The 55,737-nt window shown below is 60.4% G+C and carries 56 protein-coding genes and 1 tRNA gene (2 of these 57 only partly in view); 33 read left to right on the forward strand and 24 right to left on the reverse strand.

The annotated features are described in order from the left end of the window. Positions 1–855 carry the final stretch of a xanthine dehydrogenase family protein molybdopterin-binding subunit gene (locus BG455_RS04840; protein ID WP_071468848.1) on the forward strand. Its footprint begins 1,374 nt before the window's first position, so 855 of the gene's 2,229 nt are visible here — the last part of the coding sequence; its start codon lies off the left edge, out of view; the stop codon is at positions 853–855. A gap of 13 nt (positions 856–868) precedes the next feature. Here the strand turns inward: BG455_RS04840 and BG455_RS04845 are convergent, their stop codons facing one another. Then, positions 869–2,080 (reverse strand): cytochrome P450, encoded by a 1,212-nt coding sequence (locus BG455_RS04845; protein ID WP_071468849.1) that lies wholly within the window; start codon positions 2,078–2,080, stop codon positions 869–871. A 140-nt stretch (positions 2,081–2,220) separates the two neighbouring features. Between BG455_RS04845 and lptF the strand changes: the two genes are divergently transcribed. The 4 genes from lptF to BG455_RS04865 all read left to right on the forward strand — a co-directional run bounded on the left by lptF (position 2,221) and on the right by BG455_RS04865 (position 8,031). Beyond that, entirely contained in the window at positions 2,221–3,336 is a 1,116-nt protein-coding gene (gene lptF / locus BG455_RS04850; protein ID WP_071468850.1) for an LPS export ABC transporter permease LptF, read from the forward strand. Then, positions 3,333–4,427, forward strand: coding sequence for an LPS export ABC transporter permease LptG (gene lptG / locus BG455_RS04855; RefSeq protein WP_071468851.1), 1,095 nt, complete (start codon positions 3,333–3,335; stop codon positions 4,425–4,427). Before lptF ends, lptG begins: the two co-directional genes overlap by 4 nt. A gap of 77 nt (positions 4,428–4,504) precedes the next feature. Then, positions 4,505–6,664, forward strand: coding sequence for an LPS-assembly protein LptD (locus BG455_RS04860; protein WP_071469122.1), 2,160 nt, complete (start codon positions 4,505–4,507; stop codon positions 6,662–6,664). Between the two features lie 125 nt (positions 6,665–6,789). Further along, positions 6,790–8,031, forward strand: coding sequence for a peptidylprolyl isomerase (locus tag BG455_RS04865; protein ID WP_071468852.1), 1,242 nt, complete (start codon positions 6,790–6,792; stop codon positions 8,029–8,031). Positions 8,032–8,082: 51 nt separating this feature from the next. Here BG455_RS04865 and BG455_RS04870 read toward each other — a convergent pair whose 3' ends face one another. Next, positions 8,083–9,072 carry a GlxA family transcriptional regulator gene (locus BG455_RS04870; RefSeq protein ID WP_071468853.1) on the reverse strand — a complete coding sequence of 330 codons (990 nt, stop codon included), beginning with the start codon at positions 9,070–9,072 and terminating at the stop codon, positions 8,083–8,085. 190 nt (positions 9,073–9,262) lie between these two features. Between BG455_RS04870 and BG455_RS04875 the strand changes: the two genes are divergently transcribed. The 4 genes from BG455_RS04875 (at position 9,263) to BG455_RS04890 (ending at position 12,403) form a co-directional block, all read left to right on the forward strand. Beyond that, complete coding sequence (locus BG455_RS04875; protein ID WP_071468854.1) at positions 9,263–10,630, forward strand: class II 3-deoxy-7-phosphoheptulonate synthase; 1,368 nt, start codon at positions 9,263–9,265, stop codon at positions 10,628–10,630. Positions 10,631–10,722: 92 nt separating this feature from the next. Next, positions 10,723–11,229, forward strand: coding sequence for a GNAT family N-acetyltransferase (locus BG455_RS04880; RefSeq protein WP_071469123.1), 507 nt, complete (start codon positions 10,723–10,725; stop codon positions 11,227–11,229). Positions 11,230–11,274: 45 nt separating this feature from the next. After that, entirely contained in the window at positions 11,275–11,958 is a 684-nt protein-coding gene (locus BG455_RS04885) for a molecular chaperone DjiA (RefSeq protein WP_071468855.1), read from the forward strand. A 64-nt stretch (positions 11,959–12,022) separates the two neighbouring features. Beyond that, the gene (locus BG455_RS04890; protein WP_143079878.1) at positions 12,023–12,403 is read left to right on the forward strand and encodes a hypothetical protein; all 381 of its coding nucleotides are present in this window, start codon (positions 12,023–12,025) and stop codon (positions 12,401–12,403) included. On the opposite strand, the gene BG455_RS04895 is transcribed toward BG455_RS04890, so the two are convergent. After that, entirely contained in the window at positions 12,352–13,965 is a 1,614-nt protein-coding gene (locus BG455_RS04895; RefSeq protein WP_084386137.1) for a Ppx/GppA family phosphatase, read from the reverse strand. The genes BG455_RS04890 and BG455_RS04895 overlap by 52 nt on opposite strands. A 196-nt stretch (positions 13,966–14,161) precedes the next feature. Here BG455_RS04895 and serS point away from each other — a divergent pair, with 196 nt between their 5' ends. The 4 genes from serS to BG455_RS04910 all read left to right on the forward strand — a co-directional run bounded on the left by serS (position 14,162) and on the right by BG455_RS04910 (position 16,673). Next, positions 14,162–15,454 carry a serine--tRNA ligase gene (gene serS / locus BG455_RS04900; RefSeq protein WP_071468857.1) on the forward strand — a complete coding sequence of 431 codons (1,293 nt, stop codon included), beginning with the start codon at positions 14,162–14,164 and terminating at the stop codon, positions 15,452–15,454. A 90-nt stretch (positions 15,455–15,544) separates the two neighbouring features. Beyond that, the gene (locus BG455_RS17635) at positions 15,545–15,679 is read left to right on the forward strand and encodes a hypothetical protein (RefSeq protein ID WP_281243898.1); all 135 of its coding nucleotides are present in this window, start codon (positions 15,545–15,547) and stop codon (positions 15,677–15,679) included. 142 nt (positions 15,680–15,821) lie between these two features. Further along, the gene (locus tag BG455_RS04905) at positions 15,822–16,160 is read left to right on the forward strand and encodes a TfoX/Sxy family protein (RefSeq protein ID WP_071469125.1); all 339 of its coding nucleotides are present in this window, start codon (positions 15,822–15,824) and stop codon (positions 16,158–16,160) included. Between the two features lie 21 nt (positions 16,161–16,181). Continuing rightward, entirely contained in the window at positions 16,182–16,673 is a 492-nt protein-coding gene (locus BG455_RS04910) for a transglycosylase SLT domain-containing protein (RefSeq protein WP_245735475.1), read from the forward strand. Between the two features lie 46 nt (positions 16,674–16,719). Here the strand turns inward: BG455_RS04910 and BG455_RS04915 are convergent, their stop codons facing one another. Then, on the reverse strand, positions 16,720–17,163 hold the full coding sequence (locus tag BG455_RS04915) for a DsrE family protein (protein WP_084386159.1): 444 nt from the start codon (positions 17,161–17,163) through the stop codon (positions 16,720–16,722). A 150-nt stretch (positions 17,164–17,313) separates the two neighbouring features. On the opposite strand from BG455_RS04915, the gene BG455_RS04920 reads away from it, so the two are divergent. Beyond that, the gene (locus tag BG455_RS04920; protein ID WP_071468859.1) at positions 17,314–17,514 is read left to right on the forward strand and encodes a hypothetical protein; all 201 of its coding nucleotides are present in this window, start codon (positions 17,314–17,316) and stop codon (positions 17,512–17,514) included. A 100-nt stretch (positions 17,515–17,614) separates the two neighbouring features. Here the strand turns inward: BG455_RS04920 and BG455_RS04925 are convergent, their stop codons facing one another. Beyond that, a complete protein-coding gene (locus BG455_RS04925) occupies positions 17,615–19,432 on the reverse strand; it encodes an extracellular solute-binding protein (protein ID WP_071468860.1) in 1,818 nt (605 codons plus the stop codon). A 296-nt stretch (positions 19,433–19,728) separates the two neighbouring features. On the opposite strand from BG455_RS04925, the gene BG455_RS04930 reads away from it, so the two are divergent. Both BG455_RS04930 and BG455_RS04935 read left to right on the forward strand, forming a co-directional pair. Next, a complete protein-coding gene (locus tag BG455_RS04930) occupies positions 19,729–20,502 on the forward strand; it encodes a 3-hydroxybutyrate dehydrogenase (RefSeq protein WP_071468861.1) in 774 nt (257 codons plus the stop codon). A 119-nt stretch (positions 20,503–20,621) separates the two neighbouring features. Beyond that, complete coding sequence (locus tag BG455_RS04935) at positions 20,622–21,656, forward strand: patatin-like phospholipase family protein (protein WP_071468862.1); 1,035 nt, start codon at positions 20,622–20,624, stop codon at positions 21,654–21,656. Here the strand turns inward: BG455_RS04935 and BG455_RS04940 are convergent. The 3 genes from BG455_RS04940 to BG455_RS04950 all read right to left on the reverse strand — a co-directional run bounded on the left by BG455_RS04940 (position 21,631) and on the right by BG455_RS04950 (position 24,205). Continuing rightward, the gene (locus tag BG455_RS04940; RefSeq protein ID WP_071468863.1) at positions 21,631–22,332 is read right to left on the reverse strand and encodes a DUF502 domain-containing protein; all 702 of its coding nucleotides are present in this window, start codon (positions 22,330–22,332) and stop codon (positions 21,631–21,633) included. The two genes, BG455_RS04935 and BG455_RS04940, sit on opposite strands and share 26 nt — an antisense overlap. A 66-nt stretch (positions 22,333–22,398) precedes the next feature. Continuing rightward, on the reverse strand, positions 22,399–23,301 hold the full coding sequence (locus tag BG455_RS04945) for a pseudouridine-5'-phosphate glycosidase (RefSeq protein WP_071468864.1): 903 nt from the start codon (positions 23,299–23,301) through the stop codon (positions 22,399–22,401). Positions 23,302–23,311: 10 nt separating this feature from the next. After that, positions 23,312–24,205, reverse strand: a complete 894-nt coding sequence (locus tag BG455_RS04950; protein ID WP_071469127.1) for a PfkB family carbohydrate kinase — start codon at positions 24,203–24,205, stop codon at positions 23,312–23,314. 76 nt (positions 24,206–24,281) lie between these two features. On the opposite strand from BG455_RS04950, the gene BG455_RS04955 reads away from it, so the two are divergent. Further along, a complete protein-coding gene (locus BG455_RS04955) occupies positions 24,282–24,848 on the forward strand; it encodes an aldehyde dehydrogenase family protein (protein ID WP_143079879.1) in 567 nt (188 codons plus the stop codon). A gap of 7 nt (positions 24,849–24,855) precedes the next feature. On the opposite strand, the gene BG455_RS04960 is transcribed toward BG455_RS04955, so the two are convergent. Beyond that, complete coding sequence (locus BG455_RS04960) at positions 24,856–25,074, reverse strand: hypothetical protein (protein ID WP_071468866.1); 219 nt, start codon at positions 25,072–25,074, stop codon at positions 24,856–24,858. Between the two features lie 263 nt (positions 25,075–25,337). Here BG455_RS04960 and recA point away from each other — a divergent pair, with 263 nt between their 5' ends. The 3 genes from recA to BG455_RS04975 all read left to right on the forward strand — a co-directional run bounded on the left by recA (position 25,338) and on the right by BG455_RS04975 (position 29,651). Continuing rightward, entirely contained in the window at positions 25,338–26,405 is a 1,068-nt protein-coding gene (gene recA / locus BG455_RS04965) for a recombinase RecA (RefSeq protein WP_071468867.1), read from the forward strand. 301 nt (positions 26,406–26,706) lie between these two features. After that, positions 26,707–29,367 (forward strand): alanine--tRNA ligase, encoded by a 2,661-nt coding sequence (alaS, locus tag BG455_RS04970; RefSeq protein WP_071468868.1) that lies wholly within the window; start codon positions 26,707–26,709, stop codon positions 29,365–29,367. After that, positions 29,364–29,651 carry a DUF1330 domain-containing protein gene (locus tag BG455_RS04975; RefSeq protein ID WP_071468869.1) on the forward strand — a complete coding sequence of 96 codons (288 nt, stop codon included), beginning with the start codon at positions 29,364–29,366 and terminating at the stop codon, positions 29,649–29,651. Before alaS ends, BG455_RS04975 begins: the two co-directional genes overlap by 4 nt. A 48-nt stretch (positions 29,652–29,699) precedes the next feature. Here BG455_RS04975 and truA read toward each other — a convergent pair whose 3' ends face one another. Both truA and BG455_RS04985 read right to left on the reverse strand, forming a co-directional pair. Beyond that, positions 29,700–30,470 carry a tRNA pseudouridine(38-40) synthase TruA gene (gene truA / locus BG455_RS04980; protein ID WP_071468870.1) on the reverse strand — a complete coding sequence of 257 codons (771 nt, stop codon included), beginning with the start codon at positions 30,468–30,470 and terminating at the stop codon, positions 29,700–29,702. Between the two features lie 36 nt (positions 30,471–30,506). Next, positions 30,507–31,358 (reverse strand): SDR family oxidoreductase, encoded by an 852-nt coding sequence (locus tag BG455_RS04985; protein ID WP_071469128.1) that lies wholly within the window; start codon positions 31,356–31,358, stop codon positions 30,507–30,509. 120 nt (positions 31,359–31,478) lie between these two features. On the opposite strand from BG455_RS04985, the gene BG455_RS04990 reads away from it, so the two are divergent. Both BG455_RS04990 and ppk2 read left to right on the forward strand, forming a co-directional pair. Then, entirely contained in the window at positions 31,479–31,931 is a 453-nt protein-coding gene (locus tag BG455_RS04990; RefSeq protein ID WP_084386160.1) for a DMT family transporter, read from the forward strand. 55 nt (positions 31,932–31,986) lie between these two features. Continuing rightward, the gene (gene ppk2 / locus BG455_RS04995; protein WP_245735477.1) at positions 31,987–33,051 is read left to right on the forward strand and encodes a polyphosphate kinase 2; all 1,065 of its coding nucleotides are present in this window, start codon (positions 31,987–31,989) and stop codon (positions 33,049–33,051) included. Between the two features lie 190 nt (positions 33,052–33,241). Here ppk2 and BG455_RS05000 read toward each other — a convergent pair. Beyond that, positions 33,242–33,318: transfer RNA gene (locus BG455_RS05000), tRNA-Arg, on the reverse strand. Between the two features lie 133 nt (positions 33,319–33,451). Here BG455_RS05000 and BG455_RS05005 point away from each other — a divergent pair. Further along, complete coding sequence (locus tag BG455_RS05005) at positions 33,452–34,480, forward strand: LacI family DNA-binding transcriptional regulator (protein ID WP_245735478.1); 1,029 nt, start codon at positions 33,452–33,454, stop codon at positions 34,478–34,480. 124 nt (positions 34,481–34,604) lie between these two features. Then, entirely contained in the window at positions 34,605–37,547 is a 2,943-nt protein-coding gene (locus BG455_RS05010; protein ID WP_071469131.1) for a valine--tRNA ligase, read from the forward strand. A gap of 80 nt (positions 37,548–37,627) precedes the next feature. On the opposite strand, the gene BG455_RS05015 is transcribed toward BG455_RS05010, so the two are convergent. Beyond that, positions 37,628–38,320, reverse strand: a complete 693-nt coding sequence (locus BG455_RS05015; RefSeq protein WP_245735479.1) for a MarR family winged helix-turn-helix transcriptional regulator — start codon at positions 38,318–38,320, stop codon at positions 37,628–37,630. 12 nt (positions 38,321–38,332) lie between these two features. On the opposite strand from BG455_RS05015, the gene BG455_RS05020 reads away from it, so the two are divergent. After that, the gene (locus BG455_RS05020; protein ID WP_071468873.1) at positions 38,333–39,187 is read left to right on the forward strand and encodes an RNA polymerase factor sigma-32; all 855 of its coding nucleotides are present in this window, start codon (positions 38,333–38,335) and stop codon (positions 39,185–39,187) included. Positions 39,188–39,241: 54 nt separating this feature from the next. Further along, positions 39,242–39,643, forward strand: a complete 402-nt coding sequence (locus tag BG455_RS05025) for a VanZ family protein (protein ID WP_245735480.1) — start codon at positions 39,242–39,244, stop codon at positions 39,641–39,643. Here the strand turns inward: BG455_RS05025 and BG455_RS05030 are convergent. Continuing rightward, positions 39,593–40,543: a DUF2125 domain-containing protein gene (locus BG455_RS05030; RefSeq protein ID WP_071468874.1), complete on the reverse strand. Its 951-nt coding sequence runs from the start codon at positions 40,541–40,543 to the stop codon at positions 39,593–39,595. The two genes, BG455_RS05025 and BG455_RS05030, sit on opposite strands and share 51 nt — an antisense overlap. Positions 40,544–40,611: 68 nt before the next feature. On the opposite strand from BG455_RS05030, the gene BG455_RS05035 reads away from it, so the two are divergent. The 5 genes from BG455_RS05035 to cueR all read left to right on the forward strand — a co-directional run bounded on the left by BG455_RS05035 (position 40,612) and on the right by cueR (position 47,359). Further along, positions 40,612–41,166 (forward strand): gamma-glutamylcyclotransferase, encoded by a 555-nt coding sequence (locus BG455_RS05035; protein WP_071468875.1) that lies wholly within the window; start codon positions 40,612–40,614, stop codon positions 41,164–41,166. A gap of 442 nt (positions 41,167–41,608) precedes the next feature. Beyond that, positions 41,609–42,784 carry an acetyl-CoA C-acyltransferase family protein gene (locus BG455_RS05040; protein ID WP_071468876.1) on the forward strand — a complete coding sequence of 392 codons (1,176 nt, stop codon included), beginning with the start codon at positions 41,609–41,611 and terminating at the stop codon, positions 42,782–42,784. A 77-nt stretch (positions 42,785–42,861) separates the two neighbouring features. Continuing rightward, a complete protein-coding gene (locus BG455_RS05045) occupies positions 42,862–44,400 on the forward strand; it encodes an FAD-binding domain-containing protein (protein ID WP_071468877.1) in 1,539 nt (512 codons plus the stop codon). 98 nt (positions 44,401–44,498) lie between these two features. Then, entirely contained in the window at positions 44,499–46,979 is a 2,481-nt protein-coding gene (locus BG455_RS05050; protein WP_071468878.1) for a heavy metal translocating P-type ATPase, read from the forward strand. Next, positions 46,976–47,359, forward strand: coding sequence for a Cu(I)-responsive transcriptional regulator (cueR, locus tag BG455_RS05055; protein ID WP_071468879.1), 384 nt, complete (start codon positions 46,976–46,978; stop codon positions 47,357–47,359). The genes BG455_RS05050 and cueR overlap by 4 nt, the downstream gene beginning before the upstream one ends. Positions 47,360–47,485: 126 nt before the next feature. On the opposite strand, the gene BG455_RS05060 is transcribed toward cueR, so the two are convergent. From BG455_RS05060 to BG455_RS05075, 4 genes are all read right to left on the reverse strand, one after another. Beyond that, positions 47,486–47,728: a hypothetical protein gene (locus BG455_RS05060; RefSeq protein ID WP_071468880.1), complete on the reverse strand. Its 243-nt coding sequence runs from the start codon at positions 47,726–47,728 to the stop codon at positions 47,486–47,488. A 325-nt stretch (positions 47,729–48,053) separates the two neighbouring features. Beyond that, positions 48,054–48,350, reverse strand: a complete 297-nt coding sequence (locus tag BG455_RS05065) for an FtsB family cell division protein (protein ID WP_071468881.1) — start codon at positions 48,348–48,350, stop codon at positions 48,054–48,056. 101 nt (positions 48,351–48,451) lie between these two features. Then, a complete protein-coding gene (locus BG455_RS05070) occupies positions 48,452–48,667 on the reverse strand; it encodes a hypothetical protein (protein WP_071468882.1) in 216 nt (71 codons plus the stop codon). Between the two features lie 6 nt (positions 48,668–48,673). Further along, on the reverse strand, positions 48,674–49,867 hold the full coding sequence (locus tag BG455_RS05075) for a phosphoglycerate kinase (protein ID WP_071468883.1): 1,194 nt from the start codon (positions 49,865–49,867) through the stop codon (positions 48,674–48,676). 141 nt (positions 49,868–50,008) lie between these two features. On the opposite strand from BG455_RS05075, the gene BG455_RS05080 reads away from it, so the two are divergent. Together BG455_RS05080 and BG455_RS05085 are read left to right on the forward strand one after the other, a co-directional pair. After that, complete coding sequence (locus tag BG455_RS05080; protein WP_071468884.1) at positions 50,009–50,515, forward strand: peptidylprolyl isomerase; 507 nt, start codon at positions 50,009–50,011, stop codon at positions 50,513–50,515. Further along, positions 50,505–51,122, forward strand: coding sequence for a peptidylprolyl isomerase (locus BG455_RS05085; protein ID WP_170124693.1), 618 nt, complete (start codon positions 50,505–50,507; stop codon positions 51,120–51,122). Before BG455_RS05080 ends, BG455_RS05085 begins: the two co-directional genes overlap by 11 nt. 74 nt (positions 51,123–51,196) lie before the next feature. On the opposite strand, the gene BG455_RS05090 is transcribed toward BG455_RS05085, so the two are convergent. The 6 genes from BG455_RS05090 to BG455_RS05110 form a co-directional block, all read right to left on the reverse strand. After that, positions 51,197–51,595 carry a DUF4168 domain-containing protein gene (locus BG455_RS05090; protein ID WP_071468885.1) on the reverse strand — a complete coding sequence of 133 codons (399 nt, stop codon included), beginning with the start codon at positions 51,593–51,595 and terminating at the stop codon, positions 51,197–51,199. A 152-nt stretch (positions 51,596–51,747) separates the two neighbouring features. Beyond that, complete coding sequence (locus BG455_RS05095; RefSeq protein ID WP_071468886.1) at positions 51,748–52,932, reverse strand: vWA domain-containing protein; 1,185 nt, start codon at positions 52,930–52,932, stop codon at positions 51,748–51,750. A gap of 4 nt (positions 52,933–52,936) precedes the next feature. Next, positions 52,937–53,101 carry a hypothetical protein gene (locus BG455_RS17260; RefSeq protein WP_170124681.1) on the reverse strand — a complete coding sequence of 55 codons (165 nt, stop codon included), beginning with the start codon at positions 53,099–53,101 and terminating at the stop codon, positions 52,937–52,939. A gap of 16 nt (positions 53,102–53,117) precedes the next feature. Next, positions 53,118–54,467 carry a DUF2927 domain-containing protein gene (locus BG455_RS05100; protein WP_071468887.1) on the reverse strand — a complete coding sequence of 450 codons (1,350 nt, stop codon included), beginning with the start codon at positions 54,465–54,467 and terminating at the stop codon, positions 53,118–53,120. Continuing rightward, the gene (locus BG455_RS05105) at positions 54,464–54,910 is read right to left on the reverse strand and encodes a GNAT family N-acetyltransferase (protein WP_071468888.1); all 447 of its coding nucleotides are present in this window, start codon (positions 54,908–54,910) and stop codon (positions 54,464–54,466) included. Before BG455_RS05105 ends, BG455_RS05100 begins: the two co-directional genes overlap by 4 nt. 1 nt (position 54,911) lies before the next feature. After that, positions 54,912–55,737, reverse strand: partial view of an AAA family ATPase gene (locus BG455_RS05110; protein ID WP_071468889.1) — the 3' portion only. The gene runs 17 nt beyond the window's last position; only the last 826 of its 843 coding nucleotides appear in the window; its start codon lies off the right edge, out of view; it ends in the stop codon at positions 54,912–54,914.

Consider the following 55,737-nt stretch of genomic DNA (forward strand, 5'->3'; position numbering starts at 1 on the left):
GCCGCCATTGCGCGGATGCGTGGCGCTGTGTCCGACGGGCGCGCTGTTCTGTTTGACGCAAAGATAGCCGCCCCTTCGGTCACGCGTGCGGCCATCGGTCGGATGATCGGACGAGAGATGGGCGGGCCGGACAAGGGCCATGTCGAGGGCGCGTTCGACCAGCCCTATGCAATTCCGAATTACCGTGTGGCAGGGCATCTGGCCGATCTGGATGTGCCCATCGGGTTCTGGCGGGCCGTGGGCAATTCCTTCAACGGCTTTTTCCACGAGAGTTTCATTGACGAGCTGGCCCATGCGGCAGGGCGTGACCCGTTACAATTCCGGCTGGATCATGTCAGCGCGGAAAGCCCTGTGGCAGGTGGCGTGCTGGAGGCAGTGCGCGACCTGTCAGGCTGGGGGGCGCCTGTGCCCGAGGGTGTTGGGCGCGGGGTGGCGATGACATGGTCTTTCGGCACGCCGACCGCTGTTGTGATCGATCTGGAACGCGAGGGGGGCAAGATCCGCATCGCGCGCGCCTTTATCGCCTGTGATCCGGGACTGGTGCTGGACCCTGCAATCGTGCGCGCACAGATGGAATCGGGGCTGATCTATGGCCTGTCCGCGGCCCTGATGGGCGAGATTACCTTCACCGACGGGCGCGCGGATCAGGGCAATTTCCCCGAATATGACGCGCTGCGCATATTCAACACACCCCGCATCGAGGTGGCGATTGTACAGGACAACCCGCATATGGGCGGGGTGGGGGAACCGGGCACACCGCCCGCCATGCCCGCGCTGGCCAATGCGCTGTTTGCGCTGACAGGGCAGCGGGTGCGCGAACTGCCCTTGATCAAGCATGCAGATTTTCTGGTCTAGGTGACATTGCATGTCAAAGTTTGGCGGGCAGCGCGGCATAGCCGCGAAAGCGGATACGCCCGCCAGACACACGCCCGTCTTGGAAGCGGAAATTCGGAAAACGCGCCAGAAACCGTTCAACGGCGATACGCCCTTCCATCCGCGCAAGGGTTAGCCCCACGCAGATATGCGGCCCGCCCGCAAAGGCCAGATGGCGGTTGGGCTTGCGGGAAATATCGAAACGTTGCGGGTCGTCAAAAACCGCAGGGTCACGATTGGCGGCCCCGATGCACAGATGCAGATTGGTGCCGCGCGCGATCTGGTGGCCGCCGATGATGACATCCTCGGTGGTTTCACGGTTGCCGAACTGGTTGGGCGAGAGGTAGCGCAAGCTTTCCTCGATTGTGGAATTCAGCAAGGCAGGGTCCGCTTGCAGCCGCGCCAGTTGGTCGGGGTGGTCATGCAGCAGGGCCAGCGTGTTGCCAATCAGATTGGTGGTTGTCTCATGCCCTGCATTCAGAATGAAAATACAGTTTTGCAGCAATTCGCGCTCGGACAGTTGCGCGCCTTCAGAGGTGCCCATGATAAGGCGCGTCAGCACATCGGTTTCTGGGTCGCCGGGATATGCGCGCCGCCGTGCGACAAGATCCTTGAGATATGCCACAAACTCTTCAACCGCGCGGTTGCCGCGTGCCAGTTCGTCCTCACTCAACACAGGCTCCAGCGCGCCAAGTATCGCCAGCGACCAGTCGCGCAGCGGGCCGCGTTCGTCATGGGGGACATCCAGCAGATTGCCGATAATCTGGATCGGAATGGCCGAGGCGAAATCCTCGATCAGGTCAATCTGCGGGCGTGTCTGCATCCGGTCCAGCAGCGCATCTACCGCCGCAATCAAGCCCGGTTCCATCCGCGCAATCGCGCGCGGGGTCAGCGCCGAGGTCATGATCTTGCGCACGCGGGTGTGCAGGGGCGGGTCGTTGAAGACAAGCGACGTGGTGTGATGTTCATAGAGCGGCGCATCGCGGCCGAATTTCGGGGCGAATATTTCGGTTTTGTCCGAGGAATAGCGCGCTGTGTCGCGGTAGATCGCATCCAGATCGGCATGGCGTGTCAGCAGCACAGACCCATCGGGCTGGCGCAGCACAGGATGCGCGGCGAGAAGTGCGGCATATATGGCAAACGGATCATCACGAAACCCTGCGGGCGGGTTGGCAAGATCGAAATGGCCTGCGTCACTGGGTGTCATGGTTTTGCCCTCTCCTCGAACTCTTCCCTGCGCGCGCAGACTGCGCAAGGATCGGCGGCGGGGCAAGTGCGCGTGGCGCTTTTCTTCTGTGGCCTGTGCCGATACTCTGACACGGTAGTGTAACAAAGGGTGCCGCAGGGGTGAGTCGGATCGACAGATATCTGTTGGCGCAGTTATTGGCTGTATTTGCCTTTTTCTCGCTGGTGCTGGTCTCGGTCTATTGGGTCAACCGTGCCGCACGGCTGTTTGATGCGCTGATCGGCGACGGGCAGAGTTTCTGGGTGTTTCTGGAATTATCCGCCCTGACGCTTCCCAATGTGATTCGCGTGGTGCTGCCGCTTTCGGCCTTTGCGGCGGCAGTGTATGTGGCCATTCGCATGTCACGCGACAATGAAATGGTCGTGCTGCAAGGCAGCGGCATGTCCTATCTGCGCATGCTGCGCCCTGTGGCGCTGTTCGGGGTGATTGTCGCCCTGATGCTGGCGCTGCTGATGCATGTGCTGATGCCCCTGTCGCGCGCACAACTGACCGAACGTCAGGTCGAGATTGCCGAAAACATCACCACGCGGTTTTTGCGCGCGGGCGAGTTTCTGGAACCTGCGGATGGAATTGTCGTCTTCCTGCGCAACGTCACGCCAGAGGGGAAACTGGAAGATGTGTTCCTCTCCGATGCGCGCAGCCCGGGCACGCGGGTGGAATATAATGCCGCATCGGCGCTGCTGGTGCCGGGGCCGCAAGGGCCTGTGCTGGTCATGCTGGACGGGGTGGCGCTGATCTATTCCGAGGGGTCAGAGCGGCTGACCACGATTGCGTTTGATGATCTGAGTTATGACGTGGGCGCGCTGATCGGCCCTGCGGGGCGCGGCCCTGATGTGCGCGAATTGCCAACGCGGCTGCTGCGCGATGCCGACAGCGCCACGCTTGCACCAATGGGCCTGACACTGGCAGAGGTGCGGTTCGAATTGATGTCGCGCCACGCGCAACCGCTGCTGGCGGTTGTCACCTCGCTTATCGGGTTTGCGGCTGTGTTTCTGGGCCAGTTCAGCCGCCTTGGTGCATGGCGTCAGGTCTTGGCGGCGATTGTGGCGCTGGCGCTGATTCAGTTGGTGGGCAATGCCAGTTCCGGCCCGGCGCTGCGCGATGCAGCCCGCGCGGGGCTGGCCTTTGTGCCTGTGGGGCTGGGGCTGGTGGTGATGGGTGCAATGGTGCTGTGGGTGTCCTGGCCACGCCGCATGCGGCAGCGGGGGCGCATATGATCCTTGAACGGTACCTGATGCGGCGGGTGGCAGGCAGTTTCCTGATGGTCTCGGGCATTTTTCTAAGCATGCTTCTGCTTTTGGATATGGTCGAGCAGATGCGCAGGCTGGCAGGGCAATCTGTCAGTTTCGGGCAGGTCTTGCGCCTGTCCGCATTGAACCTGCCCGAAGGATTTTACGAGATTGCCCCATTGGTACTGATGTTGGCCGCAATGTGGGTGGGGCTGGGCTGGTCGCGCACGTCCGAGTTTGTTGTGATCCGCGCGACCGGCAAATCCGTGCCGCGTCTGGTTGTCGTGCCCGCTTTGGCGGTGCTGGTTGCAAGCATGGGCTTTGTGGCGGTGATGAACCCGCTTGTGGCGGGTGCATCGCGGGAATACAGCCGCGCGCTGGCCGTGATGCAAGACCAGCCCGGCACCGTGGCGACCATCAGCACACAAGGGCTATGGTTGCGTCAGGCCGATGCGCAGGGGCAGACTGTCATTCATGCCATGACCGCCGAAGCCACTGGCACGATTTTGCAAAACGCCACTTTCTTGGTGTTTCACGGCACAGACGGGGTTACCCGCCGCCTGCATGCAGAGCGCGCGGTCCTGCGCCCGGGCCTGTGGCAGCTTGACCGCGTCAAACTGTGGGATTTGTCGGCGCCCAACCCCGAACACGCCGCCGAATTCCGCGACAGGCTGGATGTGCCCACCGACCTGACGCCGGAACAGATCCGCGACAGCTTTGCACAGGTTCGCGCCATTCCACTGCAGCAATTGCCCGCGTTCATTGCGACGCTGGAACGCGCGGGTTTTTCGGCATTGGAACACCGGATGCGCCTGAATATGGAGCTGGCCTTGCCGGTTATGCTGACAGGGCTGATGCTGCTGGCGCTGGCACTCAGCATTCACCACATGCGCGCTGGCAGTGCCGGTGTGCGCGCGCTGATCACGATTCTGGCTGGATTTGCGCTGTTCTTTCTGCGTAACTTTGCGCAAGTCCTTGGGGAAAGCGGACAGATTCCGGTGAGTCTGGCAGCATGGGGGCTGCCGGTTGCCACGCTGCTGATGGCAATCGGGGTTATGCTGAATCTGGAGGAAGGGTGATGCCCGAAAGGCATCCAACACAAGCAGTGTGCAGGCGTTTTGCGCCACGCATTTTGCATGCGCTATGTGCGGGGGTCATGCTGGGGGCAGTGGGCCTTGGGCCTTGGGCGCAGCCTGTCTTGGCGCAGACCAATGCGCAAGAGGCGCGATTCGCAACATTGGTCGCGGATGAGTTGCGCATTGACGGCGCTGACAGGCTTGTTGCGCAAGGCAATGTCGAGGCGCTGTTTGGCACGACCCGCCTGCAAGCGCGGCGCGTGGTCTATAACCGGCGGGATGGCAGCTTGCAGATTGACGGGCCCTTGGTGCTGAATGACGGGCGCGAGGTGATCATTCTGGCCGATCAGGCCGAGATGTCGGATGCCCTGCGGCGCGGCTTGATCCGCTCGGCGCGTGTGGTGTTTGACGAGCAGTTGCAAATTGCGGCCCATTCGGTGGAACGGCTGGACGGGCGTTTTACCGAAATGAACAATGTCATCGCGTCCAGCTGCGAGATTTGCGCGCAGCGGCGCACCCCGCTTTGGGAAATTCGCGCCCGCCGCGTGGTGCATGACGAGATGGAACAACAGGTCTATTTTGAAAATGCGCAATTCCGCATGTTTGGCCTGCCTTTGGCCTATATTCCGCGCTTGCGCGTGCCTGACCCCAGATTGCAGCGCGCCAGCGGCTTTCTCAGCCCACGGTTTTCTATTGATACCGGGCATGGGGTCGGGCTGCGCACGCCGTATTTTCTTGTGTTGTCGCAAGACAGGGATCTGACCCTCACCCCCTTTCTGGGGTCCAAAGGGACGCAAGCGCTTGAGTTTCGCTACCGGCAGGCTTTCGCGTCAGGGCGGCTAGAGTTTGGTGGTCTTGTCGCGCGCGATTCGATCAGGCCCGGCACGACACGGGGTTTTGGCTATGCCGAAGGTGAATTCGCGCTTGGGCGCGGGTATACGTTTAGCTTCAACCTGATCCAGCCCACAGATAAACGTGTGTTGGACGATTACGATCGCGGCGCGGCGCGGCTGACAAGTGATATCACCTTGCAGCAGGTGCGCCGCGACGCGCGCATGCGTGTGCAACTGTTGCAGTTCCGGTCCATGCGGTTGAATGACGCGAATGCCACCCTGCCCAATCAGGTCGGGCAGGCCGTGCTGGAGCGGCGCATGGATGTGCCGGGCTTGGGCGGCGTGGCAGGCTTCCGGCTGGAAGCGCATGTGCACCAGCGCAGGCAGGCTTTGGGTGCGGCGGCACTGCCTGCCGCGACCCCGTCCATGACAACCGGCGCGCGCCCGCGCCGCATCGGCCGGCTTAGCCTTGATCTGGACTGGCGGCGCGACACAGTTCTGCCATGGGGGGTGCTGGGGGCCGTGGGGGGACAAGTCGGGCTGGACCAGTTCAGCCTGTCGGATACGGGCGGTGCATTTCCCAACTCTGCCACGCGGATCACGCCCAACCTGATGGCAGAGTTGCGCTGGCCGCTGGTGCGCAGCGGGGCAAATGCTGTCACACATGTGATCGAACCTGTCGCGCAGGTGATCTGGGGGCGCGACCGTCTGGACAGCCTGCCGCATGAGGGCAACCGCATGCCCGAACTGGATGAGGGCAATCTGTTCAGCTATGACCGTTTCGCCAGCCGTGACAGTCGGGAGGGCGGCTTGCGGGCCAATCTTGGAATCAGCTGGACGCGCCGCGACGCGGACGGATGGTCCAGTACATTGACGCTGGGGCGCATCTGGCGGCAGCGCGATCCGGGGCAATTCGCCTCTGCAACGCCGCTGTCAGGGGCGCAGTCCGACTGGTTTATTGCAGGCAGCATCGACACTCTGATCGGGCTGCAACTGAGCAACCGTTCGGTTTTCACCTCGGATTTCCGGCTGCAACGCACGGCATTGGAGCTGGATTGGACAAGTGAAAACTATACGATTTCAACAAGCTATATGCGGATCATCGATAACCCGTTTGAAGGGCGCTTGCGTTCAGCCTCTGAATGGAGCTTTGACGGCACCCGCGATATAGATGATTTCTGGACCGCGCGGGTGGGCTGGCGCTATGATATTGCCCGCAACCGCGCCGCGCGTGCAATGGTCGGTTTGGGGTATGAAAACGAGTGTCTGCGTATGGCGATCGGGATCGAGCGGCAATTCGCGTCTGCCACCTCTGTGGATGATCGGACAAGTCTGGGGTTGAGTGTGGATATTCTGGGGCTTGGCGGCAATCCGTCCCGGGCGCGCAGCAGGTGCAATGACATCTGACATGGGCTGCGCGCGTGCCGCGACGGGGCCTGTGCAAGATGCAAGTATGATGACAATGCCCGCAAAAGCGTGTAACCCGCACTAAGCAAGATTTAATTGGCTATGGCAAGAAACGGACGGATCTGATGCACTTTTCCAAGACTTCACTGCTGAAACATTTTGGTCTGGTGCTGTCGGCCTGTACTGTTGTGCTTTTTGCCCCCCCACTGCCAGCGCAGGCGCAAAACATGTTTGCCCCCGCGCGCACCGTCAATGACCGTGTCATCAGCAATTACGATGTCGAGCAGCGCATCAATTTCATGACAGTGCTGAATGCAGGCGCGGCAGATATGCGCCGCGATGCGCTGACACGATTGACCGAAGAAGCGGTGCAGCGCGATTATGCGCGGCGTCTGGGCATTCGGGTAAACCGCGATGAAATCCGCGAAGGGATGGCGGAATTCGCCGCGCGTGCCGAACTGCCAACGGAAGAGTTTGTCGCAGCCCTCGGGGAAAGCGGTGTCGATGCCGAAACATTCGAGGGGTTTGTCGAGGCAGGCTTGCTATGGCGCAAGGTCGTGGCACAGCGGTTTCCGGCATTGATCGACGTCTCGGGTGCCGATGTGCGCCGTTCGCGCGATGTGGCCGCGATCCTTGGGCGGGAACGCGTGCTGATTTCCGAGATTTTTCTGCCCACCGACCCCGAATTTGCAGAGGCCGTGTCCCAGATCATGGAGATGATCGAGGGCGCGCGCAGCGTCGAGGAATTCTCTAATCTTGCGCGCGAATTCTCTTTGGCCGGTTCGCGCGACCAAGGCGGGCGTTTGCCCGATTGGGTGCCTGTTGAAAACCTGCCGGGGCCGATATCGGGGCCAATTTTGCAGGCGCGGCCGGGGCAAATCGTTGGTCCGATCCCGCTTAGCGGGGCGATTGCCTATTTCCAGCTTCGCGCCCGCGAGAGCACGCGTGACATTCCCGCAGACAGGGTTGTTCTGAACTATGCCCGCTTGCTTTTGCCCGGCGGGCGCAGCGACGAAAACCTTGGCCGTGTCGCGCAGATGCGCCAGCAGGCCCGCAATTGCGCAGGGCTTGGCCCCTTTGCCCGCGATTTGCCGCAAGACGCCCTGAGCGAGCGCGAAGCGCTGATAAACGATATTCCCCGCTCTGACGCGGTAGAGTTGGCGCGTCTGGATCGCAACGAGATATCTGCCAACACGACAGAGGGTGGCAATCTGGTTGTCCTGATGCTGTGCAGCCGCGAATTGCAATTCGAGGACGCACCAAGCGATGCCCGTGTCCGAGATGTTATTTTTGACCGCCGCCTTGGCGAAATGGCCAATGTAAAGCTGCAAGAGCTTGTCGCAGATGCGGATATCCGCGACTTCTAGGCACCAGCGAAAGTGAACCAGCCAAAAGCCGCGCAGCAGGGGTTGCGCGGCTTAGCTTATGTCGTCCTCTTCCTCGCTGCCATGGGTGCCGCGTTCGCGGTAGGGCGTGGTGTCGTAATGCGCGCGGTAACATTTCGAGAAATGTGACGGAGAGGTGAAGCCTGTCGCCAGTGCCACGCTGATCACGCTCATATCCGTCTGCATCAGCAGGTTGCGCGCGCGTTCCAGCCGCAATTCCATGTAGTAGCGCTTCGGGCTGCGGTTCAGATAGCGCCGGAACAGCCGCTCCAACTGGCGGGTGGACATGTCCACTTCATTGGCAAGGTCTGAGGGGCTGATCGGGTCTTCAATATGGTTTTCCATAAATTCGATCACCCGCGCCAGTTTCGGATGGCGCACGCCGATGCGGGCGGGAATCGACAGGCGTTGCGTGTCGCGGTTGGTACGGATCGAGGAATAGATCATCTGGTCGGCGACAGCATGCGCCAGATCAGAGCCTTCTGCATTGGTGATCAATGTCAGCATCATATCCAAAGGGGCCGTACCGCCTGCCGATGTCAGGCGTTTGCCATGGATGACAAAGACCGATTTTGTCAGGTCGATCTCGGGGAAATCCTCGATCAGGGCATCGTGGTTTTCCCAATGGATCGTGGCGCGGTGCCCGTCCAGCAGCCCCGCTTTGGCCAAGGTCCATGCGCCGGTACAAATGCCGCCAATGGTGTTGCCATGGCGCGCGCGCTTGCGCAGCCATGACAATATGGCGGGTGTCGTCGTACGTTGCACATCCAGCCCGCCGCACACCACGATCATTGCATCATTGGGAATATCGTCCAGCCCCTCTGACACGGCAATCTGCGTTCCGTTGGAACAGGTTACCGCTGTGCCGCTTTCGCTGACCAGCTTCCAGCTGTATAGCGGCTTGCCAGCCACACGGTTGGCCAGGCGCAACGGTTCTACCGCTGCAGCATAGGCCATCAGTGTAAAGCGTTCCAGCAACAGAAAGACAACCTGATGGCGCGCGGCATCGCCAGAGCGGGACATATGACGTTGGAGAGTTGAAACCATGTGTTTACGCGCGTCTTCAGTTAAGGTGGCCGAGACACAAACAAGTTTCCTTTCCCCGCGCAAGAGCAATCGTATTTGCAAGCGGCAATGTGCTTTTGTATAGAAGGCCCGAGCAGCGCTGCGACCGCTAACGCTGCACCACAGAATTGACACCCGGAGGCACCTAATGACCCAAGGCTGGACGAAATCGACATGGCGCACGCGCCCGCGTATTCAGATGCCTGAATATCTGGATGCCGACAAGCTTGGCGCTGTAGAAGCGCAGTTGCGCCAATACCCGCCGCTTGTCTTTGCGGGCGAAGTCCGCGCGCTCAAGCGCAAGCTGGGTGCCGCCGCCAAGGGCGAAGCGTTTTTGCTACAGGGCGGGGATTGCGCCGAAAGCTTTTCCGAGTTCAGCGCAGACAGCATCCGCGACACGTTCAAGGTGCTGTTGCAGATGGCGATTGTGCTGACCTATGGGGCCAAAGTGCCTGTGGTGAAAGTCGGGCGCATGGCAGGGCAATTCGCCAAGCCACGTTCCGCCCCGACAGAGGTGATTGGCGGGCAGGAATTACCCAGCTATCGCGGCGATATCATCAACGGGTTCGACTTCACCCCCGAGGCGCGAATCCCAGACCCGAACCGCATGCTGCAAGCCTATACGCAGGCGGCGGCAGGGTTGAACCTGTTGCGCGCCTTTTCCAAGGGCGGCTATGCTGACATGCACCGCGTGCATTCCTGGACGCTTGGCTTTGCCGATGGCGAGAAGGCCGAGCGCTACCGCGAAATGACCGACCGCATTACCGACACGCTGGATTTCCTGACGGCTGCGGGTATCACGTCCGAGACAAGCAAAGAGCTTTCGTCGGTCGATTTCTACACCAGCCACGAAGCGCTGTTGCTGGAATATGAAGAAGCCTTGGCGCGGGTTGATTCTACCTCGGGCCTGCCGGTGGCAGGGTCTGGCCATTTCATCTGGATTGGCGACCGCACCCGCCAGCCTGATGGCGCGCATGTCGAATTCTGCCGTGGGGTGCAGAACCCTGTCGGGCTGAAATGCGGCCCTTCGATCAGCCCGGATGACCTCAAGCGCCTGATGGCCACGCTGAACCCCGAAAACGAAGCGGGCCGCCTGACACTGATTGCGCGCTTTGGGGCAGGGCAGGTGGGTGACCATCTGCCACGGCTGATTCGCGCGGTCGAGGACGAGGGCGCCAATGTGCTTTGGACCTGTGACCCGATGCATGGCAACACGATCAAATCCTCCTCGGGGTACAAAACGCGGCCCTTTGATTCGGTCTTGCGCGAGGTGCGCGAATTCTTTGCCATTCACAACGCTGAAGGCACCATTCCCGGTGGCGTTCATTTCGAGATGACAGGCAAGGATGTCACCGAATGCACAGGCGGCTTGCGCGCCGTGTCGGATGAAGACCTGTCGCAGCGCTATCACACTGCCTGCGATCCGCGCCTGAATGCCAGCCAGTCGCTGGAACTGGCGTTCCTTGTGTCGGAAGAACTGGTCGGCCGCCGCCAGAAACTTGCGGCTGCAATCTGACAGAGCCTGAAGGAAAAACCCCCTTAAGGGGCGACAGGGAGAGGGGCCAAAGCCCCTCTCTTTTGCCCTTGGCCCATGACCGGATTGCCCAGATGCCCCCAGTTTCCCTGCGCGATGCCACGCCTGATGATGCGGAAGCGATTGCCGCAATATGGAACCCGATTATCCGCGACACAGTTATTACGTTTAACCCTGTGCAGCGCAGTATTTCCGAGATTGAGGCGATGATCACGGCGCGGCAGGCGGATGGGCATGCTTTCCTGATCGCGCAGGACGCAGCGCAAGTGCTGGGTTTTGCCAGCTATGCGCAATTTCGGGGGGGCGCAGGCTATGCGCGATGCATGGAGCATACGATCAACCTTGCCCCCGCTGCGCGCGGCAAAGGGGCTGGGCGCGCGCTGCTGCTGGCGCTAGAGGGGCACGCGGCAGCGGCAGGCCATCATGTGATGGTCGCAGCAGTCACGGGCGCAAATGCGGCCAGTGTCGGTTTTCATGCGAAGATGGGCTATCTTACGGTTGGCACCATGCCGCAAGTTGGTTGGAAGTTTGGCCAGTTTCACGATCTGGTTTTGATGCAGAAATTCCTTGGAGTGCGGTAATTTGTACTGCTGCATTCCAGATTTGTCCCTGTTAGGGTTACGTTTATGTCGATCTGGACCCGTATTGCCGATGCCCTGACTGCCCTGCGCAAGGGAGAGCCGCTCAGCAGCGTGTTCGACCGTTTGCGCACGCCGCCGGAACGCACTGTCGCCTTTACCATTGCAGTCATTGCGCTGGGGGCGAAACTGGCCAAAGCGGATGGGCAGGTGACGCGCGGCGAAGTGGCCGCATTTCGGCGCATTTTCACCATCCCCCGAGAGGAAGAGGCCAACGCGGCGCGGGTGTTCAATCTGGCGCGGCAGGATGTGGCTGGGTTTGACCTTTATGCGCGCAAGATTGCCGCAATGTTTCCGCCCCGTGACCCTGTTCTGGTGGACCTGATGGAAGGGCTGTTCGAGGTGGCAATGGCCGATGACGGCTTTCACCCGCAAGAAGAGGCGTTCTTGCGCGAAGTCGCGGATATTTTTGGCCTGACAGAGCGCTGCTTTCGGTGTTTGCGGGCGCGCTTTGTGGGCGATGTGCCGCCAGACCCTTATGATGTGCTGGAAGTCAGTCAGGATGCCCCCATCGCCGTGATCCGGCGCGCCTACCGCGATGCCGTGCGCGAAACGCATCCTGACAGGCTGGCTGCGCGCGGTGTGCCACAAGAAGCGGTAAAGCTGGCAGAGCACCGCTTGCGCGACCTGAATCGCGCTTGGGAAGAAATCCAGCAAGGCCACGCAGCCTGACACGTTTCTGAGAGTGGCACTCGGCGCGCTGGTGGCAAACCCTTGGCGCAGCTATACTGCCAGCATGAAAGCCACTTTATGGACCTTTGCCCTTTGCGCCTTGATGGCTGTGCCTGTGCAGGCACAGGAAGAGGGTGCGCGGCCTGACGCACAGGACAGCACGCCGCAAATTTTCGACCTGTTCGAGCGGATGTTGCGCGGGTTTATGCGCGATGCGCAACCGCACCTGCGCGAACTTGAACGCGATTTCACCGCGCTAGAGCCGGAATTGCAGCGCTTGTTGCAGAATTTGCGCGATATGACGCAGTATCACCCGCCTGAAATTCTGCCCAATGGCGATATTCTGATCCGTCGGCGGCAGGGGGGCGACACGGCCCCCGAACCCGCCCCCGATCAAGACCGGGTATCGCCCGAGACAGAGTCGGACCTGCCATTCGAATTGTGAGTGCGCCGCACGCGGACTTTTGCCTCTGCCCCGATCTGGTTTGTCAGGGTTGCGAATCGTTGTTCCGCCACTTCGGTGAAAAGCGCTTGCATGTCGCGTTCCAACACCAGTTCCAGCACTTCCTTTTTCGGGTAAAAGCGCAACTCGCCCGCATTCTCTGGCCCATCCATCGAGAACATGGCCCCGAATCGCAGCGCGCGCCCCAGCATTTTTGCCTCTGCCAGATCCTTGTCAGGCAAAAGCCCTGCAATTTCCTTGATGCGCGGGCGCATGCCGCTGGTTTTGTAGCGATACATCAGCGCAATCCCCAGATACACGCGGCCCGGATGGTCCAGCCCGCCAAGATTGGCGCGGGTGGTGGTGTCGAAACAGGCATCCGCCCTGTAATCGGGATGGGCGCGCCAGTTCACATCATGCAGCAGGCAGGCCGCGCGAATCAGGCGCAGCCGCGCGGGCGGGCGGTTGCGATAAAGCGGCAACAGGAAATGGTACAGCTTGCGCCCAAACCCCGGAATCCGCGAACTGGAATATTCCATGAAATGGCACGCCTCGATCAGCGGGTCGCGGCGGCGCAGGTCTTCGGGCATCTGTTCATACAAGATCCCCTCTCTGATTCCATAGCTGGACACATAGACATGTTTGGGGCTGAACACATGCACCAGCTGGCGCAAGACCTGACAGGCCAGCGGCACAAGGCTCATGCGTTCGGCAGACACACCTGTCATCGCGCGCAGCTTTGCGGGGTCTTGATCCGTGATCCAGTCGATGGTTTTGCGGATCGCCTTGGGCGTCATCGCGTATTCATGCAGCACCTTTAACGGATAGCCACGGCGTTCCATATCCATGCGTGCAATCGCGCGCCATGATCCGCCCACCAGATACAGCGCGTCATGGTGTACGCCGACCTGATCGCGCAAATCTTTCAACACAAGGCCGATATGGTCGCGCAACCCTTTCTTGCCGCCGCCGATCTGTTGCAGGCGGAACGGGCCAAGCCCTGAGGAGACGTTGCAATGCACCTTGCCATCACCGATCACGGCCAGTTCCATACTGTTGCCGCCAATGTCGCAGACCAGCCCCTTGGCGTCTGGCCAGCCTGTCAGCACGCCCTGCGCGGACAGGCGCGCTTCTTCGGGGCCATCGACAATGCGCATGCGCAGGCCGGTTTCACATTCGATCTGGGCGCAGAATTCGGGCCCGTCCTCGGCCTCGCGCATGGCGGCGGTGGCAACCATGGTCAGATTGGACAGTGACATGCCCCGCGCCAGCAGCGCGAACCGCTTGAGCGTGGCAAGCGCGCGAACGCGCCCTTCGGGGTTCAGCTTGCCGGTTTCGGCCAGCCCGCGCCCAAGCCCGCATAGCACCTTTTCATTGAAGAAATAGGCAGGGCTGCGCGCCGCGCCATCAAACACCACCAACCGCACAGAGTTTGACCCGACATCGATCACGCCCACATGCTTCAGCGCGCGCGTCTGGGGGTCAGCGAAAACGGGTGTATCAAACAGGCCCGATGTATTCGGGGCGTCATAGCCCGCTGTGTCCGCGAGCGCGTTGCCATCCATTAGGGCAGCTCCTGTCTGACATCGACTAAGGGCATCTTAACCTTTCGGGCAGGACCGGGTCAATCTCTGCCGCCGCGTCCGTTTGCGCGGATGTGGTAGTTTGGTTTTGTGCCCTTCCGTGCGTGGATGCAATGCGGCATAAGGGCTGCGTCGAGTTTAGGGGCACCATGCCCGATTTTGCCTGATGAGAGGTTCCATGCACGATATCCGCGCGATACGCGAAAACCCCGCCGCTTTTGATGCAGCCCTTGCCCGTCGCGGGCTGGCCGCGCAATCGGGAGAGATTTTGGCATTGGATCAGGCGCGGCGCGCGGCGATTTCGCAGGCAGAGGCGGCAAAAGCCGCACAGAATGCCGCATCCAAACAGGTGGGCGCCGCCAAAGCGCGCGGCGATGATGCCGAATTCGCGCGCTTGCGCGCGCTTGTGGCCGAGAAAAAGGCCGAAATGGCCACGCTGGAAGATGACGCCCGCGCGGGTGACGCGAAACTGACAGCGATTCTGGAAAGCTTGCCAAATCTGCCCTTGGCCGAAGTGCCCGAAGGCGCGGATGAGGCCGGCAATGTCGAGATGCGCCGCTGGGGCACCCCGCGCGATTTCGACTTTCAGCCGGTCGAGCATTTCGAGATCAAGGGCATAGCCAAAGACATGGATTTTGGCACGGCGGCGAAACTGTCTGGCGCGCGCTTTGTTGTTCTGCGCGGCGCAGTGGCGCGTGTGCACCGCGCGCTGGCGCAATTCATGCTGGACCTGCATGTTGAAGAACACGCGCTGACCGAAGTCAACAGCCCCGTTCTGGTGCGCGATGAAGCCATGTATGGCACCGGCCAGTTGCCGAAATTTGCCGAAGACAGCTACCGCACCACCAATGGCTGGTGGCTGATCCCCACATCCGAAGTCACGCTGACCAATTTTGCCGCCGGTGACATTCTGGACGGGGCCAAGCTGCCCTTGCGGTTTTGCGCGCATACGCTTTGTTTCCGGTCCGAGGCAGGCAGTGCAGGCAAGGACACAACCGGCATGCTGCGTCAGCACCAGTTCGAGAAGGTCGAAATGGTGTCGATCACGCGCCCTGAAGAGGCGCTTGCCGAACATGAGCGCATGACACGCTGCGCCGAGACGGTGCTGGAGCGGTTGGGCTTGCCCTATCGCACGATAGTTTTGTGTACGGGCGATATGGGGTTTGGCGCGCAAAAGACCCATGATATCGAAGTCTGGGTGCCGGGCCAGGGCACGTATAGAGAGATTTCCAGCGTCTCGGTCTGCGGTGATTTTCAGGCGCGGCGCATGAATGCGCGGTTCCGCCCCGAGGATGGGGGCAAGCCGGAATTTGTGCATACGCTGAATGGCTCTGGCGTGGCTGTAGGGCGCTGTCTAATTGCTGTGCTGGAGAATGGACAAACCGCCGATGGCGGCGTCGATCTGCCAGAGGTGCTGCACCCCTATTTGCGGGGCCGCACACGCATCACCCCAGAGGGGGCATTGGCGTGAGTTGTTCATAAGTGCCATGATATGACCTGATTTTGGCCATGTTTACCTTGTTTGCTGTCTTCATGACATTTTCAGACAAGGATATTTGACATGCACTCACACATCCCGCCACAGCCCAACACAGGCAAAGACCGCAAGCAGACCCGCCAAACGCCAGTGATGCGCGCAGATGCACGCGCATCGGACCGGCGGGTTGTGCAATTTACGGATTGGGCCTTGATCTGACCCCCACTTGGATGGGCCGATTCTTGCCGATGGGGCGCGCGGCATGCGCCAAGGTGCTAAAAACCACTGGGCGCACCCGCGCCTGATGCGCTAGCAGCAAAGCTGTCCTGCCCGCATGCGGGTGTCGCGTGAGTGCCGCCTTATGCCAACTCCGATATCCTCGATCCGAAATCTTGGCCCCGCAATGGAAGACGCGTTTGCGCGTGCCGGAATTGACAGCGCAGAGGCGTTGCGCGCGCTGGGGACAGATGCCGCCTATGCGCGCTTGCTGCAATCGGGGTCGAAGCCCCATTTCATTTCCTATTATGTGCTGGAAATGGCGTTACAGGGCCGCCCGTGGAATGATTGCAGGGGCGAAGAGAAAGCACGCCTGCGCGCCCGCTTTGACCAGCTGAAATCTGAAAACACCCCAAACCCCAACGCGATCGATGCCATCCTCGACGAGATTGGCGTGATCGTTGCGAACCGAAAGGCAAATTGAGTGATGATCCGGTCTTTATGTATGGCACTGGTTTGCCTTGGCCTTGCGGCATGCGGCAAGCCCGGTGCCGATGTTTCGCGCGCAGCCCCCGTGCCCACCAACCTCTATCCGGGCGAGACGCCGCAGATGCGTGAATTGGTGCGGCGCTACGCGGCCAAGCACGACATTCCCGAGGCACTGTTGCACCGCGTGATCCAGCGCGAGAGCGATTACCGCGCGCATGCGCGCAACGGGCCATATTGGGGGTTGATGCAGATTCTGCCCCAGACTGCGCAGCAGATGGGCTTTCGCGGTGCGCCACAAGACCTTCTGGATGCAGAAACCAATCTTGAATATGCAGGCCGGTATCTGCGCGGGGCGTGGCTGGTCTCGAACGGCAATATCGACGCTGCCGTGATGTGGTATGCGCGCGGCTATTATTACGAGGCGCGCAATCGCTGCATGCTGGTCGCCACAGGTTTGCGCACGCGCGAAGTGCGCCGCGACTGCCCGCAACCCTCACGGGATGCCTGAGAACGGGCAAATCACCCCCCAAAAGTTTTCGGGGGGTGATCTTGGCTTAGAAGGACCAGACGCGCGCGTCAGCTTCCAGCATCGCGCCCGCCATGGCAGGGGGCTGCGCAACGCCCACGCCTTCAATCAGAACCGAGGCATCAGCCCCAAGGCCCGGCAGATAGATCGCGCAAACTTCGACAGTTGCACCATTGGCCATCAGCATTTGCAGCATGCCTTGCGGGCTTGCATCGCGCGGTGGCTGCGGAGCTGTGGCAGTTTCAGGTGCATCGATCAATGCCAGATCCCCGCCCGGACCACATAGCAAAATGCGCGTCTGCGCGCCTTGCTCCATGGCTTGTGCAGTCAGGACCATCGCCATCAGCTGTGTCTGCGCGTTTTCCGAGGTGACAACGGTCACCAGCTTTTCTGCAGATTCAGCAAGCGCAGGCGCGCCAAGTCCTGCGCCCAACAAGGCGGCGATCGCGGTTGTGCGGATCATATGGGTCATTACAAATTTCTCCTTACAGATGCCGGATAGATCCGGTCCGCCATAGGATGACAGCGTATAATTAAAATTCATATATGACGATGTGTCGCGCGTATCTGGTTTTCTGCTGGTTGGTCAAAGTAGCGCCACAGTTTTCGGTAAGTGTTAACCATGATTAACCATATTGAGGGCGCCAAATGCCAAGTTTTGCTGTTTTCCAACGTGTCAGAAATTTTCGCATATGGCCTTTCGCAAAAATGCGTCGCGCTGTTCAAATACGCCTGTCCTCGATCCCATTTATCGGGGGCAGAACAGAACAAGCTTTTCGAGCCGCATTTTGCATGCTGCCGCAAGGCAGAAAAAATGACCTGATTCTTTACTATCAGCGCAAGCATTCCTGCTCTCGCAAAGAAGCAATGCAGCGCGCGATTGAAGATCGCGCGCGCGAGAATGGGTACAGGATGTAAGCAAATTACTCTTCCCACCACCACACATCAGGTTGAAACCCGATCCAGTCGCCATAAACAGGCAGGCGGTCAGGGTATTTCAACTCTGCCGCATGGGCGATGCGGGCGCGGTCGTTAAACCAGAACGGCACGACATAACGCCCCGCTGTCAGCACGCGGTCAAGCGCGCGGGTGGTGGCGATGAAATCTTCCTGTTCATACGAGGTGAGCAAGCGTTCAACCAGCGCATCAATCGCGGGGCTTTCAACGCCCATCCAGTTGCGCGAACCGGCAATATGCGCCGATTCAGACCCCCAATACAGCCGCTGTTCCGCGCCGGGGCTAAGTGACAGACCACGCACATAATAGGCCATATCGAAGTCAAAATTATTGGTGCGTTCGGTATATTGGGCGGAGTCTATTTGCGAAACAGTCACATCCATGCCCAGACGCTTGAGCGCCTCTATATAAATATCTGTGATCGAGGCCACTTCCGAAGACCCCTGACGCAACAGGATGCTAAAGCGAAACGCCTCGCCTGCGCTGTTGCGCAACACGCCCGCCGCGTCAGGTTCCCACCCCGCTTCGACCAGCAAACTGGTGGCCGCGCGCATATTGGCGCGGTTGGCCACGCTGCCATCGGAACTGGGCAGGCGGTAGCCCTCCAGGGTGCCGGGATACAGCTGGTCTGCGAAGGGTTCCAGAAACTCTGCCACGCGCCCTTCGGCAGGGCCGTCCTGCATGGCAAGAACAGAGTTCGAGAAGTAAGAGGTAATGCGCGGGTCTTCGCCCGCATTGATAACCTGATTGGCATATTCAAAGTTGAAGGCGCTGATCATCGCCTCGCGCACGCGCCAATCCGAAAAAAGCGGGTTGCGCGTGTTCATGACAAAGCCCGCAATGCCCGAAGGGCGCTGGTGCGGGATTTCAGATTTCACAATCTCGCCTGCCTGCACGGCGGGGAAATTATACCGCGTGTTCCAAGCATTCGCGTTGGTTTCGCGCATCGTGTTCAGCAGGCCAGAGGTGAAGGCCTCGAACATGGCGGTGCCATCGCCAAAGAATTCCATCCGGATCTCGTCCAGATTGGCCTGACCGCGCATGAAGGGCAGGTCATTGCCCCAGTAATCGGGGTTGCGCTTCAGGTAGACATAGCGCCCTGCCTCGAATCGGTCGATGACATAGGGGGCGGTTGTGATGGGAATCACAGAGGTGCCGGATTCCGCGAAATCAAGGTTTTCCCATTGCGCCTTTTGCAGGATCGGGCGCAGGCCCATGATCAGCGGCAATTCGCGGTCTGGTTCGGTAAAGGTAAAGCGGATGGTGCGCGCGCCCACCACCTCGGCGCGCTCAACGCGCGTCCATGTGCCGTGAAAACGCGGGTGCCCGAGCGTGCCAAGCGTCTCATAGGACCACAGCACATCTTCGACGGTGACGGGGCTGCCATCGGAAAAGCGCGCCTCTGGGCGCAGGGTGAATTCCACCCAGGAACGGTCGTCATCTGTCTCGACTGATTCGGCCAAAAGGCCATACAGCGTGAAAGGTTCGTCCCAGTTGCGCCCCATCAGGCTTTCATAAGCAAGATATTGCAATTGCCACGGCGCGCGCCCTTTCAAAATATTGGGATTGAGCGAATCGAAGCTGCCAACCTCGCCTTGCACGATACGCCCCCCACGGGGCGCATTCGGGTTGGTGTGGGGAAGATGCTCAAAATCTGGTGGTAAGGCAGGCTCGCCATACATAGCTATGCCATGACTGGGCTGCGCAAGGCCATATTGCGCGACACTTACACAAGGGGCGATCACAGCAAGCGCAGTGACGATTCGGCGCAAATATGGTTTCATTCGGGCAGCTCCAAGGCTTTTGAAAGGCATGGTTTCCGCGCAAGCTACAGTGCGTTGTCAGAGTTTTCAAACTTTTAGCTTGGAAGGCTAAGGTAGAATGGCTATATATGAAGCACTGCTCGATAGGTTTCTTGCCTGTATGAAACCTGCCTCAATAACTGACGCCCGCCTTGTGCGGGCGTTTTTTTTGCGCCAAGCCAGCGCGCGGACATGCACCGCAGCGCGCTTGGGTCTGGCCCTTGTGCCAGTAAGCTATATGCTAAGCCCCATAGGAATACCGGATAAGGAGCAGATGGATGCAGCTTGCAGGAAAACGCGCCGTGGTGACGGGGTCAAACTCGGGAATCGGTTTGGGAATCGCACGCGAGCTGGCGCGCGCAGGGGCAGATGTGGTGATCAATTCCTTCACCGATGAGCCGGCAGATCACGCGCTGGCCGCAGAGATTGCCGCCGAGACAGGCGCAAAAGTCACCTATATTCAAGCGGACATGTCCAAGCCCGACCAATGCCGCGCCCTGATCGAGGCGGCGGGCGGGTGCGATATTCTGGTCAATAATGCTGGCATCCAGCATGTCGCGCGGATTGAAGAATTTCCGGGCGAGAAGTGGGACGCGATTATCGCCATCAACCTGTCATCGGCCTTTCACACCAGTGCAGCCGCCCTGCCGGGAATGTATGCGAAGGGCTGGGGACGGGTGATCAATATCTCATCAGCGCATGGTCTGACGGCAAGCCCCTATAAATCGGCCTATATCGCGGCCAAGCACGGGATTGTGGGGCTGAGCAAAACCACCGCGCTGGAAGCGGCAGGAAAGGGCGTGACCTGCAACGCGATCTGCCCGGGCTATGTGCTGACACCGATTGTCGAGAAGCAAATCCCCGACCAGATGAAAACCCATGGCATGGACCGCGAGACAGTCATCAAAGAGGTGATGCTGGCGCGCCAACCCTCGGGCGAGTTTGCCACGGTCGAGCAGATGGGGGGCACGGCAGTGTTTCTTTGCTCGGACGCAGCCGCGCAGATTACCGGAACGACAATCTCTGTGGATGGCGGCTGGACCGCACTTTAAGCGGCGCTGTGTGTGGAGAGGGCGCGATGTGAGTATTTCTGGCAAGAAAATGAGGATTGTCGTGCCATAAGGCATGCCGATCTCTGCGTTTCGAGCGGTAAATTTCCGGAGACAGGTGAATGACAAAACGCATCAATCTGGCCCTGCAAGGGGGCGGCGCGCATGGGGCCTTTACCTGGGGCGTGCTGGACCGGCTTTTGCAGGAAAAGGACATCGAGATTGCCGCGATTTCCGGCACATCGGCGGGCGCGCTGAACGGGGCGGCGCTGAAAGCGGGCATGGCGCAGGGGGGCGCGCAGGGGGCGCGGGTGTTGCTGGACCGGATCTGGCATCAGGTGGGGGCGGTGCATGATCTGCGCCTGACAGGCTGGATCGCGCAGGCGCTGCCGCCTGTGGGCATGGTGAATGCCTGGATGGAATCGCTGATGCCTGTCTCGCCCATGGACATTGCCGCCTTGGTGACCAGCCCGTACCAATATGGCCCGCTCTATCGCAACCCTTTGGAGCCGGTGGTGCGCACGCTGAATTTCGATCAGGTCTGTTCCAAGGATGGGCCAGAGCTGCATATTGCCGCCACCAATGTGCGCACAGGCAAAATCCGTGTTTTCTCTGGCGGTGAGGTCTCGGGCGAGGTGATCATGGCGTCAGCCTGCCTTCCGACCCTGTTTCAGGCTGTGGAACTGGTGGACCCGGCCACGGGCGCGCGGGAGGCGTTCTGGGACGGGGGCTATACGGGCAATCCCGCACTGTTTCCGCTGTTTGATGCGCATTTGCCCGATGACATCGTGATTGTGAACATCAACCCGCTGAAGCGCGATACCGTGCCCCAGACCCCGCAGGAGATACAAAACCGGATTAACGAGATCAGCTTCAACACCTCGTTATTGCGCGAATTGCGCGCGGTGCATTTCGTCAAGCGGCTGATCCGCGAGGGGCGCATGGAGCGGGGCGCGATGAAAGATGTGCTGGTGCATATGGTGGCCGATGACGCGTTGATGAACACGCTGTCAGTGACCAGCAAGGTAACCCCCACACCCTATCTGTTGCACAGCCTGAAAGAAGCGGGCCGTGCGGCCTGCCAGACCTTCCTGAGTGGCAGCAAGCAGGACTTAAACGTGCAAGCCACTGTCAATCTGGAAGAGATGTTCGACTGAGGGGCGCGCGGGCCAACGCTGCTGCCACAGGGGGCTTGCGCGGCGCGGGATAGACCAGCCCTGCCGAGATGACCAGTTTTGCGGCATCCTCGATCGTCATGTCCAACTCGATCACATCCGCGCGCGGCACGAACAGCAAAAAGCCAGAGGTGGGATTGGGCGTGGTTGGCAGGAAGATCGAGATCATCTCGCCGTTTTCGGCCAGATGGGTGCCAATCTCGCCGCGGGTCGTGGTCGAGATGAAGGCCACAGCCCAGATGCCGGGGCGGGGGTATTGCACAAGGCAGGCGCGGTCAAAACTTGGTGCCTGACGCGACAGGATCGTGTCGGCAATCTGTTTGACGGCATTGTAGATCGAGCGGATGACCGGCATCGCCTCGACAATGCGTTCGCCCCAACCGACCAGCGTGCGCCCGATCAAACCCTTGGTGAAATAGCCCATCACCAGCGTGAAGATCACGAAAATCACCACCCCCACACCGGGAATATCCAGCCCTGTCAGGGCGTCTGGGTGAAAGCGGCTTGGGATGAGCGGCAGAACCAGACCGTCAATCCATGTGATGACATTCCACACCAGCCACAATGTCAGCACACCCGGTGCTATCACCGCAAGCCCTGCCAGAAAATTGCCGCGCAGCGATGCGATCAGACCGCGTTTGCCATGTTCCGGACTCATATGATTCCCTTGTCAGTCAGGATTTGTGCCAAGATGGGGCAGGGCGCGCGCATATACAAGCGCCCCTCAGGCAAGGGCGCGGGCGATTTCGGCGGCCAGACGGGCATTGTTGCGCACCAGCGCGATATTCGCCGCGAGAGAGGCGCCATCCGTCAATTCAAAAATCCGGCGCAGCAGGAAGGGCGTCACACCTTTGGCGGAAATCCCTTGTGCCGCGGCCTCGCTCAGGGCGGTTTCTATCAGGGGCGAGAGCATGGCAGAAGGCAGTTCATCAGCGGCAGGAATGGGGTTTGCGACCAACTGACCACCGGGCAGGCCAAGCCGGGCGCGCATGCGGTGGCTTGCCGCGATCTGTGCGGGCGCGTCCATGCGCAGCGGTGCCTTCAGCCCGCTGTCGCGCGACCAGAAGGCAGGCAGCGCGTCCTGCCCATATGCGATGACCGGCACGCCCAATGTTTCCAGCACTTCCAGCGTTTTGGGCAGATCGAGAATGGCTTTCGCCCCAGCGGCCACGACAGTGACACGGGTTTGCGCCAGTTCTTGCAGATCGGCAGAAATGTCGAAGCTGAGTTCCGCGCCGCGATGCACCCCGCCAATGCCGCCTGTGGCAAACACCTCGATCCCCGCCAGTTGCGCGCAGATCATCGTGGCCGCGACAGTCGTGGCACCTGTGCGCCCTGTGGCCAGCGCAATGGCCAGATCGGCGCGGCTGAGTTTCAGCGCATCCTGTGTCTGGGCCAGTCGGTCAAGCTGGCCCGCGCTTAGCCCGATCAGGATTTCACCATCCATGACGGCGATGGTGGCCGGAATGGCCCCTGCGGCGCGAATATCGGCTTCGACCTGACGGGCCATATCGCGGTTCTGGGGCCACGGCATGCCATGGGTGATGATGGTCGATTCCAATGCGACAATGGGATGCCCTTTGTCGCGGGCCTCGGCAATCTCGGGGGTGTAGGTCAGCAAAGCCATATCGGCTCCTTCAGCTAGGATGGGGCGCTTGGGATACATGGGCGGCGGCAGCGTTTAGGGCATGTCGTAGCGCAATCTCGCGGGGCGCGCCCGATAATTCCTGCGCGATATGTGCCCCCATGAAGTGATCGCCGGCGCCGGTCACCCGCAGCGCCGGTACCGCAGGCGGGGACAGGGTGATGACCGCCGCCGCATCGGCATCGGTGGCAGAATGCGGCCCATGCGTGACCAGCACGCGCGCCGCGCCAAGGCCCAGCAGCGCGCGTGCCGCGTGCGCGCTATCGGGGAAGGGCGTGGCGCAAAGCGCGCCCGCCTCGGCAAGGTTAAGGTAGAAGCAGCACCCTTGCCGCCCCAGAAATACCCGCAATCGCGCGGCCTTGGCGGGCGAGGCGGCGGTCAGGCGCACATCGCATCCTTCCAGCGCGGGTGCATATGCGAGAGCTTCCAGCAAAGACGGGGACACACCGCTATCAATCACGACCGGCCCGCGCCATGGCGCCGCATCCGACCCCAGCCTGCCATCCTGCAACGGCGCAAGGCAGCCAATGTCCAACGCCTCCAGCGCGCGAGAGGCCGCGATTGCGGCAATCAGGCCGTTTGCGTCCTCGATCCCGATATAGGCATCTGTGGGCAGTGCAGACCTGACAAGACAGCGCGTCTCGATCCCGGCTGCCTGAATGGCGGCGACAAGGGCCGTGCCTGCCCCATCCTGCCCGATTGCGGCAATAAGGGCAGGGCGGTGCCCCTGCTGCGCAAGTGCGCGCGCGACATTCAGCGCAACACCACCGGCGGATTGGTAAATCCGGCCCGGAACATCGTCCCCCGGCGCGATCTGCGCGGGGCTATGGCCGATCACGTCCCAATGGGCCGCGCCGATGCAAAGACAGTCGGGTATATCCATCATGCGCCTGTCGTGCCGCAACTTGACTTCTTTGGCAAGCAGGGCTGGCGAGGGGCATTCCTGCCTGCTAGGCATGCGCATGTTTGACGATTTCTCAGAACGGCTGTTTGCGCATTTTGTTGCAGGCCATTGGCGCGCGCCTTTAGGCGATGAAACACATGCGGTTTTATCCCATAGGGGCACCTTGCTGGGGCAGGTTGTGGCGGCTGGCCCGCCAGATGTTGCGCGCGCAGTGGCTGTTCGGCGCGGAACGGACAGGCAGGGGTGCCAGCGCCTGGCCGACAGGGTTGCAAGCGCGGCAGGGGGGCTGGCGCAGGCCTATGCGCTTCAGACAGGGCGTGATCTTGATCTGGCGCACATCACACAGATGGCGGAGCAGATTGATGCCCCCGCAAGCGCGCGCGGGGGCCTGATCTTCACTGCACAAGAAACGGAACTTGCCGCATTTGCCCGCGCTTTGGGCGCAGGGCTTCAGGGCGGCGTGATCTGGTGCCCGCCCGCCGGGCAGGCGGTTTTCGCAACCGCCTTTGCCTGTCTTGTCCAACAAGCAGACCTGCCGGCAGGCGCATTTGCCTTGCTGCATACGCGTGTCAGCGCAACGGAAACGGCCTTGCGCGCAACACAGCTGGATATTCTGGCAGCTTAAGGGCCGCTTATATCCACATTCGCGCGCCGAAGACACGGCGCACCACATCTTCACGGGTCATCCCCATCTCTGCCAGCGTGGCATCGGACATGGCGTTATAGTGCTGGATTGCGCGGTATTTTGGCGAAAGTTCAGCCATGCGCCCAAGCGCGTTGAAAAAGTGATCCCCGATCTGGCGCAGATTCGGGCGCATCATCTCGCGCATATTGGTTGAAAAACTTGTCATCTGGAAACCCTTTCGGTCAGGTGTCTCTCCCATGACCTTCAAAATAGGTCATGATTGCTGACATGACTACAGCCAATGGCGAAACCCCGCGTTGCGCTGGGCACAAGGCTGGGGCGCAACGGAAAATTAACCAATGCGTGGTAGGGTGCAGATATGACCTGCACTAAAGTTCTCGCAATGTTCCTAATCTTCATGTATAGAACATTCAACGAACAAACGGGCGATTGCCGCGCGTGGCGCGCTGTGAAATAAGGAACGAGGAAATGGCAATGGCGGACCTGCTGACAATGACCGATAAACGTACGGCGGAAAAACAAAAAGCACTCGATTCGGCACTGGCACAGATCGAGCGGCAATTTGGCAAAGGCTCGATCATGAAGCTGGGGGGCGATAACCCCGTCACCGAGATCGAGGCGATATCTTCAGGCTCGCTTGGGCTGGATATTGCACTTGGAATTGGCGGGCTGCCCAAAGGCCGCGTGATCGAGATTTACGGGCCGGAAAGCTCTGGTAAAACCACACTGACCCTGCATGTTGTGGCCGAAGCGCAGAAAAAAGGCGGGGTCTGCGCCTTTGTCGATGCCGAACATGCGCTAGACCCGCAATATGCCCGCAAACTTGGCGTCGATCTGGATGAATTGCTGATCTCGCAGCCCGATACGGGCGAGCAGGCGCTAGAAATTGTGGACACACTTGTCCGCTCTGGCGCGGTGTCGCTGGTGGTGGTCGATTCGGTTGCCGCCCTCACGCCGAAATCCGAACTCGAAGGCGATATGGGCGACAGTTCGGTTGGCGTGCATGCCCGCCTGATGAGTCAGGCCATGCGCAAGCTAACCAGCTCCATCTCGCGCTCGAACTGTATGGTAATCTTCATCAACCAGATTCGCATGAAGATTGGCGTTATGTTCGGCTCTCCTGAAACAACGACGGGCGGGAATGCGCTGAAATTCTACGCCTCGGTGCGTCTGGATATCCGCCGCATCGGCTCGATCAAGGACAGGGACGAGATTGTGGGCAACCAGACCCGTGTCAAGGTTGTCAAGAACAAGGTGGCCCCGCCCTTCAAGCAGGTTGAATTCGACATCATGTATGGCGAAGGCATCTCGAAACGGGGCGAATTGCTGGATCTTGGCGTGAAAGCGGGCGTGGTCGAGAAATCGGGCGCGTGGTATTCTTACGGGGATGAGCGGATCGGGCAGGGGCGCGAGAATGCGAAAACCTATCTGAAAGAGAACCCGCAAACCGCCACGCAGATCGAAGACAAGATCCGCGCCGCGCATGGGCTGGATTTTCACATGAGTGACGGGGACGAATCCGTTCTGGAAGACTAAGTTCCGCATAATCAATGCGCGCGCCGGTAAATTCCGGCGCGCCATGCTGATTTCAGACCAAACAGCGCCACAGACGCATCGTTTGAACCTTCTTAGGCAGATCGCGCGCGCAAAGCGCGCGCCTCTGGGGTTGCTCCAATCACGCGCTTTTGCGCGTCATTTAACCTGATGCGCTTTGCGCCACCCAAATGCACCCCCAAATGGGCCAACTTGGCGCATTGGGGCTTTTGACACAGGTGTGGACAGCCCCCGCGCGCAAGGCTAAGACCTTGCCAACTTGCATTCGCGCCGGAGGAAGACCATGGCCAGCCTCAATGATATCCGCTCGACTTTCCTCGATTATTTCGCCCGGCAGGGGCATGCGGTGGTGGACAGCTCTCCGCTGGTGCCGCGCAACGACCCGACGCTGATGTTCACCAATTCGGGCATGGTGCAATTCAAGAATGTTTTTACAGGGCTGGAACACCGCGATTACAGCCGCGCCACCACCAGCCAGAAATGCGTGCGCGCGGGCGGCAAGCATAATGACCTCGACAATGTCGGCTATACTGCGCGCCACCACACATTTTTCGAGATGCTGGGCAATTTCAGCTTTGGCGACTACTTCAAATCCGAAGCGATTCCCTTTGCTTGGGAATTGCTGACCCGCGATTTCGACATCCCCAAGGACAGGCTGCTGGTCACGGTCTATCACACCGATGACGAAGCGGCAGAGATGTGGAAGAAGGTCGCGGGCCTGTCCGATGACCGCATCATCCGCATCCCCACCGATGACAATTTCTGGCGTATGGGGCCAACTGGCCCCTGCGGCCCCTGCACCGAGATTTTCTTTGACCACGGCCCCAGCATCTGGGGCGGCCCCCCCGGATCGCCCGAGGAAGATGGCGACCGCTTTATCGAGATTTGGAACCTCGTCTTCATGCAGAATGAACAGCATGAAGACGGAACCATGACCGACCTGCCGCGCCAGTCCATCGACACCGGTATGGGGTTGGAACGGATTGGCGCATTGCTGCAAGGCAAGCACGACAATTACGACACCGACCTGATGCGCGCCCTGATCGAGGCGTCCAGCCATGCCACCAGTTCCGACCCTGACGGTCCGGGGAAAATGCATCACCGCGTCATTGCCGACCATTTGCGCGCCACCTCTTTCCTGATCGCCGATGGCGTCATGCCCGCCAATGACGGGCGCGGCTATGTGCTGCGGCGCATCATGCGCCGCGCCATGCGCCACGCCCATATGCTGGGCGCTTCAGACCCGCTGATGCACCGGCTTGTGCCTGCACTGGTGCACCAGATGGGCGGCCATTATACGGAACTGCGCGAAGCGCAGGCGCTGATCACCGAAACCCTGCGCGTTGAAGAAACGCGCTTTCGCCAGACGCTCGATCGCGGCCTGAAGCTGCTGGATGCCGAGTTGGAAGGGCTACCCGAAGGGGCAACCCTGTCGGGCGAGGCGGCGTTCAAACTGTATGACACATTCGGCTTTCCGCTGGATCTGACGCAAGATGCGCTGCGCGAACGTGGCCGCGCGGTCGATGTCTCGGGGTTTGACGCTGCGATGGCCGAGCAGAAGGCCCGCGCGCGCGCCAGCTGGTCCGGCTCGGGCGAGGCGGCGGATGCCGCCATCTGGTTCGATCTGGCAGAGCGCGTGGGGGTCACAGAGTTTCTGGGCTATGACATGGAAACCGCCGAGGCGCAGGTCATGGCACTGGTGCTGGAGGGTGCAGAGGTTGACCGCGCAGAGGGTGAGATTCAGATCATCACCAACCAGACGCCGTTTTATGCCGAATCCGGCGGGCAGGTGGGCGATACGGGCTTTGTCCGCTCTGCCACAGGCGTGGCCGAAATTACCGATACCCGCAAGATTGCAGGCGTGTTTATCCATATCGCGCGTGTGACCGAAGGCGACATCCGCAAGGGCCAGCCGGTAAAGCTGGAAGTGGACCATCGCCGCCGCGGCACGATCCGCGCCAACCATTCGGCCACGCATCTCTTGCACGAGGCACTACGCCGCGCGCTGGGGGATCATGTTTCGCAAAAAGGCTCGCTCAACGCGCCTGACAGGTTGCGGTTCGATTTCAGCCATGGCGCGGCACTCAGCGCCGAGGACGTGGCGCAGGTCGAGGCAGAAGTGAACAGCTTCATCCGCCAGAACACCCCGGTCGAGACACGGATCATGACCCCGGACGCGGCGCGCGGGCTTGGCGCACAGGCGCTCTTTGGCGAGAAATATGGCGATGAGGTGCGCGTCGTCTCGATGGGCCATCAGGCCAATTCCGGCAAAGGGCAGGACGGGCAGACCTATTCGCTGGAATTATGCGGCGGCACCCATGTCGCGCGCACAGGCGATATTGGCGCGTTTGTGTGCCTGGGCGACAGTGCCTCTGCCGCTGGTATCCGCCGGATCGAGGCGCTGACAGGACAGGCCGCGCTGGACTATCTGCGCGCGCAAGATGCGCGTCTGGGCATGCTGGCGGGCCTGCTGAAAGCGCCTGCCCAGGACGTGCCGGACCGCGTTAAAGCGCTGATGGACGAGCGCCGCGCCTTGGCCAATGAAGTGGCCCAACTCAAACGCCAGATAGCCCTTGGGGGGGCAGGCGATCAGGGCGATGACATTCAGGAAGTGGGCGGCCTGCGCATTATTGCCAAAGTGATGACAGGTGTCAGCGGCAAGGATTTGCCCTCGCTGATTGACGCGATGAAAGACAAGCTTGGCTCTGGCGCGGTGGTACTGATTGCAGATACCGGCGCAAAACCCGCGGTGGCGGCAGGGGTTACGCAAGACCTGACAGCGCAGCTTTCCGCGGTCGATCTGGTGCGCGCTTGTGTGGCGGAACTGGGCGGCAAGGGCGGCGGTGGCCGGCCTGATATGGCGCAAGGGGGCGGGGCCGATATTGCGGGCGCAGAGCGTGCGTTGGCAGCAGTGATAACTTATCTGGAAGGAGTGCGCGCATGAGTGCGTTATGGATAGCCCATGTCGAAGTGACAGATACGCAGGCGTATGGCGAATATGCCTCGCGTGCGACAGCGGCAATCGCCGATCATGGCGGCGTGTTTCTGGCGCGTGCGGGGCGCTATGTGCAGCTGGAAGGGCGCGAGCGCGCGCGCAATGTCGTGGCGCGCTTCCCCTCGGTCGAGGCGGCGGTCGCCTGCTATAACTCGCCCGCCTATCAGGAAGCGCTGGCTTTCGCCAAAGGTGCGGCAGAACGTGATCTGGTCGTGGTCGAGGAAGTGGGCTAAGCGCCCTGTCCTCATTTTCTTGCTAAAAATACTCAATCCAGCGCCAGCCTACCCGCCGAACGGATCGTGCGGGTAGCCCACCCCTGTCAGATATAACCCGTCGGGCGGGCTGACCGGCCCGCAGGCCGCGCGGTCTTGCGCGGCAAGTGCCGCTGCGACATCCGCCGGTTTCCATGCGCCCGCACCCACCCGCTCCAATGTGCCCACAATGCTGCGCACCTGATTATGCAGGAATGACCGCGCGCGCAGCGCAAAGCGGAATTCCTGCCCGTGCAGCAGGTCATGCGCCGAAATTTCCAGCGCATCCAGCGTTTTGACAGGCGAGAGTGCCTGACACTGGCTGGCGCGGAATGTGGTGAAATCATGCGTGCCCAGCAGCAGGCGCGCGGCCTCTTGCATAGGGCCAAGGGACAGGCTGTGGCGGATATGCCAGACTTGTCCGGCTTCAAATGTCGGTGGCGCGCGGCGCGCGATCAGGCGGAACAGATAGCGCCGTTCGGTTGCGGAAAAGCGGGCGTGAAAATCCGGGTCGACAGGCGCGCAAGCAAGTATGGCAACGGGCAGGGGGCGCAGATGGTGGTTCAGTGCCTCCATCAGGCGAAACGGGTTCCAATCGCGCGCCATGTCGCAATGCGCGACCTGCCCTGTGGCATGCACGCCCGTATCGGTGCGTCCGGCTGCGGCAATGCGGGGCAGGTCCGGCTCTAACCGGGCAAGGGCAGTTTCAATCGCGCCCTGCACAGACGGGTGGCCCACCTGTGTCTGCCACCCGCAAAACGGGCGCCCGTCATATTCGATTTTCAAAGCATATCTTGGCATGAGGCGCGAGTTAGCGCGCGGCGCGCGGCTTTGCAATCAGCCTTCGGCCTTCAAGATGGCGGCAAGCCCGCTTTGGTGGTCGGGGTAGCGCAGCTGCAACCCAAGTTCGCGCTTGATCCGGTCATTGCGCACCCGCTTGCTATCGCCATAAAAGCTGCGCGCCATGGGCGAGAGATCGGCGTCTTCAAAGCTGACTTCAGGCGGTGGCGCGATGCCCAGCAGATGGGCGGCATGTTCCAGCACATCTTGGGGCGGGGCAGGATGATCGTCGCATAGATTGAAGATGCGCGGCCCGACATTCGAGTGGATCGCAAGTTCCAGCGCCTGGCCAATATCGTCGTAATGGATGCGTGAAAAATACTGGTTGGGTTTGATGACACGCTGCGCGCGGCCACTGCGCAATTTTTCAAACGGGCCACGGCCGGGACCATAAATGCCCGCCAGCCGGAAAATATGTAGCCGGACACCGGCACGCGCGCAGACCTCTTGCCATGCGGTTTCGGCGCGCACGCGTGCGACTGCACGTTCTGAGGGGGAATCGGGCGGGGTGTCTTCATCCACCCAGCCGCCGCCATGGTCGCCATAAACGCCAACAGTTGAAAGGTAGCCCACCCATTGCAAATGGCGCGCCTGTGCCAGTTCTGCGCCGATGGCCTCGATCACCGGATCGCCCGCGCGCGGTGCGACAGATGAAAGCAGATGCGTTGCGCGTGCCACAGGCAGCGGCGCGCCGGGCCATATCAGCGGCTCGATCCCGCGCGCGGCCAGAGATTTCGCGTTCTCGGCGCTGCGGGTGGTCCCGATGATCTGCCAGCGTGCTGGCAACAGCCGGTCTGCCAGCGCCTGCGCACTGTAGCCATGCCCGATGGAGAGGAGTGTTCCTGTCATGCGCCCCAATATCCATTGGCGCGCGCATAGACGCAAGGGGGGCAGGCGCATTTGCACTGGTGGGCAGGGGGCCGCGATGGCAATAAGGCAGCATACACGCCACGGAGTGCCCGCGCCATGATGCCAGACCCCATGAAATATGCGCTGATCATGCTGGCGGCGGGCATTGGTGTTCCGGTGCTGGCCGCGTTGAATGCCCAATTGGGCGCGCGCATCGGATCGCCTGCGGCCGCAGGGGCGGTGATGTTCCTGATTGCCGGGACCGCAGCTGTTCTGGTGGCGGCAGCTTTTGGACAGACCAGCGCCTTTGCCCTGATCGCAAGCCAGCCCAAACATCTGTTTCTGGCGGGTCTGCTGATTGCGTTTTATCTGCTGTCCATTTCATGGGTGGCCCCGCGGTTCGGGGTGGGCAATGCTGTCATGTTCGTGCTGGTGGGCCAGATTGTCGCCATAAGTGTGATTGATCATTTCGGCCTGTTTGGCGCGCGGGTGCGTCCGGTGGATCTGACACGCGGTCTGGGCATTGTCCTGCTTGCGATTGGGGTGATTCTGGCGCAACGCCCCCCGGCCTAAGCGCGACGCATTTGATCGGTGTCAAAGACAGGTTTTCACAAAACAGTTACATGCCATGTCAGACCCAAGCCCCAAGCAGGAGATGACAATGCCCGATGCCGCACATGCCGCCCCCGAGAGTATTTCCCAGACCCCCTCGGAGATAGAGCAGCCGCAGCAAGCGGGCGAAGACACGCGCTTGGAACAAAGCAATGTCACAGATGTGACGGCTGATCTTGCACCCGGCGTGCGGCTGAAAACCGCGCCCAAAGGACATAGCTGGAAGCCAGACCCGGCAACCCTGACGACCGAGGAAATCCGCAGGTTCTTCGAATCCGACCGCTACCCCTATCGCTACAAGATGGCGCGTGCCCCATATGAAGCTGAAAAGGCGCTGCTACAGGCCGAATTGCTGAAAGTGCAGAAATGGGCGATCGAGACAGGAGAGCGGTTTGTCTTTCTGTTCGAGGGGCGCGATGCAGCAGGCAAGGGCGGCACGATCAAGCGCTTCAATGAACACCTGAACCCCCGTTTCGCGCGGGTTGTGGCGCTGAACAAACCATCCGAAAAAGAGTTGGGGCAGTGGTATTTCCAGCGCTATATCGAATATCTGCCCACCTTTGGCGAAATGGTCTTCTATGACCGTTCGTGGTATAATCGCGCAGGCGTGGAGCGGGTGATGGGGTTTTGCACCCCGTCCGAGTATCTGGAATTCATGCGACAGGCGCCCGAGTTCGAGCGGATGCTGGTCCGTTCTGGCATAAAATTCTACAAATACTGGTTCTCTGTCACACCAGAGGAACAACGCCGCCGCTTCGCCTCGCGCGAGACGGACCCTTTGAAACGCTGGAAATTGTCGCCCATCGACAAAGCAAGCCTTGGCAAATGGGAAGAATATACACAGGCGAAAGAGGCGATGTTCTTCTACACCGACACGGCAGATGCGCCTTGGACGGTCATCAAATCCAAAGACAAAAAGCGCGCGCGGCTGGAATGTATGAAGCATTTTCTCTCGACCATTGATTACCCTGACAAGGATACAAGCGTGATCGGAACCCCCGATCCGCTGATCGTGGGCCGCGCAAGCCATGTTGTGTTATCGGGGGTCGAGTTGGACCACGTCATGGGGGGAAACCCCTGACGCTGCACCAACGAGAGTGGCCCGGCACTTGAAAAGCCGGGCGCTCTGCCAAGCGCGGATCACCCTTACATGATAATCAAAAGCCTGTTCGGTATTTCGATGAATGCCCGAAACAGCGCATGACATTCTGCGCATTCAAGACCGCTGATCCGTGCGCTCTCACGACGCCATTCACAATTTCCGGCTTTTCTGGTGACCCCGACAGGATTCGAACCTGTAACCTGCCCCTTAGGAGGGGGCTGCTCTATCCAGTTGAGCCACGGGGCCGCCTTGCGCCAAGCCTTTATCGTCTTTCAGCGGGGCTGTCACCCTTGGTTTGTGATGCAAGAAATCAAGTGCTTGGCCCGTGACAGATGTGGCGCTAACATAGGGCATTCATAGCCAGACAGGAATTCAGTTCGTGCCCCCTTATCTTCCCCCAGAAGCGCAACGCCCCCTGACCTTGCGCGACGTGTCCGAAGCCAGTGGTGTCAGTGAAATGACCGTCAGCAGGGTCTTGCGGAACCGCGCAGATGTGTCTGTATCGACACGCGAAAAAGTGCTCGCCGCAGCCAAGCAGCTGGGCTATGTGCCCAACAAGATCGCAGGTGCCTTGGCCAGCCAGCGGGTCAATCTGGTGGGGGTGGTGATCCCATCGCTGTCAAACATGGTCTTTCCCGAAGTATTGGGCGGTGTCTCGGCCGCGCTGGAGGATTCGGGTTTGCAGCCGGTCTTTGGTGCGACCGACTACAAGGCCGAGCGCGAAGAGAATGTCATTTATGAAATGCTGTCATGGCGGCCCTCGGGCATGATCGTGGCAGGACTGGAACACACCGAGGCGGCGCGCGCGATGCTGGCAAATTCCGGCATTCCGATTGTCGAGATCATGGATATCGATGGCGAGCCGGTTGATTCGATGGTGGGGATTTCGCACCGGCGGGCGGGCCGGGAAATGGCGCAGACCATCCTTGCCGCGGGTTACAAGAAAATCGGGTTTCTTGGCTCAAAAATGCCCGATGACCACCGCGCGCGCAAGCGGCTGGAAGGGTTCACCGAAGCCCTGAAAGAGGCAGGACAGGATCTTGCAGAAGTGGAACATTACGCGGGCGGCTCCTCCATGGCGAAGGGCCGAGAGATGACCGAATCGATCCTGACGCGGCGGCCCGATCTGGATTTTCTATATTATTCCAATGACATGATCGGGGCAGGCGGGTTGCTGTATTGTCTGGATAAAGGCTTGGATGTGCCGGGGCAGATCGGGCTTGCGGGCTTCAACGGGCTGGAATTGCTGGACGGGTTGCGCCTGCGCCTGGCAACAACCGATGCCTGCCGGCGCGAAATCGGTCTGCGCGCCGCCGAGATTGTGGCGGGCAAGAATGATGACGGCATTATCGGCGGAAAACGCATCGAATTGTCGCCCATTGTCAACCGTGGCGATACGATCCGCTAGCGCTGCCCGTCGCGCCTGATCGGCCCCATTCTGTGCCAAGCGCGCCAGCCCGACCAAGGGCTTTCCCTTGCTGCGCCATGGCGTTACATACAGGCGAACGCTTGGGATGAATGGGGCCGGACAGATGGCGATGGACAAGAATTTTGACGCGACAACCGCCGAGGCGCGCATTGTCGCCCTGTGGGACCGCGAAGGCGCATTTGCAGCAGGTGCGAACAAGCGCCGCGATGATGCCTTCAGCATCATGATCCCGCCGCCCAATGTGACCGGCAGCCTGCATATGGGCCATGCTTTCAACAACACGTTGCAAGATATTCTTGTGCGCTGGCACCGGATGCGGGGCTTCGACACGCTCTGGCAACCCGGGCAGGACCATGCAGGCATTGCCACGCAGATGGTGGTCGAACGCGAATTGGCCAAAGAGGGCAAAAAGCGTACCGATTTCACCCGCGAGGCGTTTCTTGCCAAAGTCTGGGAGTGGAAGGCGCAATCCGGCGGCACCATCATCGGGCAGTTGCAGCGCTTGGGCTGTTCTCTGGACTGGTCGCGCAATGCCTTTACCATGTCGGGCGCGCCCGGTGCCCCTTCGGGGGAAGAAGGGAATTTCCACGATGCGGTGATCAAGGTCTTTGTTGATATGTATAACAAGGGTCTGATTTATCGTGGTAAACGACTGGTCAACTGGGACCCTCATTTTGAAACTGCGATCTCTGATCTGGAAGTCGAGAATATCGAGACGGACGGGCATATGTGGCATTTCAAATACCCGCTGGCAGGTGGCGCCACCTACCGCTACATCGAGAAAGACAAGGAAGGCGCTGTAATCGTTGATGAAATGCGCGATTACATTTCCATCGCCACGACACGGCCAGAAACCATGCTGGGCGATGGCGCAGTGGCGGTTCATCCATCGGATGAACGCTATGCGCCAATCGTCGGCAAACTATGTGAAATCCCTGTTGGGCCGAAAGAACACCGCCGGTTAATCCCGATCATCACCGATGAATACCCCGACCCCTTGTTCGGCTCTGGTGCCGTGAAGATCACGGGCGCGCATGATGCCAATGACTATGGCGTGGCAAAACGCAGCGGAATTCCGATGTACCGGCTGATGGACACGCGCGCACAGATGCGCGCCGATGGTGCCGCTTACGCCGAGGCTGCCGCGATTGCGGGGGCTGTGGCGCGCGGCGAGCGGACATTGTCCGAGGCAGAGGCCGATGCGCTGAACCTTGTCCCCGACCATCTGCGCGGGCTGGACCGCTATGCCGCGCGCAAGGCGGTGATTGACGAGATCACTGCCGAAGGGCTGGCGGTGATGACTGTTGCCTCTGACCCGCGCCTTGGCGCGGCGGCTGTGAAACCCGCCCCGGCCACCGCGCCGGGGCCTCTCGGCCAAGAGGTCCCGGATCAGGTCCGGGACGCGCCTGTGCCTTTGGTCGAGGAAAAGAAGATCATGCAACCCTTTGGCGACAGATCAAAAGTTGTGATCGAGCCGATGCTGACCGACCAGTGGTTTGTCGATGCGGAGAAAGTCGTGGGGCCAGCGCTGGACGCCGTGCGTTCGGGTCGTGTGAAGATCATGCCGGAATCGGGCGAAAAGACCTATTACCACTGGCTGGAGAATATCGAGCCTTGGTGCATCTCGCGCCAGCTCTGGTGGGGGCATCAGATTCCGGTTTGGTATGACGAAGACGGAAAAATGTACTGCGCTCCGACTGAAACTGAAGCGCAAGACATGGCGCTGGGTAAAAGATTGACGCGCGACCCCGACGTTCTCGACACATGGTTCTCCTCTGGTCTCTGGCCTATTGGTACGCTGGGATGGCCGGAGCAGACGGATGAGCTGCAAAAGTATTTCCCGACCAGCGTGTTGGTCACCGGACAGGACATCCTGTTCTTCTGGGTCGCGCGCATGATGATGATGCAGCTGGCGGTGGTGGATCAAATCCCGTTCCACCATGTCTATCTGCATGGGCTGGTGCGCGATGCCAAGGGCAAGAAGATGTCCAAATCCTTGGGCAATGTCGTCGATCCTTTGGAAATCATTGACGAATATGGCGCGGATGCGTTGCGTTTCACCAACGCGGCGATGGCCAGCCTTGGAGGTGTTCTGAAACTCGACACGCAACGCATTGCGGGGTACCGGAATTTCACCACGAAACTGTGGAATGCCTGCCGCTTTGCCGAGATGAACGGGGTTTGGGAGGGGCATGCCACCCAAAGCGCGCCGCCCGCCGCGCAAGCGACTGTGAACCGCTGGATCATCGCGGAAACCGCGCGGGTGCGCGAAACCGTTGATGCGGCACTTGCCGAATATCGGTTTAACGACGCTGCCCAAGCGCTGTATGCCTTTGTCTGGGGCAAAGTGTGTGATTGGTATGTGGAATTTGCCAAGCCCCTGTTCGATGGCGAAGACGCCGCCGAGACACGCGCGACAATGGCATGGGTGCTGGACCAGTGCATGGTCCTTTTGCACCCGATGATGCCGTTTATCACGGAAGAACTCTGGGGGCTGACAGGCCAGCGCGACAAGCTGTGTGCCCATGCCGACTGGCCCGAATACGGGGCCGAGCTGGTCGATGCCGAGGCCATGCGCGAAATGCGCTGGGTGATCGGGTTGATCGAGGGGGTACGCTCTGCGCGCGCGCAATTGCGGGTGCCGGTGGGGTTGAAGCTGAACATGGTGCAGCTTGATCTGGACATGCAGGGCCGTGCGGCATTGTCGCGCAACATGGCGCTGGTGACAAAGCTTGCGCGAATCGCATCACTGGAGGAAGTCGGGAGCCTGCCCAAAGGCTCGATCACTGTGACGGTCGAAGGGGGCACGTTTGGCCTGCCGCTGGAAGGGGTGATCGACATCGCCGCCGAGCGCGACCGGCTGGAGAAGACCTGCGCCAAGGCTGAAAAGGAACTGGGCGGAATTGAGGGGCGCTTGCGCAACCCGAAATTCGTGGCCAGCGCGCCTGATGAGGTTGTGGACGAGGCGCGCGCGCGCGTGCTTGTTCTGACGGAAGAAATGGCGCGCTTGCGCGCGGCCATCACGCAACTGGACAGCGTGGCGTAACGGGGCCAGAGGGGGGCGGGCTTGCCCCCCATCGAGGGGGGACGCGCCCGCGTCGGGCCAAGCGGCCCTCCTGCCTCAGCTTAACTGTCGGGTTGGGTTGTCAGGCGGGCGGGCTGGAAATCTACGCAGATGGCGCGCATGTCCGGCAAGGTCAGCATGCTTTGGGTGCAATGGCAGTAGCTGGCATTGCCTTCCATCTCGCAATGGGTGCAGTCCGAACAGGTGCCAAAGACAGGCGCATCTCTGGCCTGCGCCAGATCTGAAATCGCCTGACCCAAGGCCTGCGCCAGCATATCCTGAGAGGTTTGCGGCAATTGCGACAGCACATGGCGCAGATCGCGCAACGGGTCATGTTGCAGCAGATCATGCCCTGCCTGCGTCACATCCAGCACCGTGCTGCGCCCGTCTGACTGGTGCGTGCGGCGCGACAACAGCCCCATCGTGACCAGCGATTTCACAGTTTGCGAGGCGGTTCCTCGCGTGGTCGCATGAAATTGCGAAAATCCCGAAGGAGTGCGCGAAAAGCGGTTGGCATGGGCGAAATAGCGCAAGGCGGTCCATTGCGCGGCGGTCAGGGCAGGGTGCGCGCCCGGTTTCTCGGCGCAATGCCCTTGGGACTGGCCCAATCGGGCCAGATACACAATCAGATCTGCAAGATCACCGCGAGGGTTTGAGCCATCCTTGTTCATACACCCCAGATAATCCTGCCACAGCGCGTTGACAAGCTTTGCTGCGAAATGATAGCGTAACGAAACTATATCGAGTCGAAACAAAAGGCACATCCCATGCACCCTCGTGACCCAAGCACCAGCCGGTTTATCCGTGATGCCATGGCCAGCGAAATGCTGGATGCGCCAACCGAACATGCGCTGGCGATTGCGTGGCGCGACAAACGCGACGAGGCCGCGTTGCACCGGCTGATCACGGCCTATGCGCGGCTCGCCATTTCGGTTGCGACACGGTTTCGCCGCTATGGTATGCCGCTGGACGATCTGATCCAGCAGGGCAATCTGGGCCTGATGCGCGCGGCCGAGAAATACGACCCCGAGAATGGCGCGCGGTTTTCCACCTATGCGGCGTGGTGGATACGCGCTTCAATGCAGGAATATGTCATGCGCAACTGGTCAGTTGTGCGCACGGCCACCAATGCATCGCAGAAAAAGCTGTTCTTTCATCTGCGCAAAACCTTGGTGAAGCTTGATGATGGCGAAATCCGGCGCGAGAATCTGAGCCAGTCTGTCGCGCGCGAATTGGATGTGCCCGAAGAGCAGGTTGAGATCATGCTTGGGCGCATGTCGGGGCAGGATTTGTCGCTGAACACCCCTCAATCGGATGGCGAGGACGGGCGCGACTGGCAGGACGCGATCGAGGATACCAGCGTTCAGACAGAGGCCCGCGTTCTGGGCGATATGGAAGCGCAGCGCCGGCGCAAGCTGCTGTATTCGGCCGTGCAGGAATTGCCAGAGCGCGAGCGCAGGATCATCACCGAGCGCCATTTGCATGACAGCCCGCGCACCTTGTCCGAAATCGGGGTGGAGCTTGGCATCTCGAAAGAGCGGGTGCGCCAGTTGGAAGAACGCGCCATGTCGCGCATCACCACCGCTGTGCGGCAAGCCGCGCATGTGGCAATTCCGGCTTGAACCGCAGCGCATGATATGCGACCGCCTGCAGCAGGGTTTACACAGGCGGTTTACGTGGCAGCGAAAAGACCAAGCAATCGAACCATCGGCTATGCGGTTTCAGCTGGTCTGGCGCTGATTATCACAGCGGCCTTGCTTGCGCCTATGTCCGGGGTGTCTGGCCCCAAAGTTACAGGGCTGGACAAGATCATCCATTTTTTCCTGTTTTTTATTCTTGTTTTACCCGCCCTTATGGTTGCGCCGCGCATCTGGGTCTGGGTCGTGCCGGTTGCCATCGTCTATGGGGGCCTTATCGAGATCATCCAGCCCTATTTCGGACGCGGGATGGAGTTTGGGGATTTCATCGCCAATACTTTGGGGGTTCTGGCGGCAGTTCCTGTGTCGCGCTGGCTGCATGCGCGCGTGTCAAAGGGGCGGCAACTGGCCAAGAATAAACGGGCCGAATGCAATTACTGACCCTGTCACGTTGAACACCAACTCGATTGCGGTGCCCCCCGGTTCGGCCTGAGAGCCAAGAAAAAACCCGGCCATCATCGCGGCATCTGGGTCCAGCGCGCCTGACTGAACCAGCATCGCATGCAACACGCGCCAATCTTGCAGCCCAAGCGAGAGGGTGCCATCCAACCCGCCGGATTCGGCGCGCTGAAGCTGGCCATGGCCCGAGACTGTAAGCGCACCCCAGTCAAGCTGCATGTCGTGGATCGTGATCTGGCGCAGCTGTGCTGTGGGCCTGTTCAGCGCAAGCGGGCCGTCAAACACAAGATCAGCATACAGCGCGCTATGGGTGATCTGTTCGGGGTGGCTGTCCATCGGGTCCAGTATGCGGCGCAGCTCGGGCGCCAGATGCAGCCCTTGGGCCGACAGGTCCAGACGGTAGCTCTCGGCCTCAGTGCTTTGCAGCGTTGCGTTCAAGCTACTTATTTCGCGCAGAAAAAATCCGGGGGTGGCCGTGGCCGAACTAACCGAAAACGCAGCCATGCTGACGCGCAGAAGATGATCGACAACAAGCTCTGTCTGCATTCCCTCTTGGGTCAGATCGATGTGAGTGCCCAGATAGCTCAGCCTGTGCTGGGGCGACACTGTCGCTTGTATCCGGTTGGGCAGATAACTGGCCGCCTCTAGCGTGATGCGGGGAACCTGCCAGCCAATCGCCAGATCGCGGCTTTGCACATGCAGGTTTTCCAATTCGGTGCGAAAGGCGAGGGGAAACCCGTGCACATGGCCCTGCTGTGCCGCGATGCGGGGCGATTGCGCAAGCATGTCGGGGCCATATCTGGTGATCAGATGCGCGGATATGGCCCAATAGCCCGCGAAAATTGCGCTGCCAAGAATACAGAGTTTCAGGATCAGACGCATGCACAGGCCCTCTCTTTCGCATTTTCAGATTTCCGTTTACATCGGAACCCGAAGGAAGGGCCAGTCACATGCATGCGCATCAGTCAATTTGGGTTTTCGGATACGGGTCTTTGATATGGGAGCCGGGCTTTGCCTTTGCCTCGCGCCAGATCGCGCGGCTGGACGGGTATAAGCGCAGCTTTTGCATGCGGTCCATCCACCATCGTGGCACAGTCGCACAGCCGGGCTTGGTGCTGGCGCTGGATGAGGGGCAGGGCGCATGCGAGGGCGTGGCCTTTGAAATTCCGGCACGGATCGCGGAAGAAAGCCTGGAGTATTTGCGCGCGCGCGAATTGATCTCGGCGGCGTATCTGGAAGCCTGCGCGCCAGTGCATCTGCGCGACGGGCGGCAGGTACAGGCGGTAACCTATGTGATCGACCGCGCACATGATCAATATTGCGCAGGGCTGTCACTGGAAGATCAGGCGCAGATCATTGCTGGTGCTGTGGGCGGGCGTGGCCCAAATAGCGAATATCTGTTCAACACTGCCGCGCATCTGGCAGAGCTTGGGCTGCGTGATGAACAACTGGACTGGCTGGCGGCGCGGGTGCGGGCGTTGCGGGGGCAATTTCCTGCGCGCTGAGTCTGGTGAATGGACCCTCGCCAACTGTCAGGCGGCGCGTGGTAGGTGTGGCGGCTGTGCGGGACATGTCAGCAGTTCGCGCGGAGTCGAGGCGCGTAGCGCCGCCGCGCATCGCCGGGCCGTCCCCCGGCACGGCGATTTGGCTTGGCTAGGCGCAAAGCCTTGATCTTACGCGGATTTGGCCAGCATAAAGCACAGTAGCAGAGGGCGCGGATCGCCGCACCACGGCCCGACGCTGCGCGGCTTGGGTCACCTTTCCAATGTCCCGCAAGCCCTCCTAACTGTCATTCACCTGCTCCGATTTACGAGCCTCCTTCAATGTCTGACAGGGTGTTTGCGTTGGGTCCGGCATTGCCGCTGGTACACATTGGCAACGCAGTGTTTCGCTGGTCAGGCAAGGGGGCCTGTATTATGGTTGGCCGAAAGTATCAGGGGGGAAGTTATGGACGATATCGTAATCTTGGGCGGCACACGCACGGCGATTGGCAGTTTCGGCGGCGGGCTTGCATCTGTGCCGCCGATTGATCTGGCGCAGATTGTCGCGCGCGACGCCATGGCGCGCGCGGGCGTAGAGGCAGGCCAGATTGGCCATGTGGTTTTTGGCACTGTTATCGCAACAGACCCGGCCGACATGTATCTGTCCCGCCGCGCCGCGATGGGGGCAGGGGTGCCCGACAGCGTGCCCGCCATGAATGTGAACCGGCTGTGCGGCTCTGGTGTGCAGGCCATCGTTTCTGGCGTGCAGGCGTTGGCGCTGGGGGATGCAGATTTTGCGCTGGTCGGCGGGGCCGAGAGCATGAGCCGCGCCCCCCATATCCTTCAAGCCGCGCGCTTTGGCACCAAGATGGGCGACACGCGCGCGGTTGACATGATGGTGGGCGCGCTGACCTGTCCATTTGGCACGGGCCATATGGGTGTCACGGCGGAAAATGTCGCCCGAGAGCATGACATCACGCGCGCGGCGCAAGATGCCTTTGCGCTGGAAAGCCAGACCCGCGCCGCGAAGGCCATTGCCGAGGGGCGCTTCAAAGACCAGATCACCCCCGTCACCCTGAAAACCCGCAAAGGCGAGGTGGTGTTTGACACGGATGAGCACCCCAAACCCACCACGCTGGACGCGCTGGCCGGTCTGCGCCCTGCATTTGAAAAGGGTGGCAGCGTGACCGCAGGCAATGCCAGCGGAATCAATGATGGCGCGGCGGCGCTGGTGCTGGCGCGCGCGGATGCGGCGGAAAAAGCGGGGCTGAAACCCCTTGCGCGCATCATAGGCTATGCCCATGCAGGTGTGCGGCCAGAGGTGATGGGCATTGGCCCTGTGCCTGCCGTGCAAGCACTCTGCGCGCGCACTGGCCTGACAGTTGACGATTTCGACGTGATCGAATCGAACGAGGCATTTGCCGCGCAAGCGCTTGCGGTCAGTGCCGCCCTTGGGCTGGACGCAAGCCGCGTCAACCCGAACGGGGGCGCTATTGCGCTGGGGCATCCGGTGGGGGCAACCGGCGCGATCATCACCATCAAGGCGCTGCATGAACTGGCCCGCACAGGGGGCAGACGCGCGCTGGTCACCATGTGCATCGGCGGCGGGCAGGGCATTGCGCTGGCGTTGGAGCGGGTCTGACCGCTGGGCAAAAGCGCAGGAACAATAAGCGAACATATTGCTTGACCCTACAGGGGCAGGCGATATGTATCGGGGCTATGTCACACCTATCCTGCCCCCCGGTTCTGGTCTGGTTCAAACGCGATCTGCGCGTGTCCGATCACCCTGCGCTGGCGGCGGCAGGCAGTCATATCCTCCCGGTCTATATTATCGAGCCGGAGTACTGGGCGCTGCCCGACACCTCGGCGCGGCAATGGGCCTTCACAGCCGAGGCATTGGAGAGCCTGCGCGCCGATCTGGCCAGTTTGGGCCAGCCCTTGATCATTCGCATGGGCGATGCGGTCACGGAACTGGCGCGCCTGTGCAAGGCGCACCGGATCACGCAGATGATCAGCCATGAAGAAACCGGCAATGGCTGGACCTATGCGCGCGACAAACGTGTGGCGGCTTGGGCGTCAGGCGCGGGGGTGCAGTGGCAGGAACTGCCGCAATCGGGCGTTATGCGCAGGCTGCGCTCTCGGGACGGGTGGCAGGGCCAGCGCAACGCCTTCATGCGCCGCGCCCCCGCAGACCCGCCGCAACCCCTTGCCCCCATTGCGCGCGAATTGCCGACATTGGAACGCCTGCCAGATGCCCGCGCGCTGCGCCTTGCGCCAGACCCGTGCCCGCACCGCCAGAACGGCAGCAGGGCCGCGGCAGAGCGCGCGATGGACTCGTTCCTGACAGTGCGCGGGGAACGTTACCGCGTGGCCATGTCCTCGCCCCTGACGGCTGAACGCGCCTGTTCGCGCCTGTCGCCCTATCTGGCGCTTGGCGTGTTGTCGGTGCGGCAGGTCGAGCAGGCGCGGCAGGCCGCGCGTGCAAGCCATCAGGGCGCACCCGACTGGAACGCGGCGCTGAACAGTTTTGCCAAGCGGCTGGCATGGCGCGATCATTTCATCCAGAAACTGGAAGATGAACCTGCAATCGAACACCGTTGCCTGCACCCCGCGCATGAAGGGCTGCGCCCCCGCGCGCCTGACCCGCTTTTATTGCAGGCATGGGAAAGGGGCGAGACAGGCATGCCCTTTGTCGATGCCTGCATGCGCTATCTGCGCGCAACAGGCTGGCTGAATTTCCGGATGCGCGCGATGCTGATGTCATTCGCCAGCTATCACCTGTGGCTGGACTGGCGCGCAACCGGCCCTGTGCTGGCAAGGCTGTTCACGGATTACGAACCGGGCATTCACTGGTCACAGGTGCAGATGCAATCTGGCACCACCGGAATCAACACGATCCGCATCTATAACCCCATCAAGCAAAGCATCGACCAAGACCCAAGCGGCCAATTCATCCGCCGCTGGGTGCCGGAACTGGCGCAAGTGCCTGCCGCGCATCTGCATATGCCCTGGACTTGGGGCGAGGGGGCGGCAAGCCTGCGCTACCCCGCGCCGGTTGTGGATATCGCGCAGGCAGGCGCGCGGGCGCGCGATGCGCTGTGGGGCTTGCGGCAGCAATCGGGGTTTCGGGATGTGGCGCAGGCGGTAGCGCATAAACACGCCTCGCGCGCGCGCGGCACAGACCGATCCAGCGCCGCGACGATGCGGCTTGCGCGGCGCAAAGCACCGCATCCAGACCAGTTGAGCCTTGATCTGTAGGCCGCCGCATAAATAACGCGAACTTCGCCCTTGACCTTCCACAAGCTGGAAGCCCCATATAGCGTGGGCAGGACAAAGGATGCAGAACAGCCATGCTAATGACGAACACCGCCCATGATCTGGAAGAACGCAGATTTCCCCTTGGAAACATGAGTTGCGCGGGCTGTGTGCGCCGTGCGGAAACCGCGCTTGCCGCGATTCCCGGTGTGTCTGATCCGTCTGTCAACCTTGCCACGCATGAAGCGCGCGTGATGATCTCGCCTTCGGTTGATATGGAGGAAGTGCGCAAAGCGATGCAGCGCGCGGGTTATCCGCTGCGTGTGTCGCAGATTGAACTGTCGCTGGAAGGAATGAGCTGCGCATCCTGCGTGCGCCGCGTCGAGGCAGCCTTGCAAGCGCAACCGGGCGTGCTGCGCGCAACTGTCAATCTGGCCACCAGCCGCGCGCAGATTGAACATATTGCAGGGCAGGGCGACCCTTTGGCGCTGGCGGCGGCGGCCAGCGCGGCGGGCTACCCTGCCACAGTTCTGGGCGACGGGGCAGAAGCCGAAGACCCCCAGATGCGCCACCACGCCGAAGCGCAGGGGCTGCGCGGCGCACTGATACTGGCGGCAGCCCTGACCTTGCCGGTGTTCATTCTGGAAATGGGCGGGCATATCGTGCCTGCCTTTCACCATTGGCTGCACCACCAGATTGGCATGCAAACCCTGTGGATCATCCAGTTTGTGCTGACAACTGCGGTGCTGGCCGGGCCGGGGCGGCGGTTCTACACCACCGGCCTGCCCGCATTGATGCGCGGCGCGCCGGATATGAACAGCCTTGTCGCTATCGGCACGCTGGCGGCATGGGCCTATTCCGTGATTGCCACATTCGCGCCCGCCCTGCTGCCCGAAACCGCCCGCGCGGTCTATTTCGAGGCGGCGGCGGTGATTGTCACGCTTATCCTGCTGGGCCGCTGGCTGGAGGCACGCGCCAAGGGCCGCACGGGTGCCGCCATCGCGCGGCTGGTGGGCATGCAACCGCGTGTGGCGCGGGTGGTGCGTGAGGGCCAGATGGTCGAGATTTCGATTGATGATCTGCGCGCGGGCGACATCGTGCAACTGCGCCCAGGAGAGCGGATACCGGCCGATGGCACGCTAAGTTCAGGCGAGGCGATTATAGATGAAAGCATGATCACCGGAGAGCCTATTCCTGTTACCAAACACGAAGGTGCCAAGGTCATCGGCGGTACGGTCAATGGCGCAGGCGCGTTTCGCATGACCGTTTCGCACACAGGGGCCGATACAGTTCTGTCGCAGATCATCCGCATGGTCGAAAGCGCGCAGGGGGCAAAGCTGCCGGTGCAGGCGCTGGTGGACAGCGTGACAATGGTGTTTGTCCCTGTCGTCATCGGGGTTGCCGTGTTGACAGTGCTGGTCTGGTTGCTGTTCGGGCCTGACCTGACATTCGCGCTGGTGGCGGGTGTGTCGGTTCTGATCATTGCCTGCCCTTGTGCCATGGGCTTGGCCACGCCCACATCTGTGATGGTGGGCACGGGACGGGCGGCGGAATTGGGCGTGTTGTTCCGCAAGGGGACTGCGCTGCAACTTCTCGACAAGGTGCAGATCGTGGCCTTTGACAAAACCGGCACCCTGACCGAAGGGCGCCCCATCCTGACCGATCTGGAAACCACGCCTGCATGGTCGAATGAAGACGCCCTGAGGCTGGCAGCCGCGATGGAGCAAACCTCGGAACACCCGATCGCGCGGGCAATTCTGACCAAGGCCGAAGAACAGGGCCTGTCCTTGCCAGAGGTTACAGGTTTCAAGTCACTTACAGGCCTTGGTGTGCGGGGCCAGATCAAGGGCCAGCAGGTTCTTTTGGGCGCGGCGCGGCTGATGGCGCAGGATGGGGTTGATATATCCCCCCTGACGGACAAGGCGCAAAGCATGGCGCAGGCGGGGCGCAGCCCGCTATACTTGGCCGTTGATGGCCAGCTTGCCGCGCTGCTGGCCGTGGCCGACAAGGCGAAACCCGGCGCGCGCGCGATGATTGCCGCGCTGAAAGCGCAAGGCGTGCGCGTGGCGATGATCTCGGGCGATGCGAAAGCGGCGGCAGAAGCCATCGGGCAGGAATTGGGAATTGACGAGATCGTGGCCGAGGTTATGCCAAAGGGCAAGGTAGACGCCCTGCAAAACCTGCGCGCAAGCGGGGGCAAGCTGGCTTTCGTGGGCGACGGAATAAATGACGCGCCCGCTTTGGCCGAGGCGGATGTGGGCATCGCCATCGGCACCGGCACCGATGTGGCCGTGGAAACTGCCGATGTGGTGCTGATTTCCGGCGCACCAGAGGCAGTGTTGACAGCACTTGGCGTTTCGCGCCAGACCATGCGCAACATCCGCCAAAACCTGTTTTGGGCCTTTGCCTATAACACGGCGCTAATCCCCGTTGCCGCCGGTGTGCTGTATCCTGCATTCGGCCTGATGCTGTCACCAATGTTGGCCGCGGGGGCTATGGCATTCAGTTCGGTTTGCGTGTTGTCCAATGCGCTGCGCTTGCGCTACATGGCACCGCACCGCTTGAAAGGAACCGCAGCATGAATATCTCGGAAGTCGGAAAGCGCGCGGGCCTGCCCCCGAAAACCATTCGTTTTTACGAAGAGATTGGCCTGATCCTGCCACGACGTGACACCAACGGCTACCGCATCTTCTCGGAATCCGACTTGCACAGGCTGGCATTTCTACGGCGTGCGCGCGCACTTGGGTTTTCTGTGCAGGAATGCCGCCAGCTTTTGGCGCTGTATAATGACGAAACCCGCGCAAGTGCGGATGTGAAAGCGCTGGCACGCGAACATATGGCGCGGATTGACAAGCAACTGGAAGAACTGGCCCAGATGCGCAGCACTTTGGCTGATCTGATAGAATCCTGTGCAGGCGACAACCGGCCTGATTGCCCCATTCTGCGCGATCTTGCACAGTAAGGGCAGGGCGGGTTTGTCCCCGCACCTGAAAGCATTTCGGCTTTTGTTAAAACACCGAAACGCTTTAGCTTTTGTCTTGCCACAATTTCTAACCGGAAAACTCTGTCAACTTTTCCTGAAATCGACTTAGGCGCTGACCAGTTCAGGGTCTTTCGCTTTTGGTTTTGCAGTCGCGGGTTTTACAGATTTTGCAACAGTGCCAACAGTTTGTTTGATAGCTTCTGCCTCGCGCGCGATATCTGCCGCGCCCTCATGCGGCAGTTTCTCGGCAAAGGCACCCAAGACGCGCAAATAGGCTTCTTGCTGCTGCTTAAACACTTTCATCCACATGACAGTGCCTTGCATCCACAATGATACCGGGTCAAACATATCCTCAACTCCCCCATGAGGCGGCGCGCTTACTGTTGCGCCACAATTTTGATGTGCTCAAAGCGCGATCGTGATGCACTTAGCATATGCTCTGCAACGGATATGTGACGCGCGTTGAAACTTACAACCCGCAACGCAAATTCGTTATCGCAATCATACGCTTGTTACAAAATTACAGGGCTAAAGGTCTGTATGTCAAAGCACCAAGAATTTGCTCGGCCTATATCCGCGCATTTGCTTATACTTTAATCAACTCTGCTGCGGAATGATCTGAATCATTATAACAAACTTCCCAGACCCCTGCGCCAAGCGGCACATGCCGCGCTTAGCGGATGATAATCTCATCGGGCCGCGCCAGCCCCAGAACAGAGCGTGCGCGTTCATCCAGCAAATCAAGGTCCAGAAAATCATCCGACAGACGCCGCGTGCGGTTCTCGACTTCGGCCAGTTCCACACGCAGCCTGTCGCGTTGGGCTTGCAGGCCGGTGATTTCAGCCTCGATCTGCACACGGTTGAACAGCCCGAACGCGCCCTGCACAGCGGCAAAGGTAAAATACAATCCCAAGACGATTGCAGTGCCAAAGTAAAACAACGGGCCAATCGCCGGTGTGCTGCGCTTCATGTCTCTGCCTGTACTGCCTTGTGCCGTTTGCGGCGCTATTTTGTTACAGTATGCCACAGGAATCCGGCGGTGGGAATCCTGTGATGGCAATTTTCACGGCCTCAGCCCAGAAAAATCCCGACAACCACCATCATCAGGCCCAGGGTCGAGATTGCCAGCGCGCCGAAATTCATGATGACGGCCTTTTGCATGCGGGCGCGCATTTCGGTGTCGTCCAACACCTGCTTGCGCAGCTTCATGACATAGACAATGCACCAGCCAAGGCCAGCGACACCGGCCAGCGAAATCGCGGCCCCGATCCAGATCAATGCGTCCATATATCGTTACTCTTTTTCAAGGGCGGCGACACCGGGCAGTGTCTTGCCTTCCATCCATTCCAGAAACGCGCCGCCCGCGGTCGAGATATAGCTAAAGCCCGCGCCGGCACCGGCCTTGTTCAGCGCGGCCACTGTGTCGCCGCCACCTGCAACCGAAGTCAGCTTGCCGTCTTGGGTCAAACGCGCGGCCTCTAGTGCTGCGGCATTGGTCGCGGCGTCGAAAGGCGCAATCTCGAATGCGCCCAAGGGGCCATTCCACACCAGCGTGCGGCATTGTGCAAACACCTCTGCAATCGCGGCCACACTGTCTGGGCCTGCGTCAAGGATCATCGCATCTGCCGGGCAGTGATCGGCTGGCAGTACCTCATGCGGGGCATGGGCGGCAAATTCGCGCGCAACCACAATATCAACCGGCAGATGCAGGGTGCACCCTGCTTCCTGCGCCTTGTCCATGATCTCGCGCGCCGTGTCGGCCATGTCGCGCTCGGCCAGAGAGGTGCCGATCTCCAGCCCCTTGGCCACCAGAAAGGTGTTTGCCATGCCGCCACCGATGATCAGGTGATCGACCTTTTTAATAAGGTTGGCCAGCAGTTCCAGCTTGCTGGACACTTTCGCCCCGCCCACCACTGCGGCAACCGGACGGGCAGGGGCCTCTAGGGCCGCTTCCAGCGCCTTGAGTTCCGCTTCCATCAGCCGCCCCGCACAGGCAGGGCGCAGATGGGCAATCCCCTCGGTCGAGGCATGGGCGCGATGCGCGGCTGAAAACGCGTCATTCACATAAAAATCGCCCAAAGCCGCCATCGAGGCTGCCAGCAATTTGTCATTCTTCTCTTCGCCCGCGTGAAAGCGCGTATTTTCCAGCAAGGCCACATCGCCTGCTTCCATCGCGCCGACAACTTTTTTGGCAGGACCGCCAATGCAATCCTCGGCAAAGGCCACAGGCTGCCCAAGCGCTGCTTCCAGCGCGGGCAGCACCACCGATAGCGACATTTCAGGCACGCGCACGCCCTTGGGGCGGCCGAAATGGGCCAGCAACACAACTTTACCCCCCGCCTTGGTAATGTGGCGGATGGTTGGGACGATCCGCGCGATCCGCGTGGCATCGGTGACGGTGCCGTTTTCAACAGGCACATTGATATCCACGCGCACCAATGCCGTTTTGCCCGCGAACTCCATGTCATCAAGTGTCTTGAACGCCATAGCACTCCACCTTTCCACCAACTCTGACGCTATGTCGCGCGAATCCATGGGCAGGGTCAATGGGCTGCGGCGTCAACAGGGGTTTTCCTGCGCGGCGCGGCACAGTAGACTGCGCGTCATTGAAGAGTACAGGAGCGCCACATGGCCGAGATCAAAGACCCCGAAAACACCATTCTGATAGAGCTGAAATCCGGCACTGTCGCAATCGAGCTGCTGCCCGATATCGCGCCGGGCCATTGCGCACGCATGAAGGAACTGGCCCGCGCCGGTGCCTATGACAATGTCGTTTTTCACCGCGTGATCGAAGGGTTCATGGCGCAGACGGGCGATGTGGCCAATGGCAACACCGAAAAAGATTTCGACATTCGTCGCGCCGGTACCGGCGGGTCGGACCTGCCAAACCTGAAGGCAGAGTTTTCGGGCGTGCCGCATGATCGGGGAACGTTGGGGGCCGCGCGCTCGCAAAATCCTGACAGCGCCAACAGCCAGTTCTTCATCAACTTTGGCGACAACCATTTCCTGAACCGCCAATACACCGTCTATGGCCGCGTGATTTCGGGGATGGAGCATGTTGACAGCATCACCCGTGGCGAGCCGCCTGCAAACCCTGACAAGATGATCAGCGTCAAGGTTGCGGCTGATGCGTGATAAAGTCATCTTCGCGGGTATCTTTGCGCTTGGCGTTGGTATTCTGGGCGCATCCTATCTGAATGTCATGAGCGTGAACGCCGACACCGCTGTTCCCGAAGATCACTCTGGCCCTGTGATGGTGATTGAAACCGCAGGCGAGGCGTCGGGCACAATGCGCATCGCGCTGCGCGACGATCTGGCACCCAATCATGTTGAACGGATTGTCACATTGGCCGAACAGGGCGCGTATGATGGCGTGGTGTTCCACCGCGTGATCGAAGGGTTCATGGCGCAGACGGGCGATGTGCAGCATGGCCGGCCTGACGGAAACCCGCGCATGTGGGGCACCGGCGCATCCGACATGCCGAATCTGGAAGCCGAATTCAACGACCAGTCGTTTGAACGTGGTGTTGTTGGCATGGCGCGTTCGCAAAGCCCTAACAGTGCGAACAGCCAGTTTTTCATCATGTTCGCGCCCGCACCACATCTGGACGGGCAATATACTGTCGTGGGTCAGCTGATCGAGGGTTATGACGTGCTGGACGCGATCAAACGCGGCACAGGCGGCAATGGCGCGGTCATTGGCGAACCTGACCGGATGGAACGCGTCACCATTGAACGCTGAACAGGAAAAAGGCCGGGGCATTTGCCCCGGCCTTTTGCTTTCGCTCTCAGATCGGCGTGCCGAGCGTCGCGGGATTACTCCTCACCAGCAGTCTCGGTAAAGCGCGCATCAATCCGTGCGGCCAATTCGGGGTCTACAGTCGCGGCTTCGCCAATGGCGATATATTCTTCAACTGTGATATCGGGCGCATCGTCAACCGCTTGCAGAATGGCTGCGTCGGCTTCCTGCACAATCGCCATTTGCTGTTCTTCGTCGGTGATACCTTCGAGTTGCGCAATATATGTCTCGCGCGTTTCAGCCACAGCAAGGGCCGCGACGATAAACGCATCTATCTTGCCGTCTTCCATCGCAATCGCTGACCCCTCTGCCTGCGCGGGGGGCTGCATCTGTGCCGCTGCCTGCGAAGCCAGAATAGGCGTCACTGCCAGACCGGCGGCAAGGATTGTCGTGCTCAGATAGCGTTTCAGTTCCATGGTATACTCCTGTTGTGGTGGCGATGTGGAAAGCTTCTCCGCGTCGCTCGCGCTACATCTAGGAATGGGACGGGGGGGATGCAAACGCACCAAGCGGAAATCCGCTTTCTTATAATGGCTTAGGCGACGATCCTGCCATAGGCGCGCAGGATTTAGCGCCCCAACTCCTTGATTCCGCGCGAAAGCCCTTCAAGGGTCATGGGCACCATGCGCCCCTCAAAGATCTGTGAAATCATACCGATTGACTGGGTGTAGCGCCAATGCGGCTCTGGCGTCGGGTTGATCCATAAATGGTCGGGCCACTGGCTGCGCGCGCGCTGCAACCAGACCTCGCCCGGCTCCTCGTTCCAGTGTTCATTCGCGCCACCGGGGATTTTCACCTCATAGGGGGACATGGCGGCGTCGCCCACAAAAATACATTTCCAGTCGCTGCCATAGGTGCGCAGCACGTCCCATGTGGGCATGCGTTCGGTCCAGCGGCGCGCATTGTCGCGCCAGACGAATTCATACAGGCAATTGTGAAAATAGAAATGTTCCAGATGCTTGAATTCGGATTTGGCGGCACTGAACAGTTCTTCAACGGCGCGGATATGGTCATCCATAGACCCGCCAATATCCAGCAATAGCAAGACCTTGACAGCGTTTCTTCGCTCTGGCCGCGTGCGGACATCCAGCCAGCCCTGCTCGGCGGTAGAGCGGATCGTTCCATCCAGATCCAGTTCTTCATGCGCGCCGTCCCGCGCCCATTTGCGCAGGCGTTTCAGCGCCACCTTGATGTTGCGCGTGCCCAACTCGACCGAGTCATCAAGGTTGCGAAACTCGCGCTTGTCCCAAACCTTGACCGCGCGGCGATGGCGCGAGTCTTCCTGCCCGATCCGCACGCCTTCGGGGTTGTAGCCATAGGCCCCGAAGGGTGAGGTGCCTGCCGTGCCGACCCATTTATTGCCGCCCTGATGGCGGCCTTTCTGCTCTTCCAGCCGCTGTTTCAGCGTTTCCATCAGCTTGTCAAAGCCGCCCATCGCCTTGATCGCATCGCGTTCTTCGGCGCTCAGGTGCTTTTCGGCCATTTTCTCCAGCCAGTCGCGCGGCAGATCGACAGCATTCAGAACCTGCTCCAGCGTCAGCGCCTCCATCCCCTGAAAGCTGTGCGCGAAGGCGCGGTCAAAGCGGTCAAGATGGCGTTCATCCTTCACCATTGTCATGCGCGCAAGGTGGTAGAACCCGTCTACATCATATGTGACCAACCCCGCCTGCACCCCTTCCAGAAAGGCCAGAAACTCGCGCAGCGAGACAGGCACGGCATGATCGCGCAAAGACTGGAAGAAGTTTAAAAACATGGGCTTAGAACATCTTTTCAACACCAATCGTGACGAATAACCCGACCAGCCCGCCGATGATTGCGCCCACGATACTGTATTGCGCGATATCCTTGCGGTCGCCGCCCCTTTGTTTCGCATTTCGTGCGCCCCAAAGCGCGCCAATTCCCATGCCAAGAATGACAATCATGCTTTTTATCCCTGTTCTAGCGCTGGATCAGCGCTGCAATTTCATCGCGCCTGCTCTCGGCCTCTTGTTCGGACCCGAAGCCGAACAAGGCAAAGGGCAGGGCGTCACGGCGCAGCTCTTCTGCCTCTGCGATGCGCCCCATACGCTCTAGCGCTTGTGCGCGCAACAGCATGAGCGAGGACAGCAGCGCCCCATTCTCGCTGCGGCGGGCAGGTTCCATGGCGTTATCGGTCAGGCGCAAGACGATGGCATATTGCCCCGCAGCCAAAGCCTGCGCTGCAAGTTGCAATTCGACATGGGCGCGCGGCACCTCTCCGCCCGGGCGTGTGGCATAAAGCGCGGCGGCGCTGATAAGCGCATCCAGCGCCTCTTCGCCCTGATCGGGCGGCGCAAACCGCGCGGCCAGAAACAGGCTGAAAGCAAGGCGCTCATCCTGCCAACCTTCTTCCAAAGCAATCCGAAGGGCGGCTTGTGCAAATGCGAAACTGCGCCGCCGGGTCGAGGCCCCGAGCGCATTCTCTATCATGTCCGTCCATGCGCGCGGTGTGGGGATCGGGTCCAGCGGCATGGAGCGGCCCATACTGCCGCGCGGGTTCAGCTGTGCAAGGATGGCAGGCAGGCGTGCGCCCACTTCTGCGCGCGACATGCCAGACCGCAAGGACGCGTGATTCCAGACCTTTAACACCAGCATGTCAAACCCTGTCAGGGCGGTTTGGAAATTATCGTCATTCATGACCGTTTCGCCAATGCGATACAGATCATTCAGCGGGCCAAGCGCTTGGGCGACTTCCTCATGCAGGCAATCGCGCATCTCTTGCACTGTTGAATCGGCGGGCGCGACCACAAGCGCTGTCTCGCGTTCGGCAATCTCTGTCCAGTCCAGATGCGGCCCACGCGGGGCGGCGCGGAATTCGGCCCATGTGGCGACATTGGGCAGCACGAAGCAAGACGCCTCTGGCACCAGCCTGCGCATGGTCGCGCGCGGCACAAATTCCACCGTTATCTGCGCCGGGCCAGACACGCGCCGCAAGTCCAGTCCCGCTTCGCTGCGCAAACGCGCAATCAGACGGTCCATCTCGATTTCGGCAAGGGGCGGAATCTGCCCTGTCAGGCGCAGCGCAACAGGCCCCTCAAAACGAGAGAATTGCGCGATCTCGCGCCCCGATTCCAACCGGAAGCCAAGTTCAAGAATATCCTGCGCAATCTGGGCGTTGCTGCGCGTTGTGGCATAGGGGCGCGGGGGGCCAAACAGCGCGGCAGAACTGATGGCGCGCGATTGAACCGACAGATCAACCTGCGGGCCAGTGGCGGGCATTGCACAGGCCGACAGCGCCATCATCGCGGCAAGAGATGATGCCAACCTCATTGCGGGCGCGCATATTTTATGAACGGGGTCAAAACGCCGATTTTGTCATACAGCTTGCGTGCGGTGGTGTTGAAATCCTGCGTGGTCCAATACACGCCCGAGATATTGCGCGCATCGGCGGCGGCATAGACCGCCTCGATCAGCGCGCGCCCCGCGCCCTGTCCGCGCGCCTGTTCGCTGGTATAGAGGTCTTGCAAATAGCAAATCCCCTCTGGCCGCCAGCAATGGGCATGGAACAGGAAATGCACCAAACCGACAGGTTTGCCACCGAGACATGCCAGAAAACCGCTGGGGCTGTGGACATCCTGTGAAAGCAGCGCCTTGAAGGTTGCGTCATAGACCGATTGCGGCAGGCTTGACTGGTAAAACTCCAGATAGCCTGTCCACAATTTCGCCCATTCTTCTTTATCTTCTGCGCGCAACGTCCTGATTTCCAATGTCATATTACCGAACCTGACGCCGCGCCATAAACGCCAGCCGCTCGAACAAATGTACATCCTGTTCATTCTTCAACAGCGCGCCATGCAGTTTGGGCAGCGCATTGGGGCCATCGCGTTTCAAATCTTCCGCGCTCAGGTCTTCGGCCAGCAACAGCTTCAGCCAGTCCAGCACTTCCGAGGTAGAGGGTTTTTTCTTCAACCCCGGCGTTTCGCGCACTTCGTTGAATTGCGTCAGGGCGGCTGTCAGCAAAGCGGGCTTGATGCCGGGAAAATGAACCTCGACAATGGCTTTCAGCGTTTCCGTGTCGGGAAAGCGAATATAGTGGAAAAAACACCGCCGCAAAAACGCATCGGGCAGGTCTTTTTCGTTATTCGAGGTGATAATGACAATCGGGCGCTGCTTGGCGCGGATCGTCTCGCCCGTCTCGTAGACAAAAAACTCCATCCGATCAAGCTCTTGCAGCAGGTCGTTGGGAAATTCGATATCTGCCTTGTCGATCTCGTCGATCAACAGAACCACGCGCCCCTCTGCCTCGAACGCCTGCCACAGCTTGCCCTTGCGGATGTAGTTTTTCACATCATTGACGCGCGCATCGCCCAACTGGCTGTCACGCAGGCGCGAGACGGCATCATATTCATACAGCCCCTGTTGCGCGCGGGTGGTGGATTTGATCGACCATTCGATCATCGGCAAACCCAATGAGGCGGAGACCTGCATCGCCAATTCTGTCTTGCCAGTGCCCGGCTCGCCCTTGACCAGCAGCGGGCGTTGCAGGGTAACCGCCGCGTTCACTGCAATCTGAAGATCATCACTCGCAATATATCTGTCG

The sequence above is a fragment of the Roseinatronobacter thiooxidans genome, assembly GCF_001870675.1.
Taxonomy (GTDB): Bacteria; Pseudomonadota; Alphaproteobacteria; order Rhodobacterales; family Rhodobacteraceae; genus Roseinatronobacter; species Roseinatronobacter thiooxidans.

Bases quoted from the DNA above. Each gene is read 5' to 3' on its own strand.
- BG455_RS04845 (WP_071468849.1), bottom strand. From the start codon at position 2,080: ATGACACCCAGTGACGCAGGCCATTTCGATCTTGCCAACCCGCCCGCA.
- lptG (WP_071468851.1), top strand. From the start codon at position 3,333: ATGATCCTTGAACGGTACCTGATGCGGCGGGTGGCAGGCAGTTTCCTG.
- BG455_RS04860 (WP_071469122.1), top strand. From the start codon at position 4,505: ATGCTGGGGGCAGTGGGCCTTGGGCCTTGGGCGCAGCCTGTCTTGGCG.
- BG455_RS04865 (WP_071468852.1), top strand. From the start codon at position 6,790: ATGCACTTTTCCAAGACTTCACTGCTGAAACATTTTGGTCTGGTGCTG.
- BG455_RS04870 (WP_071468853.1), bottom strand. From the start codon at position 9,072: ATGTCCCGCTCTGGCGATGCCGCGCGCCATCAGGTTGTCTTTCTGTTG.
- BG455_RS04875 (WP_071468854.1), top strand. From the start codon at position 9,263: ATGACCCAAGGCTGGACGAAATCGACATGGCGCACGCGCCCGCGTATT.
- BG455_RS04880 (WP_071469123.1), top strand. From the start codon at position 10,723: ATGCCCCCAGTTTCCCTGCGCGATGCCACGCCTGATGATGCGGAAGCG.
- BG455_RS04885 (WP_071468855.1), top strand. From the start codon at position 11,275: ATGTCGATCTGGACCCGTATTGCCGATGCCCTGACTGCCCTGCGCAAG.
- BG455_RS04890 (WP_143079878.1), top strand. From the start codon at position 12,023: ATGAAAGCCACTTTATGGACCTTTGCCCTTTGCGCCTTGATGGCTGTG.
- BG455_RS04895 (WP_084386137.1), bottom strand. From the start codon at position 13,965: ATGGATGGCAACGCGCTCGCGGACACAGCGGGCTATGACGCCCCGAAT.
- serS (WP_071468857.1), top strand. From the start codon at position 14,162: ATGCACGATATCCGCGCGATACGCGAAAACCCCGCCGCTTTTGATGCA.
- BG455_RS17635 (WP_281243898.1), top strand. From the start codon at position 15,545: ATGCACTCACACATCCCGCCACAGCCCAACACAGGCAAAGACCGCAAG.
- BG455_RS04905 (WP_071469125.1), top strand. From the start codon at position 15,822: ATGCCAACTCCGATATCCTCGATCCGAAATCTTGGCCCCGCAATGGAA.
- BG455_RS04910 (WP_245735475.1), top strand. From the start codon at position 16,182: ATGGCACTGGTTTGCCTTGGCCTTGCGGCATGCGGCAAGCCCGGTGCC.
- BG455_RS04915 (WP_084386159.1), bottom strand. From the start codon at position 17,163: ATGACCCATATGATCCGCACAACCGCGATCGCCGCCTTGTTGGGCGCA.
- BG455_RS04920 (WP_071468859.1), top strand. From the start codon at position 17,314: ATGATTAACCATATTGAGGGCGCCAAATGCCAAGTTTTGCTGTTTTCC.
- BG455_RS04925 (WP_071468860.1), bottom strand. From the start codon at position 19,432: ATGAAACCATATTTGCGCCGAATCGTCACTGCGCTTGCTGTGATCGCC.
- BG455_RS04930 (WP_071468861.1), top strand. From the start codon at position 19,729: ATGCAGCTTGCAGGAAAACGCGCCGTGGTGACGGGGTCAAACTCGGGA.
- BG455_RS04935 (WP_071468862.1), top strand. From the start codon at position 20,622: ATGACAAAACGCATCAATCTGGCCCTGCAAGGGGGCGGCGCGCATGGG.
- BG455_RS04940 (WP_071468863.1), bottom strand. From the start codon at position 22,332: ATGAGTCCGGAACATGGCAAACGCGGTCTGATCGCATCGCTGCGCGGC.
- BG455_RS04945 (WP_071468864.1), bottom strand. From the start codon at position 23,301: ATGGCTTTGCTGACCTACACCCCCGAGATTGCCGAGGCCCGCGACAAA.
- BG455_RS04950 (WP_071469127.1), bottom strand. From the start codon at position 24,205: ATGATGGATATACCCGACTGTCTTTGCATCGGCGCGGCCCATTGGGAC.
- BG455_RS04955 (WP_143079879.1), top strand. From the start codon at position 24,282: ATGTTTGACGATTTCTCAGAACGGCTGTTTGCGCATTTTGTTGCAGGC.
- BG455_RS04960 (WP_071468866.1), bottom strand. From the start codon at position 25,074: ATGACAAGTTTTTCAACCAATATGCGCGAGATGATGCGCCCGAATCTG.
- recA (WP_071468867.1), top strand. From the start codon at position 25,338: ATGGCAATGGCGGACCTGCTGACAATGACCGATAAACGTACGGCGGAA.
- alaS (WP_071468868.1), top strand. From the start codon at position 26,707: ATGGCCAGCCTCAATGATATCCGCTCGACTTTCCTCGATTATTTCGCC.
- BG455_RS04975 (WP_071468869.1), top strand. From the start codon at position 29,364: ATGAGTGCGTTATGGATAGCCCATGTCGAAGTGACAGATACGCAGGCG.
- truA (WP_071468870.1), bottom strand. From the start codon at position 30,470: ATGCCAAGATATGCTTTGAAAATCGAATATGACGGGCGCCCGTTTTGC.
- BG455_RS04985 (WP_071469128.1), bottom strand. From the start codon at position 31,358: ATGACAGGAACACTCCTCTCCATCGGGCATGGCTACAGTGCGCAGGCG.
- BG455_RS04990 (WP_084386160.1), top strand. From the start codon at position 31,479: ATGCCAGACCCCATGAAATATGCGCTGATCATGCTGGCGGCGGGCATT.
- ppk2 (WP_245735477.1), top strand. From the start codon at position 31,987: ATGTCAGACCCAAGCCCCAAGCAGGAGATGACAATGCCCGATGCCGCA.
- BG455_RS05010 (WP_071469131.1), top strand. From the start codon at position 34,605: ATGGCGATGGACAAGAATTTTGACGCGACAACCGCCGAGGCGCGCATT.
- BG455_RS05020 (WP_071468873.1), top strand. From the start codon at position 38,333: ATGCACCCTCGTGACCCAAGCACCAGCCGGTTTATCCGTGATGCCATG.
- BG455_RS05030 (WP_071468874.1), bottom strand. From the start codon at position 40,543: ATGCGTCTGATCCTGAAACTCTGTATTCTTGGCAGCGCAATTTTCGCG.
- BG455_RS05035 (WP_071468875.1), top strand. From the start codon at position 40,612: ATGCATGCGCATCAGTCAATTTGGGTTTTCGGATACGGGTCTTTGATA.
- BG455_RS05040 (WP_071468876.1), top strand. From the start codon at position 41,609: ATGGACGATATCGTAATCTTGGGCGGCACACGCACGGCGATTGGCAGT.
- BG455_RS05045 (WP_071468877.1), top strand. From the start codon at position 42,862: ATGTCACACCTATCCTGCCCCCCGGTTCTGGTCTGGTTCAAACGCGAT.
- BG455_RS05050 (WP_071468878.1), top strand. From the start codon at position 44,499: ATGACGAACACCGCCCATGATCTGGAAGAACGCAGATTTCCCCTTGGA.
- cueR (WP_071468879.1), top strand. From the start codon at position 46,976: ATGAATATCTCGGAAGTCGGAAAGCGCGCGGGCCTGCCCCCGAAAACC.
- BG455_RS05060 (WP_071468880.1), bottom strand. From the start codon at position 47,728: ATGTTTGACCCGGTATCATTGTGGATGCAAGGCACTGTCATGTGGATG.
- BG455_RS05065 (WP_071468881.1), bottom strand. From the start codon at position 48,350: ATGAAGCGCAGCACACCGGCGATTGGCCCGTTGTTTTACTTTGGCACT.
- BG455_RS05070 (WP_071468882.1), bottom strand. From the start codon at position 48,667: ATGGACGCATTGATCTGGATCGGGGCCGCGATTTCGCTGGCCGGTGTC.
- BG455_RS05075 (WP_071468883.1), bottom strand. From the start codon at position 49,867: ATGGCGTTCAAGACACTTGATGACATGGAGTTCGCGGGCAAAACGGCA.
- BG455_RS05080 (WP_071468884.1), top strand. From the start codon at position 50,009: ATGGCCGAGATCAAAGACCCCGAAAACACCATTCTGATAGAGCTGAAA.
- BG455_RS05090 (WP_071468885.1), bottom strand. From the start codon at position 51,595: ATGGAACTGAAACGCTATCTGAGCACGACAATCCTTGCCGCCGGTCTG.
- BG455_RS05095 (WP_071468886.1), bottom strand. From the start codon at position 52,932: ATGTTTTTAAACTTCTTCCAGTCTTTGCGCGATCATGCCGTGCCTGTC.
- BG455_RS17260 (WP_170124681.1), bottom strand. From the start codon at position 53,101: ATGATTGTCATTCTTGGCATGGGAATTGGCGCGCTTTGGGGCGCACGA.
- BG455_RS05100 (WP_071468887.1), bottom strand. From the start codon at position 54,467: ATGAGGTTGGCATCATCTCTTGCCGCGATGATGGCGCTGTCGGCCTGT.
- BG455_RS05105 (WP_071468888.1), bottom strand. From the start codon at position 54,910: ATGACATTGGAAATCAGGACGTTGCGCGCAGAAGATAAAGAAGAATGG.